Genomic DNA, 56,986 nt, shown 5'->3' with positions numbered 1-56,986 from the left:
GCTGCCATCCGTTGCCGCTGCTCGGCCTGCGGCAGGCTCACCAGCGCCTGGTAGGCGCGCTGCCCCCGCTCGGCTTCCGCGCGGTCCCACCAGGACTCCAGGGTTGGTGGCTGGTCGCTCAGCCAGGCTGCGGCGACCATCCGGGCGAGGGGCTCGTCCTCCTGCCCCGACTGTTCGCCGCACTCCTGCTGCCAGGCGGCCTGGAACAGGGACGGCAGGAAGTCGCCGTCGGACAGGTCGGCGCCTCCGCTGCGGTTGATCGTGGGGGTCTCGAAGATGAGCGTGTCGCCGGTGTGCCGGGGTGGAGCCGGGTCGGGTGTGAGTTGCGCCCAGTAGTCGATCTGTCGGGTCTCCACCGCCCGGACCGGGGCGTTGGGTAGCTTCGCCGCCAGCACCGCCAGAGCCTCCCGGGCTGGGCCGACGACGTCGGGCAGCAGCCCGGCGTGTGCGCGGGTCACGCAGACCTGCGGGCCGTCGTCGTCGCAGACCAGCTCGACGGCGACCGGGTCGGCGGCGACCGCGCCGCGGGTTCCGCCCACGGGCAGCAGCGGCACGGTGACCGCAGCGCCGAGCAGCGCGGGGAGCACGGCCAGCGCGATGGCCCGACGCCGGACCGCGCCCAGGAGCAGCAGTCCGGTGGCGGCGAGGGACACCAGCCACACCATCTGGAGCAGGCTGACCCGGTTGGTGACCGTCTGGAAGTCGTGCACGCCCCCACTGAAGATCGGGACGAGCAGCACCGCCGACGGTTCCGGCCGGGATGCGGCGAGAGCCGCTCCAACGCCAGCCATCATGAATATCTCCGGGACCAGACCCACCAGGACGAAGCCGAGCACGGCGACGATGGGTGCGGTGACCAGGCGGGGCACGGCCCGGCCGGCGGCCATGCCCAGCCAGGCCGCGGCGACCAACGCCGGGACGCCGACCGCGGTGACGACGATCGCGTTCGCCGGGAAGTATCCGGACGTCCGCAGCGCCCATCCGGCCGCGATGAGGAACACCAGGATGTACGCGGTCACCACCGTGACGGCGAGGGCGCCGGCGACCGGGCCGACGCGCTGCCACCGTGGCCGCACCGTGCTGGCGAACAACTCGTCGACCCGGTGACGCGCGTCCCGGCGACCCAGCCACGCTCCGCCGGCCAGCGCCAGTGGCAGCAGCACCATGAGCAGCAGCCGTACGGTGATCGCCAGTTGCATCCACCGCCCGGCGTAGAACTCGGTGGACGTGAGCGCCAGCGCCGTGCCGGTCACCAGTGACAGCAGGGCGACGCCGAGAGCCGCCGACCGGCGGAGCTCGATGCGGAGGATTCGTCCGGTCACGAGGACACCCGCCCACGGTAGGCGCGCAGCAACGACGAGTAGCCCCGTTCGGTGGCGCTGTCGCCGGCGTCGTCGGTGCCGCCCTGCGCGGCCAGCTCACCGGTGCTGCCCTGCCACACCAACCGACCCTCGCTGACCAGCACCACGTCGGTGCAGGCCACCGCGACGTCCTCGACCAGGTGGGTGGAGACGAGCACGCAGCTGTCCAGGCCGATCTCGCGCAGCAGCTCGCGGAAGTCGAGGCGTTGCTCCGGGTCCAGGCCGACTGTCGGTTCGTCGAGCAGCAGCACCTCCGGGTCGTTGACGATCGCCTGGGCGATGCCGGCGCGGCGCAGCATCCCGCCGGACAGCGTCTTCATCCGGGAGTCGGCGCGGTCCGCCAGACCGACCCGTTCGATGGCCCGCTGCACCGCGCCGGGGATGACCGCCTTCGGCATCTCCTTGAGCCAGGCCAGGTACTCGACGAACTCGCGGACCGTGAAGCGCGGGTAGAAGCCGAAGTGCTGCGGCAGGTAGCCCAGGCCACGTCGTACCCGGCGCAGATCCGCGCCGGCGGTGACGTCCTCGCCGAGCAGGGTGAGCCGACCAGCGGCCGGCTTCACCACCGTGGCCAGGGCCCGCATCAACGTCGTCTTGCCGGCGCCGTTGGGGCCGAGCAGCCCGTGCACACCGATGCCCAACGACAGGTCCAGGCCGTTGACCGCCAGGTGTCGGCCGGCCCGAACCTGCAACTTCTCGGCATGCACCGCCCACGGATAGGTCGACGGCGCGGTCTCCGCCACGCTGACCGTACGCATCATGATGTCTCCATTCGGTGCTGGCTGGATGTCGTCATCGGAAGGTGCTGGTGGGTAGTCGCGAGCGCCATCGGGCCTGGACGAAGACCACGGCCAGCAGCAGCACGGTGGTGAGCGCCCAACCGGTCAGGCTGCTGCCCGCGAGGACGGCCGGGAGCCGGCCGCCGACCAGGCTCGGCGCCACCACGCCCACGGACCAGGTGAGCGCCAACGTGAGGGCGGCCCGGTCGATGCCCACCACCGTGCCCAGCGCCAACGCTCCGGTGGTGAAGCCCAGAGCCGGCAGCAACCAGAGGCCGGGGGAGTGCCCGGTGCCCCAGCCCGCTACCGCCAGCACCGGCAGGACCGCGACCAGCACCCCCAACGTGCGGCGCATGAGGAGCGGCAGGCCGGTACGGGGCGTGGTGGCCGCCAGCTCCCAGGCCGGGTCGACTCGCCGGCTCCAGACGGCGGCCACCGGCAGCAGCGGCGCGACCGGCGCGACCAGCAGCACCAGCGACGGCAGGCTGGCGAAGGTCTTCTCGAACAGGAGCGCGGCGAGCATCAGCCCGGCGGCGGTGGCGAGCCAGGGCAGGATTCGTGCGGCGACCCCGGTACGCCGTAGCCGCCGACGACGCACCGGGCCCGGACCGGTGGCGATCCCGGCGGCGACCGCGCCGGCCACCCGGTCCAGCAGCTCGCGGGTGCCGGGGTCGACCGCATCCGTCAGCAGCGCCCGGCAGTCGGCGCAGGTCTCCAGGTGTGCCTCCACCGCCCAGATGGTCGCGTCGTCGACGCCGACACCACCCGAGGCGTAGTGGGAGATGAGAGCGGGCGTGGGATGAGTGGTCATGACAGCGCCTCCCGGAGTGCGATTCGGGCCCGTCTCGCGCGGGTTTTCACGGTCCCCTCCGGCATGCCGAGCAGCAGTGACGTCTCTCGGGCGGTCAACCCGTCGAGGACCATGGCGCGGAGCACCTGTCGCAGCTCCGGGGCCAGGGCCTGCAGGGCCTTTTCGAGGTTGGCGTCCATCCCGCCGGCCAGCGCCTCCTCCTCGGCGGCCGGGGCCACGGTCTCGAAGGTCTGCACCGCCGGGATCCGCTCACGTCGAGCCCGGTGGCGGAACGCGTCGATCAGCCGGTGGGCGGCGATCGTCCACAGCCAGCCCACGGCGCTGCCCGAGGTGGAGGACGACTGCGCCTGACTGGCGGCCGACCGCCACACCGCCAGGTACGTCTCCTGCAACACCTCGGCCACCACGTCCTCGTCGCCGCACCGCCGACGCAGACGTGCGGTCAACCAGGGGGCGGTACGCCGGTACAGCGCGTCGAACGCGCCCCGGTCGCCCCGAGCGACCCGGCGGAGCAGTTCGCCCTCGTCGAGCGCGTCCAGACTTCGTCTCACGAAAGGCAAGACGACGCGTACCCCTTCTTCGGTTCTCTCCGCGCCGTGACCGTCGTCACACCTGGCATTCGTCGATGGTGATCCGCCGTGGCGTGACTCCCCACACACTGGGAACGTCGTACGCCTCCCGCGCGTTCTCCCCCACCGCGACCCCCGCCCGTCACGTGCTCGCCTCCCACACCGTGCCCGCTGCTCCTGCGGGTGCGCGGACGCCCCGCGCCGCGTGTGACGAGATACCCGCTTCCACAGAGAGACCGAGATGATGAAGCAGTCCGTGGAAGAGACCGGACCCGGCACCCGTACGGCGGATCCGACGACGACCGAGAGCGTTCTGCCCGGCGATCTGATGACCAACCGTCAGCGGGCGCAACTCGTCCTCGTGCTGGGTGCGCTGATCGCGATCGGGCCGCTGACCATCGACATGTACCTGCCCGCGCTGCCCGCCATCACGGCCGGCCTCCAGACCACCGAGACCGCGGTGCAGTTGACGCTGACCGGCACGTTGGTCGGTCTCGCCCTGGGCCAGTTGCTGATCGGTCCGCTGTCCGACGTGGTCGGACGGCGTACTCCGCTGCTGGCCGGGCTGGCCGCGCACATCGTGGCCTCGGTGCTGTGCGTCTTCGCGCCCAACATCGCGGTGCTCGGCACGCTGCGCGTCCTGCAGGGCCTCGGTGTCGCGGCCGCCACCGTGGTCGCCACGGCCGTCGTCCGCGACCTGTTCAGCGGGGCCTCCTTCGCCCGGATCTTCTCGCGGTTGATGCTCGTCATGGGTCTGGCGCCGATCCTCGCGCCGACCCTGGGCAGCGGCCTGCTGCGCTGGACCGAGTGGCGGGGCGTCTTCGCGGCGCTGGCGGTGCTCGGCGCGCTGCTGATCGTCGTGGCCGCGCTCCGGCTCCCGGAGACCCTTCCGGTGGCACGTCGGCGGCACGGCGGGGTGGCTGCCACCCTGCGGGACTACCGGGGGCTGTTCAACGACCGGGCGTTCGTCGGCCTGGTGCTGGTCGCGGGGCTGGCGATGGCGGCCCTGTTCGCGTACGTCTCCGGGTCGTCCTTCGTCCTGCAGCGGGAGTACGGCCTCGACGAGCAGGAGTTCGGTGTGGCCTTCGGGGCCGGCGCGGTGGGCCTGATCGCGGCCACCCAGTTCAACGTCCGGCTGCTGCGCCGCTACACCCCGCAGCAGATCCTGGTCAGCGCCCTGATCGCCGGCACGGCGGCCGGGCTGCTGCTGGTCATGTTCGCGGCGACCGGCTTCGGTGGTCTGGGCACCCTGCTGGCCGCGCTGTGGCTCGTGCTGGCCGCCGCCGGGCTGGCCCTGCCGAACGCTCCGGCGCTGGCCATGAGCCGGCACAGCGAGGCCGCAGGCACCGCCGCGGCGCTGCTCGGCGCGGTGCAGTTCGGCATCGGCGCGTTGTCCGCGCCGCTGGCGGGCCTGTTCGGCACCGGGAGCGTACCGATGGCGATCGTCATCGCGGGTGGCATGGCCGCCTCGCTGGTGGTCATGCTCGTCGTCGTTCCCCGCGCCAGCCTCGGCACGGTCGACGCGGAGCTGGCGGTCGCGCTGCACTAGCTCGGCGAGACAGCGGGCGGGCCGGTCACCCGGCCCGCCCGACGATTCAGCGGATCTCGGTGGTGTCCTCGGGGCGCGGTTGACCGCGCGGCGGAGCGGACCACGGCGACTCCCCACCGACCCGGCGTGGCAGCGGCTCGGTCGGCGTCGGATCAGCCGGGTAACCCAGCGTGAGGGGCGCGGTGTCCCGCTCCGCCGGTGTGGCCGGCGGCCAGTCGGTCAGTGTGAAGTCGTCCTTGTGGGGGCCTCCGTCCGGCACGGGGGCCGGCGTCGCGGCCGGCTCGGTCGCCGGGCTGGGCCACTGCCGCCACCGCTGCATGCTGAAGGTCGCCATCAGCAGCAGCAGGCCGACCAGGAAGAGCGTGCCGTTCTCCACCGGCAGCCGCAGCGGCAGTGGATCGCCGAACACCTTCCACCCGTTCGGGATCGCGTCCCGCACCGCGAAGGGCGCCACGAACATCCCGATGTACGGGATGACCAGCAGCAACCCGGCCACCAGCGGGCCCAGCGGCGAGAAGCGCAGCGTGCCGAGCAGGCCCAGCAGGACACCGCCGACACCGAGGTACACGGCCGGCTCGATCAGGTTGGCGGTATTGAACGTGCCGATCTCCACCCAGCGGTCGACCGTCCGGCTCGACCCGTCCTGCCCCAGTGTGACCAGCACCCAGGTGATGGGCGCCACCACCAGCCCGGCGAGGAAGCTCCAGAGATGTCGCATCCGCGCACCGTACCGTTTTCGACATGACTGAGCACCTCTCCGCCGCTCCGATCGGCAAGCCGACGTCGTACTCGCGCGTCACGCTGAGCAAGATCATGACTGCCGTGGACGTGAACCTCTACGGCACCGTGCACGGCGGGGTCCTGATGAAGTTCGTCGATGACGTGGCGGGTGCCGCCGCGGCCCGGCACAGCGGCGGAACGGCGGTGACCGCGGCGATCGACGAGATCGTCTTCTCCGAGGCGGTCCGGGTCGGTGACCTGGTGCACGCGCACGCGCAGGTGAACTGGACCGGCCAGACCTCGATGGAGGTGGGCGTGCGGGTGGTCGCCGAACGGTGGGACTCGGCCGAGGACGCGGCGGTCCGGGTGGCCACCGCGTACCTGGTCTTCGTCGGCGTGGACGTCGGCGGCGCGCCGAGGACGGTCCGCCCGGTGCTGCCGGAGACGGCGGAGGACGAGCGCCGGTACAAGGAGGCGGAGATCCGCCGGGCGCACCGCCTCGCCCGCCGCCGCGCCATCCAGGCCCACCGCGCCGGCTGAGTGGAAGGAAGGGCCCCTTACTAACGCCAGGCGTTAGTAAGGGGCCCTTCCTTCGCCCACATGGGTCGGCGGGGTGGAGTGTGGGACGAGCACGCGTCGGATGGCGTACCCGGTGCGCAGAATGGCGCTTCGAGGTAGGGCAAGATGGCGCCACGGCCCATTCACAACGTCGTGCCGGGCCAGGGGAGGGTGGACGAGTGGGTGACATGCTGTGGGCGCCGCCGGCGGACGTACGCGAGCGGTCCCGGATCGGCGGCTACCTGCGCTGGCTGCGCGAGCACCGGGGGCTGGACTTCGCCGACTACGACGCGCTGTGGCGCTGGTCCACCACCGATCTGGACGGGTTCTGGCGCTCCGTCTGGGACCACTTCGAGGTGATCGCGCACACCCCGCCGACCGCCACCCTGGCCGACCGGGGGATGCCCGGGGCCCGCTGGTTCCCCGGGGCCACGCTCAACTACGCGGAGAACGTGCTGCGGATGCCGGGGCGTGTCGACGACGACCCGGTGGTGATCGCGCACGGGCAGACCCGACCGCCGATCACGCTGACCGCCGGGGAGCTGCGCGAGCAGGTGCGCCGGGTGTCGGCCGGGCTGCGCCGGCTCGGCGTCACCGCCGGTGACCGGGTGGCGGCGTACGCCCCGAACATCCCGGAGACGTACGTCCTGTTGCTGGCCACCGCCAGCCTGGGTGCCATCTTCTCGTCCTGCGCGCCCGAGTTCGGCACCCGCAGTGTCACCGACCGGTGGCAGCAGATCGAGCCGACGGTGCTGGTCGCCGTGGACGGCTACCGGTACGGCGACAAGCCGGTGGACCGCCGCGCCGAGGTCGCCGCCATCCGGGCCGCCCTGCCGTCGCTGCGGCACACCGTCAGCATCGGCTACCTCGACCCGCAGGCCGCGCCGCAGGACGCGCTCGGCTGGGCCGAGCTGGCCGCGCCGACCGACGAGCCGTTGACGTTCACGCCGGTGCCGTTCGACCACCCGCTGTACGTGCTCTACTCCTCGGGCACCACCGGGCTGCCCAAGCCGATCGTGCACGGCCACGGTGGCATCCTGCTGGAACACCTGAAGATGCTCGCCCTGCACCACGACCTGGGCCCGGCGGACCGGTTCTTCTGGTTCACCACCACCGGCTGGATGATGTGGAACTTCCTGGTCTCCGGCCCGGCGGTGGGCGCGACCATCGTGCTCTTCGACGGCAATCCCGGCCACCCGGACCTCGGTGGGCTGTGGCGGCTGGCGGCGGAGACCGGCACCACGTACTTCGGCACCTCGGCCCCCTTCCTGTTGGCCTGCCGCAAGGCCGGGCTGGTCCCCCGGGAGATCGCCGACCTGTCCGCGCTGCGCGGGGTGGGTTCCACAGGTGCGCCGTTGCCCGCCGAGGGCTTCCACTGGGTGTACGAGACGGTCGGCGACCACCTGCAGCTCCAGTCGCTCTCCGGTGGCACCGACGTGTGCACCGGTTTCGTCGGTGGGGTGCCGCTGCTGCCGGTGTACGCCGGTGAGATCGCCTGTCGTGCCCTGGGCGCCAAGGTGGAGGCTCGTTCCGCCGACGGCACCCCGGCCATCGGTGAACTGGGCGAGTTGGTGATCACCGAGCCGATGCCGAGCATGCCGGTGGGCTTCTGGAACGACCCGGAGGGCATCCGCTACTCCGAGGCGTACTTCGACGTCTATCCGGGCGTCTGGCGGCACGGCGACTGGATCACCATCAACGAGCGGGGCGGCTGCGTGATCACGGGGCGCTCCGACGCCACGCTGAACCGGGGCGGGGTGCGGCTGGGCACCGCCGAGTTCTACTCGGTGGTCGAAGGGCTGGACGAGGTGCTCGACTCGGTCGTCGTGCACCTGGAGGACGACGAGGGTGGCGCTGGCGAGCTGCTGCTCTTCGTGGTGCTGGCCCACGGTCTGGAGTTGGACGATCCGATGCGCGCGACGATCTGTCGTGAACTGCGCACCGCCCTCTCGCCCCGGCACGTGCCCGACGAGATCCACCAGGTGCGTTCGGTGCCCCGCACCCTGTCGGCGAAGAAGCTGGAGGTGCCGGTCAAGAAGATCCTCACCGGCACCCCGGTCGACCAGGCCGCAGCCAAGGGCGCGCTGGCCAACCCGGAGTCGCTGACCGCGTTCGCCGCCCTGGCCCAACGCCGCGCCACCGCCTGACGACCCCCCGCTCCGCCACCCGCCCCGCCCCGCCCCGCCCCGCCCCCCGCCACCCTCCACCCCGGTCGATCATGGAGTTGTGGTGCTCCCCAAAACGGGCATAGCTGCCGGAATTCCCCACCACAACTTCATGATCGACGCGCTGGGGTGGGGTGGGGTGGGGTGGGGTGGGGGATGGGTTACGGGAGGGGGTGGGTGACTTTCTCCGTGGTTATGCGGGTGGGAAGGTTGGCCGGGGCCAGGTTGGCGCACAGGACGACGGTGGCGGCCCGGGTCAGTGGGGCCAGGAGCCAGTCGACCGGGTCGGGATAGCGGGTGGCGTCGATCAGGACGCGCGCCCCACGCTCGATGCCCAGCTCGTCGGCGCGGGCCTCGGCCCGGGTCAGCAGGCGCTCGTCGGCGGGGCCCGGACCGGGCTGCGGCGTGAAGTGGTCGCCGTGTCGGCGTACCTCCACCACGTAGTCGGCGAAGCCGGGCGGCACCTGCCGTAGTGGAGCGGCGAGCGGGGCCAACCCGAGGGCGTACCGCTCGTCGGCGGACCAGGACTGCGCCTCGTCGAGCTGGTCGACGGCGGCGAAGAGCACGTCCACGTCTCCCGGCGTGTCGACGACGTTCAACTTGGCCGACCAGCAACCCAGCAGCACCGTCGCGGCCTGCCAGTGCGGCGGCAGCAGCACGCCGGCCGGGGTGCCCGGGGCGAGGCCGACCTCGTCGACGAGAAGATTGGCGGTCTTCGCCACCCAGTTCGCCAGGGTGGCGCCGGAAAGTTCGGTGCGGTCACCGCTGGCATCGTCGTACCAGGTGAGCAACGGTCTGGTCGGGTCGGTCGCGATCGCGTCGGCGAAGACCCGGGCAATATTGTCGGCCATCGGCGCGAACGATACGCCCCTGCCGGCCGTACTCGATGGCGATGACAAGTCGGCGTACCGTCGGGTCGCAGTCAGCGCCGCCCCCGCGCTCCGGCGTAGGCTTGGCCCCCGGAGTGTTTTTCCCCACAGACCCGCCAGTGCAAGGAGTCGCCCCGTGACCGCCGGTCGCCCGCCCCGCGTGCTCATCGACGCCACGAGTGTCCCCGCCGACCGTGGTGGTGTCGGTCGCTACGTCGATGGTCTGCTCGGTGCCCTCGGCAAGGTGTGCGGGTCGGGGGTGGAGCTGGCGGTGGTCAGCCTCCGCACCGACCTGGAGCGTTACACCCGGATGCTGCCTGGCGCGGAGATCATCCCCGCCCCGGCCGCCGTGGCCCACCGTCCGGCCCGGCTCGCCTGGGAGCAGACCGGCCTGCCGTTGCTCGCCCAGCAGGTCGGTGCGCAGGTGCTGCACTCGCCGTTCTACACCTGCCCGCTGCGGGCCGGCTGCCCGGTCACGGTGACCGTGCACGACGCGACGTTCTTCACCGAGCCGGAGCACTACGACAAGTCCCGCCGCACGTTCTTCCGCAGCGCCATCAAGACCTCGCTGCGCCGCGCCGACCGGGTGATCGTGCCCAGCAAGGCCACCCGGGACGAGCTGATCCGGTTGCTCGACGCCGACCCGACCCGGATCGACGTGGCCTACCACGGTGTCGACCAGGCTGCCTTCCACGCTCCCACCGAGGAGGAGAAGGCCCGCGTCCGGGCCCGGCTGGGGCTCGGCAACAGCAGCTACGTCGCGTTCCTCGGCGCCAAGGAGCCGCGCAAGAACGTACCCAACCTGATCCGTGGTTGGGCGCGGGCGGTGGCCGACCGGTCCGACCCGCCGGCGCTGGTGATCGCCGGTGGGCAGGGGCACGACGACGACATCGACCGGGCCGTGGCCGAGGTCCCGTCGCACCTGCGCCTGCTGCGCCCCGGCTACCTGCGCTACGCAGACCTGCCGGGCTTCCTCGGTGGCGCGCTGGTCGCCGCCTACCCGTCCTACGGCGAGGGGTTCGGTCTGCCGATCCTGGAGGCGATGGCGTGCGCCGCCCCGGTGCTGACCACTCCCCGGCTGTCCCTGCCCGAGGTGGGTGGCGACGCGGTCGCGTACACCTCGGAGGACCCGGAGCAGATCGGCACCGACCTGGCCGCCCTTCTGGACGACGAGCAACGACGGTTGTCACTGGCGAAGGCGGGCTTCGACCGGGCGAAGGAGTTCACCTGGGAGTCCAGCGCCGAGGTGCACATCGCCGCCTGGAGCCGGGCCCGTTCCTGACCCGCCGGCCCGGGTGGTGACCCGTGCCACTCCCGGCAGGCTCGTCGGGCATGATGTGCGGATGCTTTATGCGGTCATCCCGGCAGGTGGCAGCGGCACACGGTTGTGGCCGTTGTCCCGCGCCGGCCACCCCAAGTTCCTCCATCCGCTGACCGGCACCAGCGCCTCGCTGCTGCAGGCGACCGTGGAACGGCTCGCGCCGCTGACCACACCGGATCGGACCCTTGTGGTCACCGGTGCCGCGCACGTCGCGGCGGTGGCTCGGCAGCTGACCGGGCTGCCCGAGGAGAACATCCTGGTCGAGCCCTCCCCTCGGGATTCCTGCGCGGCGATCGCGTTGGCGGCGGCGGTGATCGCGGTGCGCGACCCGAACGCGGTGATGGGCAGCTTCGCGGCCGACCACCTGATCCGCGACCCGGACAGCTGGGTCCGCACCGTCCAGGAGGCGGTCCGCGGGGCCGAACAGGGCATGCTGATGACCGTCGGGATCACCCCGACCCGGCCGGAGACCGGCTACGGCTACCTGGAGACCGGCGAGGAGACCGAGGGTTCGCCGTGGCGGCAGGTGGCCGAGTTCAAGGAGAAGCCGGGCGCCGAGGTCGCCGAGGCGTACGTCCGTTCGGGCCGGCACCTGTGGAACGCGAGCATGTTCGTGTGGCGGGTGGACGTCTTCCTCGCCGAGCTGGCCCGTCAGCAGCCGGCGTTGCACGCGGGCGTCGTCGCGATCGCCGCCGCCTGGGGCACCCCTGAGCAGGACGAGGTCCTCGGCGCGATCTGGCCGACCCTGCCGAAGATCTCGGTGGACTACGCGGTGATGGAGGGCGCGGCAACCGCGGGTCGGGTCGCGACCGTGCCGGGCGACTTCGGCTGGAACGACGTCGGTGACTTCCACACCCTGGGCGACGTGCTCCCGACCGACGACGCGGGCAACGTGGTGCTCGGCACCGACGCGAAGCCGGGTGTGCTGCTGCGGGACAGCGCCAACCTGGTGGTGGTTCCGCAGTCGGGGCGGCTGGTGGCCGTCCTCGGGTTGCGCGACCTGATCGTGGTGGACACCCCGGACGCGGTGCTGGTCTGCCCGCGCGATCGGGCGCAGGACGTCAAGGCCCTGGTCGACGAGCTCAAGGAGCGAGGCGAAGAGGGCTACGTCTGAGGGCTGCGAGGGCCGGCGCGACCAGTTGCACGGTCCCGCCGGCCAGCGGCTCGGGCAGGTGGTCCGGCGCGAACCAGCCCAACTCCTCGGCCTCGTCGCTGACCTGCTCCACCGCCGCCGGCGGGGCGACCACGGCGAACCGGACGTCGTGGTGCAGGGAACCACCCTGGCACTGCACCGGGTGCACGTCCACGTCGATCGGCACCGGGTCGATGCGCAGACCGGCGATCCCGGACTCCTCGGTGGCCTCGCGGAGCGCGGCGGCCACCAGGGTCTGGTCGACCGGCTCGCAGTGCCCGCCGAGCTGCACCCACCGCCCGAACTTGGCGTGCAGGCAGAGCAGCACCCGGGAGCCGGTGGAGTCCAGCACCAACGCGCTGGCGGTGATGTGCCCCGGCCGGTGCTGTCGGCTCATCGCGACCGGGCCGGCGTCGAGCAGGCGGAGGGTCCGGTCCCGGGCGAGGGCCGCGGCCGGGCTGGTGGGCTGCCAGCCGTCGAGCAGCGCGGTGGCGTCGGCGTGCAGCGCCGTGTACGTCGTGGGGTCGGTGATCGCGGTGTCAGGCACCCCGACACTGTACGAGCGTGTGCTCCGTAACCTGGCTCGGTGGCCCTGCGACTCGTCGAATTCGGGTGGCCGGGCGAGTGCGAGCGTTGGGTGACCGGGCGGCACCTCTGCGGAGCAAGGGGCCGCAGACCCTCGTGGTGCCGCCCGGTCACCGGGGCCTCCCCGGTCCCGGTGCTCTGGCGCCGGGAGCGTCGAGGACGCGCCGGCACCGTGTTCGAGCACTGGAAGCATGCCCAACCGGCCCGGAGGACGTCGAGGTTTTTCAGCCCAGGCTTAAAGATGGAGATTAGTGCCGGCCAGGTAGAGTCGAACGGTCACCAGGCATCCCCCTGCCGGCGACACGGGAGCGCACCATGCTGAAGATCCACTTTTCTGGGGACGACATCCTCCGGACCAGGGTGGCACCGGCTGCGGACCCCATCTGGGAACTGGTCCTCAGCCTGCACGTGCTCCAGGGCCGCAACCGTGATCCCCTGACGGCGCACTGGCGGCGCACCGTGTCCCGAGGGCTGCGTCAGGACGTCGGCTCCGAGCAACTCCGGTTGCTGTTCGCGCTCAACCCACCGCGTGGCTACTTCCCCGACTTCCTCACCCCGTACGCCAGCGTCGACGGTTTCGAGGCCGGGCTGGACGCGCTCCGCCGGACCCCCACCGAGCTGCTGCACCGGGACCTGAGCGTGCTCGCCACCGAGAACCAGCTGCCCTCCTCGGCCGCCGCGCTGGCCCGAGGCGAGGTGGCGGTGCTGCACCACCTCGCCGAGTCGATGGAGCAGTACCGGTCGTTGGCGATCAGCCCGTACTGGAGCCGGATTCAGGCCGCCGTGGCGGCGGACCGGGCTCGCCGAGCCCGAGCCCTGCTCGACGGCGGTGTCGAGGGCCTGCTCACCAGCCTCCGGCCAGCCATGCGCTGGGAGGGTGGGGTGCTCGAGGTTCGTCACTACCCGCACAGCCGGGAGATGCACCTGGACGGTCGAGGGCTGCTGCTGGTGCCGTCGTTCTTCTGCGCGAGCACGCCTGTCGCGCTGCTCGACCCGGCGTTGCCACCGGTGCTGGTCTACCCGGTGGACCGGCTGGGCGGGCTGGCGCCGGCCGACCGCATCGGGGCGGCTCCCTCCGGTGCGGCCCGCGACACACTCGCCGCGCTGCTCGGCCGCACCCGGGCGGCGGTGTTGCAGGCCAGCGACGAGGGGTGCACCACCGGCGAGGTGGCCCGCCAGCTCAACATCTCGCCGGCGGCGGCGAGCCAGCACGCCACGGTGCTGCGCAACGCCGGCCTGCTGGTCAGCCACCGGGAGCGCAACAGCGTGCTGCACACGTTGACACCGCTCGGCCGGGCCATGCTGGACGCCTGACCCGGCCGGCTCTCACCGGGCGAGCGGGGCGCTCGCCGGGCTGGCCCCGGTGCTGTCTCACCGGGCGAGCGGGGCGACCGCCGGGCTGACCCGGCCGGCTCTCACAGTGCGAGCGCGGCGCTCGCCGGGCTGCCCGGCGGTGGCGGCAACAGGGTCGAATCGACACCCTCGGAGGCCAGGGCGACGCGCAGTCGGTGCAGGTCGGCACCGAAGCGGACCAGACCGATCGGCTCGACGGGCGTCGGGGCCGAGGCCAGCACCAGGGCTGCGCCCTCCGGCCATCCCGGCATCTCGGCGACCAGTCCGGCGCGTACCTCAGCCTCGTCGACCAGGGTGAAGACCGTGCCGGGGGCGACGACCTCGGCGATCTTGTCGATCGCCCGTCGCACCGCGCTCAGGTCCGCCGGCGTCGAGCCGAGCGCGTCGGTCAGGGTGGCGGCGTCGGCGAGCCCGGCGGCCCGGGCCTCGGCGGTGCCGAGCGAGAAGAGGTCCTGCGCGGCGTCGCGGACCAGAGCCCGCGCACCGGCGGTGTCCTCCGGGTCGGTGGTGGAGAGGTAGCCCCGCACCACAGCGACCGGGACCTGGTCGCACTTTCCCTTGATCAGCTCGCCGGCGCCCGCCAGCTCGTCCACCACGGCCATCTGGGTCAGCTGCAGCTCGTTGCCGTACGGGTCCACCTCGCCCCGGTGGTCACGGATGGCCGGCATCCCGGCCACACCGAGCGCCACGTCGGTGAGCCCGTTGCGCCACGGTCGCCCCATCGTGTCGCTGATGATCACCGCGACATCCAGGTCGTAGCGCTCCCGCAGCGCCTCGCGCAGCGCCCGTGCCGAGGCGTCCGGATCGACCGGCAGCAGCACCAGTTGGGTCTTGTCCACGTTCGACGCGTCGATGCCCGCCGAGGCCATGACGAAGCCGTGATGGGTCTGCACGATCCGGGTCGGCCCTCGACTGGCGACCACCCGGGCGGTCTCACCGGCCAGGACATCGTCCCGGGCCGCCAGCCGCTCCGGCCCGTCCGCCGGGACGTCGACCAGCCGCCCCTCCGCCTTGGAGACGATCTTGCTGGTCACCACCAGTACGTCACCGTTGCGCAGCCACGGCGCCGCCGTCGCGATCACCGCGGGCAGGTCGTCACCCTCGGCCACGTGGCCGATGCCGAGCACCGGCAGGATCTCCAGCCTCACGTCAACTCCACCGCGGCGCGGACCATCGCCGCCGTCGCCGCCTCGTCGGTCATCCGCAGCGGCACCGCGCGGACCGTCATCTCGGGCACCACCGTGCCGGCGTCCTCCTCGGCCACCAGCCACCCGTCCAGCAGGCCACCGGCCGTCCGGCCTCCGTACAGGCGGCCCACCCCGGCGGCGCTGCACTCGACGCCGAGCACGTCGAGGCAACGGTCCGCCATTCCGCGCACCGGAGCGCCGCCGATGATCGGCGAGACACCCACCACCGGTGCCGGGCCGTCCACGACCGCCTCACGGAGCCCCGGTACGGCCAGCACCGGTGCCACACTCACCACGGGGTTGCTCGGCGCGACGAGCACCAGGTCGGCCGAGCCGATCGCCTCCAGCACCCCGGGTGCCGGCTTGGCCGTCTCCGCACCGACGAACACGAAACGCTGGGTGGGGATGTCGGCCCGGTGCCGCACCCACCACTCCTGGAAGTGGATCGCCCGTTGCCCCTGCTCGTCCTCGACGACGGCATGGGTCTCCAGTCGGTCGTCGGTGGCCGGCAACAGGCGTACCCCCGGCTCCCAGCGGGTGGACAGCGCCTCGGTGACGGCGCTCAACGGGTAACCGCCGTTGAGCATGGTGGAACGCACCAGGTGCGTGGCGATGTCCTTGTCGCCGAGACCGAACCAGGTCGGCTGCGCCCCGTACGCGGCCAGCTCGTCCTTGACCGTCCAGCTCTCGCCGACCCGACCCCAGCCCCGCTCGGGGTCGGCACCGCCACCGAGCGTGTACATGACGCTGTCCAGGTCAGGGCAGATCTTCAACCCGTGCAGCCACAGGTCGTCGCCGACGTTGACCACGGCGGTCACCTCCGCGCCGACGTCCCGGGCGTACGCCCGGACGCCGAGCAGGAACCGGGCACCACCAATGCCGCCGGCCAGAACCACGATGCGCATGTCGACCATCCTCGCGCACGCGACGCCTCCGGTCCGCTGGTGACCCAGGAGACTAGGCTCACGTGCGCCCTGTCCGTTCATGCCCCGAGGGGGAGCTCGTGACCAGCCCCGCCGAGCCCGCGTCGACCGACGCATCGCAGGCCCGTCAGCTGACCAAGCCACTACGCGAGCTCGCTGCGCTCGCCCTGCTCGGCGCCAACGCCGTGTTCCTCTTCGTGGGCCTGCTCCGGCTGATCGCCCCGAACGACTACAGCTCCTTCACCGACCGGGCGGGCAGCGCCTTCTACTCGTTCATCGGGGTGGAGGCGGTGGCTCTCCCGCTGCTGGCCGTGCTGCTGGCCACGCACATCTCGCCGGTGCTGCCGAAGGCGAAGCTGATCACGCAGGTGGCCCTCGTCGAGTACGCGGTCAGCGCCCTGTTCGGCACGTTGACCATGCTGATCTGGACGGTCGGCCGCCTGGCTCAGGCCGAGATCCTCGACGCGCTCCTCGGCGTGCTCACCCGGTTCGCCTGGATGGTGGTCTTCGCGGTCGCCGCCTGGGTGGTCTACACCGTCTGGCGTGCCCACTACTACGTGCCGCGGCCCAAGCCCCAGCCCGGCGTCTACGGCCAGCCGCAGCCCGGTTGGCCGCAGCAGCAGGGTGGTTGGCCGGCACCGGGGCAGCCCGGTGGTCAGCCGCAGGGCGGATGGCCCGCTCCCGGCCAGCCGGGTGGTTACCCGCAGGCGGGTCAGCCGGGTGGTTACCCGCAGGCCGGCCAGTACGGTCAGCCGTCGCCGCCGTTCCAGGCACCGCAGTCCGCGCCGCCGCACCCGCAGTCCGCGCCGCCCTTCCCGCAGTCCGCGCCGCCCTTCCCGCAGTCCGGGCCGCCGCACCCGCAGTCCGCGCCGCCGCACCCGCAGTCCGCGCCGCCCTTCCCGCAGTCCGGGCCGCCGCACCCGCAGTCCGCGCCGCCCTTCCCGCAGTCCGCGCCCCCGGCGAACCCCGCCCCCCAGTCGTCGCCGCCGTCCCCGGCTGCGCCGCCGTTCGGGCAGCCGCCGTCGGCCGACCCCACGCAGGCCATTCCGCGTCAGTCCGCCGACCCGACCGAGGTCATCTCCCACCCCGCCGACCCGGACACCGACCGGACCCAACACATCAAGCCCAACGACCACCCGGACCAGCCCCGCTGAGTCCGCAACGGTAGATCTTGGACACTTTCCGTTCCGGGCTGACGGAAAGTGTCCAAGATTGCCAGCTGTGGGGGGTGTGAACGGCGTGGGTCGCGGCGCGCGGCGACCTGTCGCCCAGCCGGGAGCCGTTGCCGCGATCGTTCAGTGCCGTTTCCCACGCTGCGGGCTGGGACTGGTTGGGTGGCGTCGCACTGCGCATAGGGTGAGTGGATGGTTGATCGCACCCCCTCCGGCCCGAGCGACCACCCCGGCCTGAGCGACCACCCCGGCCCGAGCGATGCGAGCGTGCGGCGGGCCCTGGGCCGGGCCGCGACCGGGCGGGCGCTGGATGTCGACGAGGCGACCGCCCTGCTGTCCGCCCGTGGTGACGCGCTCGACGAGTTGCTCCGGGTAGCCGGGGGGATTCGCGACGCGGGGCTGCGGGAGGCCGGGCGGCCGGGCGTCGTCACGTACTCCAAGAAGGTCTTCATCCCGCTGACCCGGCTCTGCCGGGATCGCTGCCACTACTGCACGTTCGCGACCGTGCCGCACCGGTTGCCCGCGCCGTTCCTGGACCGGGACGAGGTGCTGGCCATCGCCCGGGAGGGTGCCGCGCAGGGTTGCAAGGAAGCCCTGTTCACCCTGGGTGACCGGCCGGAGGAGCGTTGGCCGGCGGCCCGGAGCTGGTTGGACGAGCGCGGCTACGACTCCACCCTGGACTACCTGCGCGCCTGCGCGGTCGCGGTGCTGGAGGAGACCGGGTTGCTGCCGCACCTCAACCCGGGGGTGCTGTCCTGGTCGGAGTTGCAGCGGCTCAAGCCGGTCGCGCCGAGTATGGGCATGATGTTGGAGACGACGGCGACGCGGCTCTGGTCCGAGCCGGGAGGTCCGCACTTCGGCTCACCGGACAAGGAGCCGGCGGTCCGGCTGCGGGTGCTGGAGGACGCGGGCCGGGTCGGGGTGCCGTTCACCACGGGCATCCTGATCGGCATCGGGGAGACCCCGGCGGAGCGGGTGGACGCGCTCTTCGCGATTCGCCGCGCCGATCGGGAGTACGGGCACCTCCAGGAGGTGATCGTGCAGAACTTCCGCGCCAAGCCGGACACGGCGATGCGCGGCATGCCCGACGCGGAGCTGCACGACCTGGCCGCCACGGTGGCGGTGGCCCGGCTGCTGCTCGGCCCGAAGGCCCGGATCCAGGCCCCGCCGAACCTCATCGCCGGCGAGTACGACCTGTTGCTGCGGGCCGGCATCGACGACTGGGGTGGCGTCTCGCCGCTCACCCCGGACCACGTCAACCCGGAACGCCCGTGGCCGCAGATCGAGGAGCTGGCCCGGCACTCCGAGCTGGCCGGGTTCACGCTGCGGGAGCGGTTGACCATCTACCCGGAGTACGTGCGCGCCGGCGACCCGTGGCTCGATCCTCGGCTGCTGCCGCACGTCAGTGCCCTCGCCGATCCGGCGACGGGCATGGCGGTCGAGTCGGCGATGCCGCAGGGACAACCGTGGCAGGAGCCGGAGGAGGTGTTCGGCGGGCGGGTCGACCTGCACGCCACCATCGACACCACCGGTCGGACCGACGACCGGCGGGGTGACTTCGACAGCGTCTACGGGGACTGGGCCGAGGTGGCCGGCAAGGTCACCCCGGAGGCGACCGCGCGGCGTGCGGGCGTACCCCCGACGGTGGCCGGGAGTGGCGCGGACCGTGACCTGGCGGCGGGGCTCAAGCTCGCCGCCGACGACCCGGCGGCGCTGCTCGACCCCCGGCACGCCGACGCCGCGCTGGCGCTGTTCGGCGCGGACGGGCCGGCGCTCGACGAGGTGTGCCGGCTCGCCGACGACGTCCGCCGGGACGCGGTCGGCGACGACGTCACCTACGTGGTCAACCGCAACATCAACTTCAGCAATGTCTGCTACGTGGGCTGCCGGTTCTGTGCCTTCGCGCAACGTGAACGGGACGCCGACGCGTACCGGCTCTCCGTCGACCAGGTCGCCGACCGGGCCGAGGAGGCATGGGCGGCCGGTGCCAGCGAGGTGTGCCTCCAGGGCGGCATCGACCCGAAGATGCCGGTCACCGGGTACGCCGACATCGTGCGCGCGATCAAGGCCCGGGTGCCCGAGATGCATGTGCACGCGTTCTCACCAATGGAGATCGTGACCGCTGCCGCGAAGGCCGGCGTGCCGGTCCGCGAGTGGCTGACCCAGCTGCGTGAGGCCGGGCTGGACACCATCCCGGGCACCGCCGCGGAGATCCTCGACGACGACGTGCGGTGGGTGCTGACCAAGGGCAAACTCCCGGCCGCCGCCTGGGTCGACGTGGTCAGCACGGCACACGAGCTGGGCATCCGGTCCAGTTCCACGATGATGTACGGCCACGTCGACCACCCAGGGCAGTGGCTGGCGCACTTCCGGGTGCTGGCCGGGGTGCAGGACCGTACCGGCGGGTTCACCGAGTTCGTGGCGCTGCCGTTCGTGCACACCAACGCCCCGATCTACCTGGCCGGGATCGCCCGACCCGGCCCCACCTGGCGGGAGAACCGGGTGGTGCACGCGATGTCCCGGTTGCTGTTGCACGGCCGGATCGACAACATCCAGTGTTCCTGGGTGAAGTTGGGCGACGAGGGCACGGTGGCGATGCTCCAGGGTGGCTGCAACGACCTGGGCGGCACGCTGATGGAGGAGACCATTTCCCGGATGGCGGGCTCCGGCAACGGTTCGGCGCGTACCGAGGAGCAGTTGCGGGCCATCGCGACGGCGGCCGGGCGTCCGGCGCGCAAGCGTACGACTGCGTACGGTCACATCCGATCCTGACGTCGAACCTTTCCCCGCCTCCGGCCGTACCACGCGGTGCCGGCGGCGGTCGCGGCGAGGACCGCCGCCGGTGTCCCCTCGGGGCCCGGCGTCGCTGGACGGCACCGGACCCGACCGTCTGAGCGGGCGCGTTCGCGCCGCCGCCGGAAAGGTTGCCCATGACCAGTGATCAGCGGAAGCGGCAGTGGCCGCGACTGACCCGCCGGCAGACGTTGACCGCCGCGGCCAGCGCCACCCTCGGGGCCGCCGCGCTCACCGTGCCGGGCCTGTCGGCCGCCCAGAACGCTCCCGGCGCGGCCGGGCGGGCCGACGAGCCGATCGTCGTGCACCTGCGGGACGTCGACTCCGGAACGATGGACGTCTTCGTCGGCGAGACCCGGATCGAGGTACGCGACCGCGGCCTGGCGGATCGACTGCGGCGCGCCGCCCGGCGCTGACCCGACATCCCGCCCTGCCACCCTGTTCCCGCCGAGTGAGGTTGGTCCGCCATGTCTTCCCACCGCGAGGCCCCGGAGATAGCCAAGGATCCGGTCGCCGACAGCTCCGACCTGTACGCGTTCGTCAGCCCGGACAAGCGCGACAGGGTCACGTTGATCGCCAACTACGTGCCGTTGCAGCTTCCCTCCGGGGGGCCGAACTTCTTCGAGTTCGGCGACGACGTGCGCTACGAGATCCATATCGACAACGACGGTGACGGCCGCCCGGATGTCACCTACCGGTTCGAGTTCACCACCGAGATCACCAATCCGAACAGCTTTCTTTACAACACCGGCCCGATCGATTCGCTTGACAGCAAGACCTGGAACCGGCGGCAGTTCTACAGCCTGACCCGGGTGGCCGACGGCCGGGAGCACCGGCTGGCACACAAACTGCCCTGCCCGCCGTGCAACGTCGGCCCGCTGTCCACCCCGAAGTACGCCGACCTGGTGCGGCAGGCCACCTACTCGCTCTCCACCGGGGAGCGGGTCTTCGCCGGGCAGCGCGCGGACGGTTTCTTCGTCGACCTCGGGGCGATCTTCGACCTGGGTACGCTGCGGCCGTTCCAGCAGCTGCACGTCGCCGGCAAGAAGATCTTCAAGGCCGAGGGGGAGCCGGTCAACGCCACCGACCGGATGAACGTGCACAGCATCGCCGTCCAGGTGCCGCTGGACCGGGTGCGTCGGCGCGCGAACCGGTACGGGGTCGGTGACCGGGCGTCGGTGATCGGGGTGTGGACGTCGGCGTCACGCCGGCAGGTGCGGGTGCTCGGCGACCGGGGTACGGCGGACACCGCCACCGGGCCGTTCACCCAGGTCTCCCGGTTGGGAAATCCGCTGTTCAACGAGGTCATCGTGCCGATGTCCAAGAAGGACCTGTGGAACTCGCTGCCGCCGTCGGAGGACAAGCGGTTCGCGCAGTTCGTCGAGCAGCCGGAGCTGGCCGCGTTGCTGCCGGCGCTGTATCCGGACGTCTTCCCGAACCTGGACAAGCTCACCAAGGCGAAGAAGGCCCGCGCCGACCTGGTGGCGATCCTGCTCACCGGCGTACCGGCCGGGCTGATCGACGGTTTCACCAACGCCACCGGCGACGTGCAGGCGGACATGCTGCGGTTGAACACGGCGATCCCGCCGACTCGCCGTCCGGACCGGTTCGGGGTGCTCGGGGGTGACCTGGCCGGGTTCCCGAACGGGCGCCGGGTCGGCGACGACGTGGTGAGCATCGCGTTGCGGGCGATCGCCGGGGTGACCGTCCCGCTGGTGGACAAGACGTTCCGCCCGGACGCGGCTGCCGCAGCGGTCACCCCGGGGTTGAGCGCCGCCGACGTGACCGCGCCGTTCCTTGGGAACTTCCCCTACCTGGGTACGCCGTACGACGGGTTCAACAACCCGCCGGCGGCGTCCTGATCGGCGCGGGGGAGCAGCGGATGCACGATCACGCGTACGGGCCGTCGGAGACCGGGAGTGTCATCCTCGATCTGGGCGGCGACACCGGTGCCCTGATCGTCTACACGAGCCGGGATCTGCACGGTCGGGAGATCGAGATCAGCCGTGCGGAGGATCGGCGGGTGCACTCGGCGGTGCGCGAGCGCCGGGTGCGGGACGGCTCGTTCCACAGTGCGGTCTACCCGGATCTGCCGGCCGGAATTTATACCGTCTGGTGGGACGAGACGACCTCCGCCGGGACGGTTTCTGTCCATGGTGGAAGGATAGCCGAGTTCGTGTGGCCCAGCAGCGGTTTTGGGGTCGCCGGCTGACCTCTCCGCATCGATTTTCGCGTCGCGCCCCGTCCACACTGTGGACGGGGCGTACGTGCTGTCCATCGATCGACGGGCGGTCTGTGGCGAGCCGCGTTAACCTGTCCCCCACCAAGATCAGCTTGATGGTGGAGGTGTCTGGTGCCGTCCGGGCGGCGACCCGTCAGGGGAGCGCCACGGCAGAAAAGTCGGGCAACTCGCCGGAGAGGGCGTTACTCGGCCGGGGTCTGAATCGATAGGGCAGGTTGCGAGGCTGGACGGCCTGGGTGGCTGTCCGGGGGTGTCGGGAGGGCGACTCCATTATCAAGTTTGGCTTGACGGCGCACGCATTACACGCGTGTAATTTGAATGGGGTTGTTCGCACGGAACGCAACAAAACGGGACCGGACGGACAAGCACGCCTTTCGCGTGGGGGGTTGCAGCGGCGATGACGCCGGTGCGCGACAAGGAGGCATTTGATGGACGGCCAGCTTGAGGTGGCCGACCTGCTCGGAAACGCGCCGGAGTGGCAGGAGCGAGCGCTGTGCTCGCAGACCGACCCCGAGGCGTTCTTTCCCGAGAAGGGCGGTTCGACCCGCGAGGCGAAGAGGATCTGTGGGCGTTGCGAGGTCAAGACCGAATGCCTTGAATACGCTCTCGGTCACGACGAGCGGTTCGGCATCTGGGGTGGGCTCTCCGAGCGGGAGCGGCGCAAGTTGAAGCGGCGGGCCGCCTGAGCGGTGCGAGGTCGGGGCGGTGGGGGCCGCCCGACATCACACCCGGACGGCAGCTCTACCGGAGCGGAGTCCGGCCCGCGGGGGGTCGCTCAGCGCGGCGCGCGGCCAGGCCGCTCAGCGCGGCGCACGGCCGGACTGCTCAGGCCAGCGTGGCGCGGCCGGACTGCTCAGGCCAACTCCTCGGGGTCGACCCCGAGGAGGTTCGCCACCTGCTCGATGATCACGTCATGGACGAGATCGGCAAGGTCCTCACGGTCCATCGCCCGGAACTCCAGGGGCCGCCGGTACAGCACGATCCTCGGCGGCACCTCCTGCCGACCCGGGCGGCCGGGCAGCAGCCGGGCCAGCGGGACCTCGCCGTCCTCCAGCACGTCGGAGTCGTAGACGTTGAGGTCCGGTGGGACATCCTCGACCGCGAACTCGACCCCGGCCAGCTCCTTGGCGAACCGACGTTCCAGCGTCTCCACCGTGTCCAGGACCAGGTCGTCGAAGACCTCGGCCTTGGTCCGCGCCAGCGGAACGGTGGCCGGCACCAGCCGCCCGCGCAGGCCGCGCCCGTGCCGGTCGCGGTGCGCACGCCGGCCGGAGCCGGGGCGGCGGTGTTCCGGGCTCGTCATGAGGCAAAGGGTAGCGCCCGCGCCCGGCTGGCCAGCGGTAGCTCCGCTCCCGTGGCGCGGCGCGCCCAGAACGGTCAACTGTGATCACCGTGACGGGCGTGTCGCAACGCGAAGCGATGCGCCGGACCCGGTAATGGAGATACCCTGCCGCCGTGAGGTCACCACGGCGCTGCTCCCGTAACGGCTGCCCCCGGCAAGCGGTCGCCACATTGACCTATGTCTACAACGAGTCGACAGCGGTGGTGGGGCCGCTGGCGGCGTTCGCCGAGCCGCACACGTACGACCTGTGTGAGCCGCACGCCCGTAGCCTGACCGCACCGCGGGGCTGGGACGTGGTCCGGCACGAGGGTGAGTTCGAGCCGCCGCCGCCGACCACCGACGACCTGGTCGCGCTCGCCGAGGCGGTCCGCGAAGCCGCCCGCCCGGCCCCCCGCCCTCCGGAGGAGCCGCACGACCGGTCGCACTCCGACCAGTCCCACTCCACCGGCCGCCGAGGCCACCTCCGCGTAATCCCCCCCAACCACTAACCCCCCCCGCCCCCCGGCCCCCCACCGGCCGGTCCGCCGGTCCCTCCTCGTGTTGATCAAGAGGTTTGCGTCAAGAACGCGCCGATCGATGACCGAAACCTCTTGATCAACAGGTGTGGCTGCGGTGTGGGCCGTGGGGTGCTGGGTTGATCCACACCCGATCGCCGATGTGGTGGTGTTGGGCGGGGCCGACAGCGCGATTTCGGCGACGTGGAGTGGATCAGTCGCGGGGGTGGCGCTGGCCTGCCCGGGGGGCGTAGGTGGGGCACCTTGGGGGCGTTGCGGGGGCGTTCGGGACGCGCGCCAACACGTCCGACCGCCACACGCCGGTAGGCCGCAGACATCGCCACGCACCGTGGTTAACATGCGCCGCAGCGTGCATCGAGTGAAGTCGCGGTGTGCCTGGCGGGCGGGAGGCTCCGGTGGCGAACGAGGCGTTGCGGGTGGCGATGGCCGAGGCGGGCGAGACTGTCGAATCGCTGGCGGAGAAGGTTCGCGTCGACCCCAAGACGGCCGCGCGGTGGCTTGCCGCAGGGCGGATCCCGCACTCGCGTACCCGGGTCGCGGTGGCCCAGGTCCTGCGCCGAGACGCGGCCGACCTCTGGCCGGAGCCGTTCCGCCGCCGGGACCTGCCGTGGTTCCGACCGTGGGCCGAGCTTGAGCAGGACGCCATCGGCATTCGGTGGTACGAGCCGCTGCTCGTGCCGGGCCTGCTCCAGACCGAGGGGTACGCCCGCGCGGTGCTGGGCACCGGTGGCCTGGTCCCATCGTCCGAGGTGGATCTGATCGTCGCGAGCCGTCTCGAACGGCAGGCGGTCCTCGGCCGAGATGCACCGCCGCAGCTCGTGACGGTGATCGACGAGGTGGTGCTGCGTCGACTGGTCGGCGACCGCGCTGTGATGTCCGAGCAGTTGACCCACCTGGCGGCGGTCGCCGAGTGGGAGCACGTGCAGGTCCGGGTCATCCCCGCAGACAGCCCGTGGCACACCGGTCTGGCGGGCCCCTTCGTGCTGGGTCGCCTGCCCGACGGGACGGAATTGGCGTATCTCGACAACCAGCTCCGCGGTCAGGTCGTGACCGATCCCGCCGACGTCGCTAGCCTGGGACGCAGGTGGGAGAGCGTCACCGGCGAGGCATTGCCCCAACGCCGGTCGACCGAGCTGATCAGGGAAGTGGCGACGACATGGACATGACCGACGCCCGCTGGCACACCGCGACCCGCAGCAGCAACAACGGCGGTGCATGTGTCGAGGTGGCCGACAACCTGCCCGGCCGGGTGCTGGTGCGCGACAGCAAGGACCGCGACGGTGGCACCCTGGCCTTCGCGCCGGCCGCCTGGTCGTCCTTCGTCGACGGTGTCCGTCGGTCCGGCCGCTGACCCCCGGCCGCTGACCCCCGGCCGCCCTGCCCGGCCGCCCTGCCCGGCCGCCCTGCCCGGCCGCCCTGCCCGGCCGCCCTGCCCGGCCGCCCTGCCCGGCCGCCCTGCCCGGCCGCTGGTGGCTGGCCGGCCGCTGGTCCCTGGCCGCCCTGACCGGCCACTCGTTCCTGGCCGCCCGCTGATCCACTCGCGTTCTTGCAAAGCGCGGTATCCCGGCGCGCGGACACCCCGAATTTCACGAACGCGAGTGGATCAGGCTTCACCTGGTGCGCGGACACCCCGACTTCCCGGAAGGCGAGTGGATCGAGCCGCCCGGCACGCGAGCGGACCGAGCTGAGCGTGAGGATCGCCTGCACGGGCGGTGATGCGCCGGCCCCGATGCTCTTCTGGCGCTGCCGGTTTGTCATCGTGTCAGGCGTCCACGGCACCGACCCTGAGGAAGACTGATGCGCGCGCCCCTCCGGCCCCTCTCCCGGCGTGGACTACTCACCGGCACCCTCAGCTCGGTCGCCCTGCTCGCCACGGGCGGCAGTCTCGCCGGCTGCGGCACCAGGGGTGCCCACCAGACCGAGGCCGGCTGCGTCAGCGAGGACCTGTCCGGCACCGAGAGGAAGCTCGCCTTCTCCAACTGGCCGCAGTACCTGGACGTGGACGAGAAGGACGAGTCCAAGCGGCCCAGCCTGGACGAGTTCGTCGCGAAGACCGGCATCGAGGTGGCCTACACCGAGGACATCAACGACAACAACGAGTTCTTCGGCAAGGTACGCAACCAGCTCGCCGCCTGCCAGAGCATCGACCGGGACATCATCGTGCTGAGCGACTGGATGGCGGCCCGGATGAGCCGGCTCGGCTGGGTTCAGAAGCTCGACCCGGCGCGGATCCCGAACGTACGGGCCAACCTGCTTCCGTCGCTGCTCGACCGCTCCTTCGACACCGAGAACCGGATCTCCATCCCGTGGCAGTCCGGCCTCGCGGGCTTGGCGTACAACGGCAACGTCACGAAGGAGCTGCGGACGGTCGACGAACTGCTCACCCGCCCCGACCTCAAGGGCAGGGTGACGGCGCTCAGCGAGATGCGCGACACCATGGGCCTGCTGCTCGCGTCGAACGGGCACGACCCGGCGAACTTCACGCCCGCCCAGTTCGACGACGCGCTGAACAAGCTTAGGAAGGCCGTCGACTCCGGGCAGATCCGCAGGTTCACCGGCAACGACTACGCGCCGGAACTGGCCAAGGGTGACATCGCCGCGTGCATCGGCTGGTCCGGCGACGTCATCCAGCTCGCCAGCGCGGACGAGAAGATCAGGTTCGTCGCGCCCGACTCCGGCGTGCTGCTCTACAGCGACGACATGCTGGTGCCCAACAAGGCCACCCACAAGGCGAACGCCGAGCAGCTCATCAACTACTACTACGAGCCGGCGGTCGCCGCGAGGCTCGCCGCGTACGTCAACTACATCTGCCCGGTCCGGGGCGCCCAGGCCGAGATGGAGAAGATCGACCCCGAGTTGGCGGCGAATCCGCTGATCTTCCCCGACGAGGCGCTGCTGTCGAGGTCCACCGTGTTCATGACCCTGGACGAGAAGCAGGAGAGGGAGTACGAGGGCAAGTTCCAGCAGGTCATCGGCGCGTGACGAGGATGGCGCGCGAGACACCGGCCGGCGATCTGCGCCTGGCCGACCTGACCAAGCAGTTCGGTACCCGTACCGCGGTCGACGCCCTCAGCCTGACGATTCCCCAGGGCTCCTTCTTCGCGCTGCTCGGTGCATCCGGCTGCGGCAAGACCACCACCCTGCGGATGATCGCCGGACTGGAGCAGCCGACCAGCGGCCAGGTGCTGCTCGGCGACCGGGACATCGGCCGGCTGCGGCCGCACCAGCGACCTGTCAACACCGTCTTCCAGAGCTACGCGCTCTTCCCGCACCTCGACGTCTTCGAGAACGTGGCCTTCGGGCTGCGTCGGCGCGGCATCCGCCAGGTGGACGACGAGGTCAACCGGATGCTGTCGCTGGTGCAGCTCGACGGTTACGGCAGCCGCCGCCCCGCCGAGCTCTCCGGCGGCGAGCAGCAACGGGTCGCGCTGATCCGTGCGCTGGTCAACCGACCGCAGGTGCTGCTGTTGGACGAGCCGCTGGGGGCTCTCGACCTGAAGCTGCGCCGGCAGATGCAGATCGAGCTGAAGCGCATCCAGACCGAGGTCGGCATCACCTTCGTGCACGTCACCCACGACCAGGAGGAGGCCATGGCCATGGCGGACACGGTCGCGGTGATGAACGCCGGTCGGGTCGAGCAGCTCGGCGCGCCCGCCGACATCTACGAGTTCCCCGCCACCGCGTTCGTCGCGAACTTCCTCGGCCAGTCCAACCTGCTCGCCGGCGAGGCCACCGGCGTCAGCGGCGGGGACGTCGCGGTGACGGCGCACGGCGCGCGCTTCTCGGTGCCCGTCGGCCGCTCCCGGGCCGAACACGGGCCGGTCCACCTGGGGGTACGCCCGGAGAAACTGCAACTGGTCGGCTCCGCCGCCCAGGTGCCCGTGGGTCATCAGCACGTCGCCGGGGTGGTCACCGACGCCTCCTACGTGGGGGTCAGCACGCAGTACCTGCTGCGTACCGGCTGGGGCACCGAGCTGTCGGTGTTCGCGGCCAACAGTGGAACGTCGACCCGGGTGGCGGTCGGCGGGGCGGCCGTGGCCCATTGGGATCCACGGCACGCGTTCCTGCTGCCCGCGTCGTCGTGACCCGGCTGACGCGGCGGCGACTCCTGCCGTACCTGCTGTTGCTGCCCGGCGTCGCCTGGCTGCTGGTCTTCTTCGGTGTGCCGCTCGTGCAGCTCGCGGCGGCCAGCCTCTACGACCCCAGCGGCTCTCTCACCACCGGGTACGCGATGACCTGGGCGTTCGGCAACTACCCGGACGTGGTGCAGGCGTACTGGCCGCAGTTCCTCCGCTCGTTCGGATACGCCGGGTTGGCGCTGGTGCTGGCGTTGCTGCTGGGCTACCCGCTGGCGTACACGATCGCATTGAAGGCCGGCCGGTGGCGGAACCTGCTGCTGGTGTGCGTGGTCGCACCGATGTTCACCAGTTTCCTGGTGCGCACGCTGGCCTGGAAGACGATCCTGTCGGACAACGGGGCGCTCGTCGGCCTGCTGCGTGACGCGCACCTGCTCGCACCGGACGGGAGGCTGCTGGCGACCCCGTTCGCGGTGGTGCTCGGCCTGACGTACACCTTCCTTCCGTTCCTGGTGCTGCCGCTGTACGCGAGCCTGGAGCGGCTGGATCCCCGGCTGTTGGAGACGGCCGGCGACCTGTACGCGAGCCCGGTGCAGGCGTTCCGTCGGGTGACCCTGCCGCTGTCCATGCCCGGTCTTGCCGCCGGCACGCTGTTGTTCTTCATTCCGGCCAGCGGCGACTACATCAACGCGGAGCTGCTCGGCACCCCGAACGAGTACATGATCGGCAACGTCGTCGACTCGGCCTTCCTGGTCCGGCTGGACTATCCGCAGGGCGCCGCGCTGTCGGTCCTCCTGATGGCGGCGATCCTCGCGGTGGTCCTCGGATATCTCCGCAGAGCCGGCAGGGAGGAGGTGCGGTGAGGATCGCGCGTTGGCTGGCCGACCGTTGGGTGCTGATCGTGGCGCTGCTGGTCCTCGGTTACCTGGCGCTGCCGAACCTGGTGGTGGCGGCGCTCTCGTTCAACCGCCCGTCGAACCGGCTGTCGTACGACTTCAACGAGTTCACACTGGACAACTGGCGTCGGCCGTGTGCCACCTCGGACATGTGCGACGCGGTGGTCCGCAGTGTGCAGATCGGGTTCCTCGCCACGGTCGTCGCCACCGTGCTCGGCACCCTGATGGCGTTCGCGCTGGTCCGGCACCGCTTCCGGGGCCGGACCGGGGTCAACGTGCTGGTCTTCCTGGCGTTGGCTACCCCGGAGCTGGTGATGGGCACGTCGCTGTTGGCCCTCTTCGTGTCTGCCGGCGTGCCACAGGGCTTCTGGACCGTGGTGATCTCGCACGTCGTGTTCTGCGTGTCGTTCGTGGTGGTCACCGTGAAGGCGCGGCTGGCCGGGATGGACCGGCGGCTGGAGGAGGCCGCCATGGACCTCTACGCCAGCGAGTGGCAGACCTTCCGGCGGATCACCCTGCCCCTGGTGCTGCCCGGCATCGTGGCCGCCGCGCTGTTGGCCTTCTCGCTGAGCTTCGACGACTTCATCGTCACGAACTTCAACGCCGGCACCACCGTCACCTTCCCGATGTACGTGTGGGGCGCTGCCCAGCGGGGCATCCCACCGCAGGTAAACGTCATCGGCACCGCGATGTTCGCGATCGCGCTGCTGCTGGTCGGGCTCACTTCGCTGCGCGGTCGGCGGGCTCGTCGGTCCGCGTCGGGGGTCGGTTCGACGCGGGCAGCTCGCTGAACCAGCCTGCTGACGGCATCTCGACACATCACCCGTCGTCCGTCGGCGGGTGACCGCACGAGGGCGCACTGCGTGCCGCTTTGCGGCTCTTGTTGACAAATGCAGCCGCACGATCGGCCCTGACCAGCCGGCCTGGAGGGTTGCCGCAGGTGTCGTCTCGTCGTCCGAGGAAGCGCCCACGGATCATCGGCGCGAAGCGAACGGCGCAGGTGACGAGCACGACGGAGGATATTGCACACGGTGTTTGCGACGACACTCATCGCCGTGACGATGCAACCACCACAGAATCCGGGCCCGCCGTACCCGCCGTCGTTCGGGCAGGCGCCCCGCCCGAGCTGGTTCCGTCGGGCCAGTCCCGCCCGGCGGACCGCCGTGATCCTCGGCTCGGTGACCCTGTCGATCCTGCTGCTCTGCTGCACCGGCACCGCCATCATCGGCGCGTTGGCCGGCGAGCCGGAGCCGACCAAGACCGGCACGGCCGCCGAGCAGGCGCAGCAGCCCATCGTGGCGGCGCCCGCCGAGTCGAGCGATGAGGCTTCCGCCCCGGTCGCCACGCCAACTGCCACGCCCGACGCCACCGGGTCCTCGGTGCCGGCCTCGCCGACCCCGTCGGATGCCGCGTCACCGCCGGTCGTCAAGGTGACGACCGAGACGGAGCAGGCCACCGTCCGGTACGGCGAGAAGACCGTCAAGGACGCGTCCCTGGCCGAGGGCAAGCGCGTCGTCCGGACCAAGGGCGTCAACGGGGTACGAACCCTGACGTACGAGGTGACCACCACGAACGGGGTCCGGACGTCCAGGAAGCTGGTCAAGTCCACCGTGACGAAGCAGCCGGTGACCCAGGTCGTCGCCGTCGGCACCAAGAAGCCACAGTCGTCGAAGTGCGACCCGAACTACAGCGGCTGTGTCCCGATCGCCAGCGACGTCGACTGCCTTCCCGGCAGCGGCAACGGCCCCGCCTACGTCAGCGGGCCCATCCGGGTGATCGGCGACGACATCTACGACCTGGACCGCGACGGCGACGGCACCGCCTGCGACTGAACCCGCCGAACCCGCCGGACCCGCCGGACCCGGTCGATCATGGAGTTGTGGTGGGCGAAAGCTGCGGATTAGAGGCTTTTATGTGGCACCACAACTCCATGATCGACCGTAGGGGCTTTGGGCTAGCACGGGTGGGGAGACTTTGGGGGTTGTGCACAGGGCGAATGGTTATCCACAGAGCGCTGGGTTTGGGTGGGAGACCAGCGAGCTGGTGCCGCAGATTCTGCGGCATGACGGAGTCCTTGTATCGATATTCAGAGCTGCTCGCGGCTGGCCTCAGCCGGCAACAGGTTCGGACGCTGACTGAGCTGTCTCGCCTGCTCCGGGTATCCCGGGGTGTCTACGCGCAATCGGCTGAGTTGGCAGCACGCCTGCCGGCGATCCTCCGACGGCTGCCTGCCACTGCCGTCTTCGGCTTCCACACCGGCGCGCAACTGCATGGCTTCGGCGATGCCCGCAGCCCCAACGTGCACGTGGTTGTGCCGGCCGGGGAGAACGTCCCGCACATTCGGGGCGTGATCGCGCACGAGGCGGTGCTGCCGGTACGCGATCCTGTGCTGCTGGCTGGAGTGCCCTGCGCGCCTGCCGCCAGGTGTGCGGTGGATCTCGCCCGATCGATGCGTCGGATGGACGTGATGCCGCTGCTGGACCTTTGTCTCCGCGTAGGCGCTTGCCAGCCTGAGGAGTTGCGGGCCGAGGTCGCCCGGCACAAACGTCTACGGGGGGTTTGTCAGGCTCGCGATCTCGTGCCACGCGCCGATTCCCGTGCGGAATGCCGACAGGAAAGCCAGCTCCGACTGGTGCTGATCGACGGTGGCCTTCCACCGCCGGAGCCGCAGATCTGGGTCCGAGACAGCAACGGGATGCCGCTCTACCGCATCGATCTTGGCTATCGGCAACGTCGTGTCGGTGTCGAGTACGACGGCTCGTCCCATCTAGACCGCGCCCGTCTCCGGCACGATCGTTCTCGATCGAACTGGCTCGCCGCCAACGGCTGGCAGATGCGCCACTTCACGGACCAGGACCTCTACCACCGCCCCGCCGACATCATCAAAACCCTGCTCCCTCTCCTCCGCCCCTGACCGACCACCCACCCCACAAACCCCACCCACCCACAAACCCCACCCACTCCGCCCATCCGCCCCGCCTCACGCGTCGATCATGGACTTGTGGTGTCTACCAAGGGGGCAATCCGGGCGTATCGTCCACCAAAACTCCATGATCGACACGTGAGGCGGGGCGAGGGTGTTTTTCGTGACGCAGCTCACTCTTGGTCACCGACCGTCGGCGGCGTTGGGGACTTGTGGCGCGGGCGGCACGGGACCGGGACGAACCTGACGGCCTCCGGGTCGCGGGTGACTTGTCCCTGGGGCAATGCCGTGGACGATGGCTGTCGGCGGGTGCTTACAGAACCCTTAACCCGGGCCTGCCACGGTATGCCGGGTAAGCGGAACTCGGGGGAGCGACAACGTGCGGGTGCTGGTGGCGGACGACGAGCGGTTGTTGGCGGACACGGTGGCCGAGGGGCTACGTCGCCTGTCGATGGCCGTGGATGTCTGCTACGACGGTGACGGTGCGTTGGAGCGGATCGGCGTGAACCGCTACGACGTCGCCGTGCTGGACCGGGACATGCCCGGTCACACCGGCGACGAGGTGTGCCGCAGCATCACCGACGCCCAGGTCGGTACGCGGGTACTTCTGCTCACCGCCGCAGCGGGCATCCGGGACCGGGTGGAGGGCCTCGGCCTCGGCGCGGACGACTACCTGACCAAGCCGTTCGCCTTCGCCGAACTGGTCGCCCGGGTGCAGGCGCTCGGTCGACGGTCCACGCCGGCGCTGCCACCGGTGCTCGCCCAGGAGGGCCTGGTGCTGGACGTGGGTCGGCACCTGGCCACCCGGGACGGCCGCCCGCTCGCGCTCAGCCCGAAGGAGTTCGCGGTGCTGCACGTGCTGCTGCGCGCGGACGGCCAGGTCGTCAGCGCCGAGGAGTTGCTGGAGCAGGCCTGGGACGAGTTCGCGGACCCGTTCACCAACGCCGTACGGGTCACCGTGATGACCCTGCGCAAGAAGCTCGGCGATCCGGCGGTCATCCACACCGTTCCGAAGGCCGGCTACCGCATCGGCGGGACGGCGTGACCTGGACGCCGCGACGTCGGGTGCTGCTCGTGGGCCTGCTGGCCCTGCTGGCCGGGCCGGTGCTGCCGACGATGGGCAAGTGGCTGACAGGGGTGACCTGGACCTGGGGGCAGCAGTTCTGCGACCTGCCGATACCCGGGCTGAGCACGACATGCGCGGACGTACGCCCGGGGGCCTTCGTGCTGCCCCTGGCGGCCGTCCTGCTCGTGACCCTGGCCGCGCTGCTGGGGGTCTGGCTCGGCGCGGTGTGGTGCCTGCGTCCCGTCCGTGACCTGGTGGGGCCGATCCAGCACCTCGGCCCGCAGAACCTCGGTCACCGGATCCGGCCCCGGGGCCGCGACGAACTGGCCCAGCTGTCCCGGGCGATCGACGAGATGATGGAACGCATCTCCGCCGGGTACGACGGGCAGCGGCGGTTCGCCGCCAACGCCTCGCACGAGCTGCGTACGCCCCTCGCCGTGCAGCGCACGCTCATCGAGGTCGGCATGGCCCGAGCGCTCAGCGGCGAGCAGTTGGAGCTGCTGACCAGTCAACTGCTGGAGACCAACGAGCGCAACGAGCGGCTGATCGAGGGCCTGCTCGCGCTCAGCGAGAGCGACCAGGGTCTGCGTTCGCGGATACCGCAGCGGCTCGACACGATCGTCGAGACGGTGCTCGCCGGCTACCAGGACCGTGCCCGGGAGGCCGGAGTCACCATCGACACCCACCTCGCGCCCCGGGTCGTCGTCGGCGAGCGGGTGTTGCTGGAGCGGCTGGTCACCAACCTGGTGGAGAACGGGATCAAGTACAACCGGCGCGGCGGCTCGCTGACCGTAGTGGTGAGCGGCGCACCCGCGCTGTCCGTGGTCAACACCGGTCAGCCCGTGCCGGCGGAAGCGGTGGCCGGCCTCTTCGAGCCGTTCCGTCGGTTGGCCCGGGACCGCACCTCGCAGGGTGGGGGCGCCGGCCTCGGCCTGGCGATCGCCCGCTCGATCACACAGGCGCACGACGGCATCATCGCGGCCCGGCCCGCCGAGCACGGCGGCCTGAGAGTCGACGTCCGACTACCCGACACGCTCTGACGCTTCCACACACCGCCGGGGTCCGCGTAACCGCTGGACCTCACCTGCGGCGTGCCCGAAAGGAGAAACGATGTCACGCACCGTTGACCAGATCCGGGTCGATGTCGAGGAGGCCGCCCGCTGGCTCGCCGGCCGGGTGGTCCGTACCCCCGTGCTGCGGTCTCCGGTGATCGACGATCTGGCCGGGGCGCGCATCCTGCTGAAGGCCGAGAACCTCCAGGCGGGCGGCTCGTACAAGATGCGGGGCGCGCTGCGGGCGGTCGGCCGGCTCGCCGCGGCCGGCCACACCGGTGTGATCGCGCAGAGCACCGGCAACCACGCCATCGCGGTGGCGTTGGCGGCCCGGGAGCACGGGCTCGCGGCGACCGTGGTGCTGCCGGTCGACGCGGCACCGACGAAGGTCGACCGGGCCCGCGCGGCAGGGGCGCACGTGGTGCTCGCCGGGACCGACGTCGAGGAGCGGGCGGCGACGGCCAACGGGCTCAGCGACGAGAGCGGTCACCCGGTCGTCGACGCGTACGACCACCCGGACGTCATCGCCGGGCAGGGCACGGCCAGCCTGGAGCTGATCGAGGAGGCTGAGCGCGCGGGCACACCACTGGACGCGCTCGTCGTACCCGTCGGTGGTGGTGGTGGGGTGGCCGGCGCGTGCCTGGCCGCCGCCGGCACCGGCATCGAGGTGTACGGCGTGGAGCCGGTGGGCTGTGACTCGCTCGCCCGCAGCCTGGCGGCCGGTGAGCGCGTCCCAGTCGCGCCGGCGCCCACGATCGCGGACGGGCTGCGGCCGTCCTGCGTGGGTGAGCTGCCGTTCGCCGTGGTGCGCGACGCGCTGCGCGGGGTCGTCCGGGTCGACGACGACGAGATCAGCGCGGCGTTCCGGCTGATCCTGACGGAGCTCAAGGTGCTCGCCGAGCCGTCCGGGGCGGCCGGCCTCGCCGGTGCGCTTCGGCTCTCCGGCGACGCGGGCACGGGCTTCGGTCGGCGGCGGACGGTCGGCGTGGTGCTGACCGGCGGGAACGTCGAGGCGTCGCTGGTGGCCCGGATGCTCGTCCCGCGGCCCACCGCCGTGGCGGCGGAAGGGGTGGCGGCGTGAGCGCGCCGATCCGGATCGGGATCCTGTTCGGTGGACCGTCTGCGGAGCACGAGGTGTCCTGCGCGTCCGCGCTCGGGGTGGTCCGGGCGCTCGCCGGTGGCGGTTACCGCACGGTCGCCATCGGCGTCACCCGCAGCGGTGGGTTCCGGCTGATGCCCGACGCGATGCTGGCCGAGTTGCGCGACCGGCCGGCCGGCGAGCGGGCCATCGACGATCAACTGGTGGTGACCGGCCCGGCCGTCGAGCTGCGGAGTGGCCCGTGCCCGGGAGTCGTGCAGGTGGCCGCCGGCAACGCACCCGGCGCGGTACACGCCGAGCTGGACGTGGTCTTCCCGGTGCTGCACGGTCCGTTCGGTGAGGACGGTGTGGTGCAGGGGCTGCTGGAGTCGCTGAACGTGCCGTACGTCGGCTGCGGCATCCTCGCCTCCGCGGTGGGCATGAACAAGGTGGCGATGAAGCGGGCGTTGCGGGCCGAGGGCATTCCGGTCACCCCGTACGTCGCCCTCGACTCACACACCTACCGGACGGCCGGCGACCCGGAGGACCTGGTCGTCGGGCTGCGTCGGCCACTCTTCGTCAAACCGGCCAGCATGGGTTCCTCGATCGGCATCTCCCGGGTCGGCGAGGGCGACGACCTGGCCGCCGCCGTGGAGGAGGCACTTCGCCACGACCAACTCGTGATGGTCGAGCAGGGGGTCGCCGGTCGCGAGTTGGAGTGCGCGGTGCTCGGCGGCTCACGCCCCGAGGCGTCGGCGGTCGGCGAGGTGCAGGTCGCCGGGGGCTGGTTCGACTACCAGCAGAAGTACTTCGGCGACGCCGATCCGATGATCGTTCCCGCCGTGCTGCCGGACGAGGTGACCGAGCTGATCCGGGAGCTGTCCCTGCGCGCGTTCGCCGCGATCGGCGGCTGGGGCCTGGCCCGTGTCGACTTCTTCTACGACGAGAAGACCGGTGCGGTGTACGTCAACGAACTCAACACCATGCCCGGCTTCACCGCGCACTCCATGTACCCGAAGGTGTGGGCGGCTGTCGGTGTCGGTTACCGGGAGGTGGTGGACCGACTCGTGGAGCTGGCCCGCGTCCGGCACGCCGGACGGTCCCCGATGACGGGGAGCGTCCGATGATCCTGCTCTCCGATCCCCGGGTGGCGGCCGTACCCAGCTCCGACGACGGCGACCCGCTGGTGGACCTGCGGGCGCTACCGGAGCTGCGCCTCGACGGCCGCGCGGCCGACCCCGCCGGGGCGTACGCCCGGTTGCGCGCCGGGGTCGTGGACCGCCTGCTGGCCGCGCAGCGTGCCCTGCCCTCCGGGCTGCGCCTGCTGGTGGTCGAGGGTTACCGGCCGTATCAGGCACAGTTGGCGATCTTCACCGGTTACCGCGACGAGCTGCGTCGCCGGCACGCGGACTGGTCTCCCGAGCGGCTGCACCGCGAGACCACCAAGTTCGTCTCACCTGTCGAGGTGGCCCCGCACAGCACGGGCGGGGCCGTCGACCTGACCCTGTGCACCGACGACGGCGTGGAGCTGGACCTGGGCACGGCCATCGACGCGACCCCGGAGGACAGCGCCGACGCCTGCTTCACCGACGCGCCCACCATCAGCGCGACCGCCCGCCGGCACCGGCAGATCATGGTGGACGCCCTCGGCGGCGCCGGGATGGTGAACTACCCGACCGAGTGGTGGCACTGGTCGTACGGGGACCGTTACTGGGCGCTGATCACCGGGGCGCCACGCACCCGGTACGGGCCGGTGGGCCTGACCGTCGCTCGATCGATTCCCGTGCCGGCTGAACGGTAGGGCGCTCCCGTCCGTACCAGGCGGTGACGAAACACCGAGGACGGGAGTGACGGCGATGAGGGTGCAGCGCAAGCACGTGCTGGCGGCGAGCGTGGCGGTGCTCGCCGCGGCGGGTGTGGCGGTGGGGACCAACCTGGGGTTCGCCGGCACCGCCCCGACACGGTCGTCCGTCTGCTCCGGCTCGGTCACCTTCTCCGCGGAGGGCGGTGCGCCGGCGGCGACCAGCGACCGCTTCCCGGTGGGCACCCGGTTGCGGGTGACCAACCTGGACAACAACCGGGCGGCCACGGTGACGGTGACCGGCCCGTCGGGTAGTTGCGTGCTGCTCAACGCCGCCGCCATGGAGTTGGTCCGGGAGCCCGGCAAGAACGTGATCCGCCGCAACGTGGTGGAACGCGTCGACGGTGCGGCACCGCCCGCTGCCGCGCCGGCTCCCGGCACGGTCCGCCCCGGTGTCGCGTCGCCCGGAGCGCCCGGCGCGGCGCCCCGTTCGGCGTGCTCGGGTGCGATCACCTTCTTCGAGGAGGCCGCCGGACCGGGGGCCACCAGCGGGCAGTTCCCGGTGGGCACCCGGCTGCGGGTGACCAACCTGGACAACAACCGGGCGACCACGGTGACGGTGACCGGGCCGTCGGGTAGTTGCGTGCTGCTCAACTCGGCCGCGATGGAGCAGATCCGCGAGCCGGGCAAGAACCTGGTCCGCCGCAACACGGTCGAAGTTCTCCGCTGATCTCCGAGGGCGGGGCCCGCGCACCGGGCCTCGCCCTAGTCGGCCTGCCAGGTGCCGTCGTCGCGAACCCGGGCCGGGGCGCGGCCGAGCAGCAGCGTGGTCAGTGCGGCGTCGATGGTGTCACCGAGGAACCACTCGCCGGCCTGATCGAGCGCGAAGACCCGACCCCGCTCGTCGACCGCCAGGATGCTGTCCTGCTGCTCGGTGCCGATCGGGAAGAGGCGTACGCCGAGCACCGCGCCGAAGTCTGCGAGTGTGTCGGCGGTGTGCGCGATGGTGTGCGGACGGATGTCGAAACGGGAGATCCACACCTGTTCGCCCCGGCCGCGCCGGGCGCCGACCAGGCTGGGAAACGCGGTCAACGCCTCCACGGCGGCGGGGAAGACCGTGTGCTGATGGGTCGCCCCCGACACCGCTGTCACGTCCCGCACGGCTGCGGCGGCCATGATCTGGTCACCGATGTGCGGTCGCCAGCCGACGGCGACCAGCGCGTTGGCGACCTCCGCCGGGAAGCGCCCAGGGTCGGGGTCCGTTGCCGCCGGCGCGCGCCAGGTCTCGGTGTACGCCCGAGCTGACTGCGGCAGGACGTTGGCGCGCACCAGGAAGCTGATGCACGAGTCGCAGGGCAGCTCGGCGGGGCCACCAGCCGGATCGCCCGCCTCCCGGACCCGGAATATCTCGAACCGGGCGCCCTCCAACAGCGCCGCCGCCTCGGCCCGACCCATCGGCGCGATGCCCTCGGCGGCCCGGCGGTGGTCGTACTCGTGCAGCACGTCGGAGACCACGATCAGCTCGGCGTGCGCCTCCCCGCCCCGGACCAGATCGCCCGGGGGTAACTGGTCCAGATAGTGGCGAACCAACGGGTGATGATTCAGCGGGACGTCTGCCTTCGCGCCCTCCGCGGTCCAGATCCGTCCGTCGATGGTCAGATGTGCGGAGGTGTTCGGGGTGGCCACCCGGTGGATCTCCCGGACCAGCAGACTCGACGGGTCGACGGTGCGGGGAGCGGTCGGCCCAGCCGGCTGGCTGCGTCGGTACAACTCCGCCACCACGTTGCTCGGCACCCGCGGCCAGGTGGTGACCTTGCCGGTCTGCTTGTCGATGACGGTCGTCGGCAGGTCCCCGGGGACCGTGCGCACCTCGGTCGACACGACGGACGTGATGACGTACCCGAGGTCGAACTCGTCGACCATCGCTGTGCACTCGTGACCCAGGCGCTGCGAGTCGCGGCGGGCCCACGTGGCGGCAAGCTGTTCGGCCTGCTGGCGGTCGATCACGCACTGAAACTACCGGACTACACGGATCGATGGCAGCCGGTATGGTGCTGCTCTACCGACGGTGACGGGAGGAGCGGCGGTGAGCGAACACGTGGACCGGCAGGCCAACCGCGAGCTACGAGCCCGATTCGATGACGTCTACGGGCAATACCAGCAGCTCAGGTCCGGTTTGGACAACCTGCAGACACGGCTCGCCGAGCTGCGGGTGACCCGACGGTCGGCCGACGGTCAGGTCACCGCGACAGTGGGCGCCCGCGGCGAGTTGGTCCAGGTAGAACTGGCGTCGACCGTCTACCGCGAGCGCGACGCCGGGGCACTCGGCCGAAAAATCACCGAAACGGTGCAGGCCGCCGCGACCGCCGCTGCCGACGCCACCCGAGACCTCGTCGCCGAGAGCATGCCGGCCGGCTCCGGCTCGGTGGAGTTCCTGCGTACCGGCGACTACGCGGCCCTGCTCGGTCGAGCCGACGCGGTGCTCGGCAGGCGTGAGGGGCAGACATGACCGACGGGCAGCTCTGGCTCGATCCGTCCCGGGCGCGTCGGGGTGGTGCCGACCTGGCGCTCGCCGGCGAGGCGGTGACGGCCCGTCGAGCGGCCGAGGGTGGTGCGATCGAGGCCGCCAGCGGTGTCAGACCGTGGGGCCGCGACGACATCGGCGCCGTGTTCGAGCGCAACTACCGCGAGATCGAGCAGACCGTGCTGCGGGCCTGGGCGGGCGTCGGGCACCGGCTCACCGAGTTGGGTGGCGACGTGGTTCGCGCGGTCGACGCGAGCGTGCAGACCGACGGGGCCAACGCCGCCCGGTTCGGTCGGGCCACCGACAGGCACTGACGGGCGGGGATCGGAATGACCGTGCTGCCCAGCCCGATTCCGCATCCACTGGACCTCGCACCCTGGGACGTTCCAGGGTGGATCTACGAGGCCCTCGACTGGGTGGTCGGCGTGCAGTGGCCGGAGGGCAACGAGCGGGCCGTCTGGGACGTCGCCGACAAGTGGTACGACGTCGCGGCCGTGCTCGCCGGTCCGCGGGCCGACGCCGCCGCAGCCGCCGTCGAGGTGCACAACGGGTACGGCGGGGTCGGGGCGGTCGACGCGGCGTTCGAGGCCGCCTGGCGGGGGATCGCCGAGGGCGCCGACGCACCGCTGCCCGTGCTGCTCGCGGTCACCGCCGACCTCGGCCGGCTGGTCGAGGAGTGCGGGTGCGACATCGAGGGCGCCAAGCTGGAAGTCTGGATCGAGCTGGGCATCCTGGTCATCGAGCTGCTCTCGGTGGCGGTCGTGGCGGTGCTGACCGCCGGGGCCGCCACCCCGGCCGCAGGCGCGGCGATCACCGCGACGCGGCTGCTGATCCAACAGATCTTCAAGCGGTTGATGGGCCAACTGGCCAGCAAGTCCCTCAAACACGGGCTCCGGGAGGCCGGCGAGCGCGCTGCCAAGGAGGTCGCCGGAGGTGGGGTGCGCGGGCTCGCCAAGCGGGCCGCCCGCGGAGGGCTGGAGGAGGCCGCGGAGGAGAGCGGCGTCACGCTGGCCACCCAGGCGTACCAGAACTCCACCGGGCGGGCGCACGGCCTGGACCTGACCGACCTCGGTGCGTCGGCGGTCGGCGGGCTCGCCGGTGGGGCGGTCGCACCGCTCGCCGGCCTCGGTCGGCACGCGACGGGGCGAGCGGCCCGAGTCGGGGAGCACCTGGGGCGGGAGATGACCGGCGAGGTGCTCGCCGACAGCGCTGCCAGCCTGGCCACCGGCCAGGGCCTGACCTCGATGGAGGACGTCGCACGCGCCGCCGCGTCCGGGGCCACCGGCTCGGTGACCGGCCAGACCGACCACGCCCTGCGCGCCCGGCTCGACGCACAGACCAACGCCCTCGCCGGAGCCTCACTGGTCGGCCCCGCACTGCCGTCCATGGCGGCGCTCGGTCCCTCCCAGTTTCCCGAGGCGGCCTCCGCTGCCGGCGCGTTCTCCGGGGCGGGTGCTTCTCCGGTCGTACCGGTGCAGGCCCTCCCACGCGCAGACCTGGCGTCCTCCACCGCTGCCGATGTGCACGTGTCGGCACCTCTGTCGGAGGGTGCGCGCACCGACGCGGACGGTCCGCTGCGTGCGACCGAGCCGAACGCACCTCTCCCGGCGGACGTGGGCGCAGCACAGCCGGTCACCGCCGATCAGACCCTGCGAGCGGTGGCCGACCCGGTGCTACCGCCGGTGGCGGCCGATCCGGCGCTGTCGTCGGTGGATGCCGGCCGGGCCTCGCCGCCGGTTGCGGCTGATCCGGCGTTGCCGCCGGTGGCGGCCGATCCGATGCTGTCGTCGGTGGATGCCGGCCGGGCGTTGCCGCCGGTGGCGGCCGATCCGATGCTGTCGTGGGTGGATGCCGGCCGGGCGTTGCCGCCGGTGGCGGCTGATCCGACGCTCTCGGCGGTGGCCGCTGATCAGCGGTTCCCGTCGATGGCCGCACCCGTGGCCGGGACCGTCGAGCCGGCCAGCGGGCCGGTCACCGGTGTCGCGCCGGGCCAGTCCGGGAGCCCCTCACACACCGCTGGCCCGGTCGCCTGGTCTCCGTCGGCTGGTGTGTCCGCACCGACAACCGCCTCCGGCCCGACACCGTCGGGCACCACCGCAGCTCCGCCGTTCGGTGCGACCCCGACGGTGGTGGGCCGGTCCGCCGTGCCGTCCCGCGCGCCGACCCGGGACGTGCGCGCACCGGTACCAACGCCCGAACATCCGGCCCGGGGCAGGGCGTCGATCCCCGTCGACCTGGTCTTCGGCCACCCGGTGGTGCCGGCAGACGAGACCGACGACTCCTACGCGGCGCAGTGGGCTGCCGAGGTCGAAGCCGCCGAGCGGCGGCGCTACCAGGGCCACTACGAATCGCAGCGGACCGGCTTCGAGAACAACCGTCGCCGGGCAGAAGCCACCCGACTGCGCGCCCGGGCCGCGGAGCACGATCGCAGGGCCATCGAGTACGCCACCTACGCCCGACAGTTGCACCAGGCAGGTCACCGGCAGTGGGCCGACGGCTGGCAGCGCGCCGCGAACGACGAGGCACGCGCGTACGCCCAGTGGCGGGACCTGGCAGACGCGGTGCTGGTTGGCACCGCGGCACCGCAGGTCGTGGACATCAGTGCCGCCACCTTCGAGCATGCCAACCGGGACGTGGGCGCGCTCGCGCTCGGCGCGGTGGAGACTGCCGGCCCGTCCCGGCTCACCGGCGACGACTGGCCCCCACCGATCGACGACTCCCGACCGTACGGAAAGCCGGGAGGGCTTCGTCCGCCGCTCGCCCTGCACCAGGTCGACGTCGAACGGCAGATGCCCCGCCAGTCGGACGGCATCATCACCCGCACCGCCGACCCCCGGCGGGGCGGCTGGTTCCGGCTCCTGAACGACGGAGGTCCCGCCGCCGACGCCACCCGGGGCATCAACTGCCTGGACTGCACGCTGTCGCTGTTCGAGACATGGGTGCACGGGCGCCCACGGGTGTCGGCGCCGCGTACCTTCGACGGCTACCTCGACGGTGACATCCGTCGACCGATCCGCGGCGAGGCAGGCGGCCCAGGCCGGGTGGAGGACGTCACCGGCGGTCGCTTCCAGCAACTCCTCGCCCCGTCCGGCCAGCGGACGTACGCCGAGCAGGCGCGGCAGGCCGCCGACCGCGGGTACCGCAACCTGCGTGACCAACTGCTCCTAGGGGGCCACGGCAGCTACGCGTTCCTGGTCACCGAGTGGGCGCACGGCGGTTCGCACGCCTGGGTGGCGCTCAACCAGAACGGCACCGTGCTCTACGTCGACCCGCAGACCGGTGTGGTCCGGGACCGGCCGCTGTACCCCGACGTGGTCGGCATCGACGCGCTGGTACTGGGCGGGGACGGCCGACCCATGCCGCTCGGCGGGCTGCCCCGGGGCCGGTTCAGCGAGCGGCCCGACCTGCCGGACCACCCCTCGCCGTACGACAACGGCGGCCACGGTGACCCGTACGTCAACCGGATGCACCTGCTCCTGGACGGCCCAGGCTCAGCGTTGACGTCACCAAATGACGACGCGGCCGAAGCAAGCGACCCTCATCCTTCAGGTGTTGAGTCGGCGCAGCTCACGGCGGCGGAGTTGGCAGGCTTGGCAAGCCTTCGTGATCGAGCAATCGCGATCGCCGATCAAACCGAGGAGACTCTGGCTCACGTTGGGCGGAACGTATCAGAGGCGATGGGCCTCCCAGAGCCGATCCAGTTGCGCGACCAGGAATTTCGTGTCAAAGGGCTGGACTCTTTGGCGCGGAAATTCCTCGACGAGGCGCGGGGTCTGGCCATCAGCGTTGAGGAATTCGCGGGGACCGTGAACGACGTCCTGCGGTTCTTGCTCGAGATGCCACCCGCCGACAACTATCGGGTTGGTGTTGAACTGGTCCTCGCGGGCCTCGAGGAGGCCGGCTTCTCCGTCCCCCGGTCGGACCTCAAAAACTTCTGGCGGGCAGGCAATAGATTCTATGGATTCAACTGCACCCTGCGATCTCCCGACGGATTCCTCATCGAGTTGCAACTGCACACGCATGACTCGCGCGAGGCGTGGATGCAGACTCATGCCGACTATGAGATTCTGCGTCGGGTCGGGAGCAGGCCGGAGGAGCATGTGCACGCGTTCATGCGGATGCTTGCTACGAACCGGGAGCGCCGGATGTCGGAGTGTGTGCCGCCCGGGTTGGAGGATCACTTTCCGACCAAGGATGCGAGCTTCGCCAAGTGGCTAAGCCGAAACGGAGATGCGTGGCAGAAGTATCAATCGTGGCTGGACCGTCAAGGGCTCAGCTTTCCGCAAGTAGCTCGAGAGTTCGGGCTGGACTCCAATGATTTTCCAGTAGCGAAAGATGTTGCCGTCAAGTTGGAGAAAGAAATTGTTGACGTACTACGTAATCTATCGGAATGACGAGAAGGAGGGAGGGCCGGCCGGACTCTTCGTGGCGGATGTAGGTACAGGAAAGGCGATCTTATGGGATCACCGTAGCGGTGGCTGGGCCTTCGATCCTGCTCTTGTGGCACGTTTCGTCAATGACCATCGGAACGTTGACCGATTCGAAACAGTGGACAGATTCACGGCCGAGAAAGTGGCCGAGGCCATCACCGGCGGTGGTCCCCTGCTTGACGAGGACAGCATCCGCGCTATGTTCGCATCCGATTCCAGCGGCAGTGGTCGGTAGCCTTCCGGCGTCAGTGATCAGGCGCGTCAGGTGTCCGAATAAGATCGACGCATGGCGAGGTTCGGCTCGGAGAGCACCTGGTCCACTGTCTGGGCGTGGCCGGTCGGCATCGCGATCGGTCTGGCGGTCGGCATCCCCGTGTTCGGCGCGAAGGGCGGTGTGGCCTTCGGCGTCGCCCTCGGTGTTGCTTTCGCGGTCGGCCTCGGGGTGATCAGGGGCCGAAAGCCTCCCGTCGAGGGTTCGCCGGCAGGGCGCCCCACCCCGGGTGACCTGCGTGACCACTCAGCCCGGGGCGTGACGGAGGGCAGTGCCACCGGCGACGGCGCTGACAGCTCGCACCGACGGTGATCGACTCCGATTTCATGAAAGCGCGGCATCCAGGGCTGTGGGATAGCCCGGTTTCCGTGAAGTCGAGTGGATCATGGCCAGCGAGGGCCGCGTGGCCGACGGAGGCCGCACTTCCGGCGAGGGCCGCTTGGCCGACGGAGGCCGCACTTTCGGCGGGCGCCGCGTGGCCGACAGGGACCGCGCTTCCGGTGGGGCCGGGCAGTGCGGCGGAGGCGATGGCCGTACAGGAGGAGTTGCGGCCGCTGGTCGACCTGGTCGGGCCGGGGCCGAGCGCGCCCGCGACGGTGGCCGGCCTGGACGTCGCGTACTCCCAGGCCGGTGACCTTCTTGCGGCGGCCGTGACGGTGCTGGACGCCCGGACGTTGGAGGTGGCTGACTCCGCGGTCAGCGTGGGACGGCCCGCGTTCGACTACGTGCCGGGGTTGTTCGCCTTCCGTGAGTTGCCCGCGCTGCTCGCCGCACTGGACCGCCTGAGCGTTGTGCCGGACCTGTTGGTCTGCGACGGGCACGGGCTCGCCCATCCGCGTCGGTTCGGGCTCGCCTGTCACCTCGGGGTGGTCACCGGGTTGCCGGCGATCGGGGTGGGAAAGACTCCGCTGGTCGGGACGTGGGATCCGCCGGCCGACCAGCGGGGTGCCTGGTCGCCGCTCTGTGACGGCGGTGACGTCGTCGGTCGGGTGCTGCGGACCCAGGACGGCGTGAAGCCGGTCTTCGTCAGCGTCGGGCATCGGATGAGCCTGGAGAACGCGACCGCGCAGGTGCTCGCGCTGACCCCCCGCTACCGGCTGCCGGAGACCACTCGCACCGCCGACCGACTCAGCCGCGACGCCCTCGCCCAAGCGCAGCACCCCGACTGACCAAGCCGGACGGCCCGCAGGGAGCAGACCGCCGGCCCGCGCTCGACGGCCCGCGCTCGACGGCCCGAACTGCCCGGCCGACCGGTGCCCGAGCACGCGCCCCACCTGGGGCGAGGCGGTGCAATGCCGATCCTTCCCGCAGGTCGACGGGCTGGGTCGTAAACCGTAACGCCGCACACATCCGGGCCGCTCTATGACCGACGGGGTGGATGGGCCGGTAGTAGCCTGACCCGCGGACCCCACCCGGGGAGAACGGCGAGGTGATCATGACGGTGCGTCGACGCACGGCACGGCTCGCGGCGGTCTGCGGCCTGGTGGGCGGCTTGGTGATGCTCGGTGCGTCACCGGCGTTGGCCGACGCCGACTCGGTCCGGGTGGGCGCGGCGAGCAGCTTCGCCGCCGGTGGTTCCCCGCAGGGGGTGAACGTCGCGGTGCGCAAGCGCACCGACGGGTGCGTCGTGCTGCGTACCGCGTTGGGTCTGCGACTTGAAGGTCTTCAGCCGGAACAGGTGACGGTCGAGGTCAGCGCGGATGGGCGCTGGCTTCCGGTGGGCGTGTCGGGCAGCAGTGGCACGGTGCAGACCGCGCAGACGTCGCCTGCGAAGCCGAAGCTGTGCAAGGGCAAGGGGATGACGGTGCGGTACCGGGTGGCGTTTGCCGCGGGTGCCCCCGGTGGTCGGCTCGTCGTCACCGGCGTGGGTCTCAGCGCCGAGGGGCAGACGTTGGGCCAGCACAGCGATGCGGCGCGGGTGACCGGTGGGCGGGTGACCCCGTCGCCGACGCCGTCGAAGAAGGCGTCGCCCACCCCGAGCCCGACCGAGGTCGCGACCGTCGACGAGGCCGTGAACCCGGCAGCCCTGGGCGGAGTGTCCAGCGCGCCGGACACCAAGGCGGCTGCCGCGGAGTCGTCGGGCGGAGGGTCGCCGGTGATGTTCTTCGGCATCGTGATGGTGGCGGTCGGCCTGCTGCTGATCGTGCTGCTGTTGCGTCGGTCGCGGCAGGATCGCAAGCCGTCCGACGAGTCATCGGGTGCGCTGCCGGGCAACCCCGGCGGCACCACCTACCGCGCCGGTGGTGGGTCACCGGCCGCGCCCGGTCGCCCTGGTCAGGTGTACGGCCAGCAGCCGCCGGCCGCCGACCGGGGTGCCGTGCCGTCGCCGCGCCCTGCCACCGGTGGGGTCTACGGTGCGCGGCCGGGCGGTGCCGTCCCGGAGGCGACACAGCCGATGCCGGGGACACCCCAGACCAGGGCGCTGCCCGGGGAGCCGCCCACCGACGAGGGTGGCCACACCGTCTTCATTCCTCGGCTCCCCGGCTGAGCGAGGCTCGACCCGGCGGCTCCGTTAGGCTCAGGCTCGGTGTCTAACTTGCGGCCAAGGAGTGGAACACGTGTCTGATCTGTCCCAGATCGTGAAGGCGTACGACGTTCGAGGGACGGTACCGGACCAGTGGGACGAAAGGGCCGCCGAGGCGCTCGGGGCCGCGTTCACCCAGCTGCTCAACTCCACTGACGAGCCGGGCGACGCGGTTGTCGTCGGGTACGACATGCGGGCCACCTCGCCCGGGCTGGCCGCCGCGTTCGCCGCCGGCGTACGGGCTGAGGGGCGCTCGGTGATCGAGATCGGGCTCGCCTCCACCGACCTGCTCTACTTCGCCTCCGGCTCGCTCGACCTGCCCGGTGCGATGTTCACGGCCAGCCACAACCCCGCGCAGTACAACGGCATCAAGATGTGCCGTTCCGGTGCCCGTCCGATCGGCCAGGAGAGCGGTCTGGCGGAGATCCGGGAGCGGGCCCAGGCCCTTCTGGACTCGGGCGAAGCCCGTCCGGCCGGTGAGCCGACCCGGCCGGCCGAGCGGCGCGACCTGCTCCCCGACTACGCCGGCTACCTGCGCAAGCTGGTGGACCTCTCGGGCATCCGGCCGTTGAAGGTGGTCGTCGACGCCGGTAACGGGATGGGTGGCTTCACCGTCCCGACGGTGCTGGGTGACGCCGCCCTGTCGCCGCTGCCGCTGGAGATCGTGCCGCTCTACTTCGAGCTGGACGGCAGCTTCCCCAACCACGAGGCCAACCCACTGGATCCGGCGAACCTGGTCGACCTCCAGCGTGCGGTGGTCGAGCACGGCGCCGACATCGGGCTGGCCTTCGACGGCGACGCCGACCGGTGCTTCGTGGTGGACGAACGGGGCGAGCCGGTCTCACCGTCGGCGATCACCGCCCTCGTCGCCGCGCGTGAGCTGGCCAAGCACCCGGGCTCCACGGTGATCCACGGTCTGATCACCTCCAGCGCGGTCGCGGAGATCATCCGTGAGCACGGTGGGCAGCCGGTGGTCGCCCGGGTCGGGCACTCCTTCATCAAGGCGGAGATGGCCCGGACCAACGCCGTCTTCGGTGGCGAGCACTCGGCGCACTACTACTTCCGAGACTTCTGGTTCGCCGACACGGGCATGCTCGCCGCGATGCACACCCTGGCGGCGTTGGGCGAGCAGTCCCTGCCGCTGTCCGTGTTGGCCGGCGAGTACGAGCGCTACATCGCCTCTGGCGAGATCAACTCGACGGTGGCCGACCAGGCGGCGGCGGTGGCCGAGGTGCGGGCCGCGTACCCCGACGCGGTGGCCGACGAGATGGACGGGCTCACCCTGCGTTTCCCCGATGGCGCGTGGTTCAACCTGCGCGCGTCCAACACGGAGCCGTTGTTGCGGCTCAACGTCGAGGCGCCTTCCCGTGATCGGATGGTCTCGCTCCGGGACGACGTGCTCGACCGCGTTCGCCGATAAGATCGCCTGCGCCGGTCGGCACCGCCGCCGGTGAAGCCGCACACGTGGAAGGAGCCGTGCCATGGCCCTGGATCCGCAGTTGCTCGAGATTCTCGCCTGTCCGGACACGCACCACGCCCCGCTCACCTACGATGCCGACGCGCAGACCTTGACCTGCACGGAGTGCGGCCGGATCTTCGAGGTCCGCGACGACGTGCCGGTGCTGCTGCTCGACGAGGCGCGCGGCGGCCCTGGGCAGCCCTCATGATCGACGGTACGGCCGGGGTCAGCGGACGTCGCGACGCCGACGAGGCCCTGCTCGACAACCCGGACGCGCTGGCCGAGCACGACCCGGGCGGCATGCTCCGGCACACGGCGTCGGCCGGCGCGCAGGTCCGCGAGAGCGCCGCACTGGCTGCCGAGGCGAACCTGTCGGTCCTCGCCGACGACGGGCGGCCCCGAGCCGTGGTCATCGCCGGCATCGGCACGGCGGGGCGTACCGGGGACGTGCTGGCCACTGTCGCCGGGCCGCGCTGCCCGGTCCCGATCATCGGGCACCGCAGCGCCGGCGTGCCCGGCTGGGTGGGCGCGGCCGACGTGGTGATCGCGGTGAGTGCGTCCGGTCGTAGCCCGGAGGCGCTCGGCGCGGCGGAGGCCGCGCACCGGCGCGGTGCCCGACTGGTCGCCGTGGGCGCTCCCGACTCGCAGTTGCAGTCGATCGCCGAGCAGGCCCGGGCGCCGTTCATTCCGGTGCCCCGGCGTGCCCCGGCGCGAGCCAGCCTCTGGGCGCTCACCGTGCCGGTGCTGCTCGCCGCCCGTTCCCTCGGGCTCGTGAAGGTCAACGAGGCGGACCTGGCGGAGACCGCGGCCCGGCTCGACGCGGACGCCGACCGCTGCCGGTCCGCCGCGGAGTCGTTCGTCAACCCGGCCAAGTCCCTGGCCCTGGGCCTGGCCGGCTCGATCCCGATCGTCTGGGGCTCGTCCCCGCTGGCGACCGTGGCCGCCCGCCGGTTCGGCGACACCCTGTCCGCCAACGCCCGCTACCCGGTGGTCACCGGAGCGCTCGGCGAGGCCGGTCGGGGCCGGGTCGGGCTGCTCGACGGCGTCTTCGGTGGCCTGGCCGAGGGGGAGCGCGACATCTTCGCCGACCCGGCCGAGGACGACGGCGAGGGCACCCGGCTGCGGTTGGTCCTGCTGCGTGACGGCGGGCTCAACGCCGAGGACGACACCGACGAGCCCTTCGCCGTCGAGGAGCGCCGCGCGGACGCGGTGCAGACCCTCGCCGAGCGTCGCGGTGTGCGGTGCGACGTGGTGACCGCCGAGGGGGGCTCCGCGCTGGAGCGGCTGGCCTCGCTGATCGCGGTCCCGGATTTCGCCTCGATCTACCTTGCCCTGGCCCACGGGCTGGACCCGATGGCCGTGCCGGCCATCACCGAGATGAAGGAGCTGTCGAACCAGTGAACGGACGTAGGGGGCGGCGCGTCATGCGCGGACCGGTCGGCTTCGCGCGGCGAAGCGGAGCGGTGGCGTGAGCGCCAACGGTGGGACGAAGGCGATCGTCGCCGCCCTCCTGGCCAACGTCGGCATCGCCGTCACCAAGTTCATCGCGTTCCTGCTCTCCGGTTCGTCGTCGATGTTGGCCGAGGCGGTCCACTCGGTCGCCGACTCCGGCAACCAGGGCCTGTTGCTGCTCGGTGGCAAGCGGGCGAAGCGCGCGGCCACCCCGGAACACCCGTTCGGGTACGGCCGGGAGCGCTACATCTACGCGTTCATCGTGTCCATCGTGCTCTTCAGCATCGGTGGCCTGTTCGCCCTCTACGAGGCGTACCACAAGTGGCACGATCCGCACGGAATCACCGAATGGCAGTGGTTGCCGGTGGCAGTGCTGGTGGCGGCGATCATCATGGAGTCGTTCTCCTTCCGGACCGCCATCAAGGAGTCCAACCACGTCCGGGGCAACCAGTCCTGGGTGCGCTTCATCCGCCGGGCCAAGGCGCCGGAGCTGCCGGTCGTGCTGCTGGAGGACTTCGGCGCGCTGGTCGGTCTGGTGTTCGCGCTCTTCGGCGTCACGATGACGCTGATCACCGGAAACGGTGAGTGGGACGCCGCCGGCACCGCGATGATCGGCATCCTGCTGGTGGTCATCGCGGTCGTGCTGGCCATCGAGACGAAGAGCCTGTTGCTCGGTGAGGGTGCCGAGGAGTCCGAGCTGGCCGCCATCGAGCGAGCGGTCACCGACGGCCCCGAGGTGGAGCGGATCATCCACATGAAGACGCTCTACCTGGGGCCGGAAGAGCTGATGGTGGCTGCCAAGATCGCTGTGCCGGAGTGGAAGAGCGCTCACGACCTGGCGCGCGGCATCAACGCCGTGGAGGCGCGGATCCGCGCGGCGGTGCCGATCGCCCGGGTGATCTACCTGGAACCGGACGTCTACAGCGTCGCCGCGGCCAACGCCGGCACCGGTGCTGCCGCCGACACCGCCGTGCCGCAGGCAGAGAGTGCCTCCGGCGATGCGGCCGGGGGCTGACGGGTGGAGCCACTGTACGGACCGATCCGCGACTACGCCTGGGGGTCCCGCTCTGCCATCGCGCTCCTCCAGGGGCGGCCGGTGCCCAGCGAGGGGCCGGAGGCAGAGCTGTGGTTGGGCGCCCACCCGGGCGCCCCGGCCAGTGTGGCCCGTGCCGGACTGCGGGTGAGCCTCTGTGACCTGGTGCGGGACGAGCCGGGGCAGTGGCTCGGCCAGCGGGTGTCCGAGCGGTTCGGCAACCGGTTGCCGTTCCTGCTCAAGGTCCTCGCCGCCGACGCTCCGCTGAGCCTCCAGGCGCACCCGGACGCCGAGCAGGCGCGGGTCGGCTACGCGGCGGAGGAGGGGCGTCCCGAGGGGGAACGCAACTACTCCGACCCGCACCACAAGCCGGAGTTGCTGGTCGCGCTCACCCCGTTCGAGGCGCTGTGCGGTTTCCGGGATCCGGCAGAGTCGGCCGAGGCGCTCGCCGCGTTCGGCGTACCCGAGTTGGCGCCGGTGGTCGCCGCGTTGCGGACCGGGCCGGCGGGGCTGCGGACGGCGGTGCGGGCGCTGCTCGGCTGGCCGGTCGCCGAGCGTGACGCGTTGTTGGGTTCCGTGCTGGCGTCGTCGGCGGACGGCCCGGACGCGGAACTGGTCCACCGGTTGGCCAAGGCGTACCCGGCCGACCCGGGCGCGCTGGTGGCGCTGTTGTTGCACCACGTGCGGCTGGTGCCGGGGGAAGCGATCTGGATGCCGGCCGGCAACCTGCACGCCTACCTGAGCGGCTGCGGTGTGGAGATCATGGCGGCCAGCGACAACGTGTTGCGCGGTGGCCTGACCCCGAAGCGGGTGGACGTCGACGAGTTGCTGCGGGTGCTGCGTTTCGAGGTGCTCGACGATCCGGTGCGTGCCGCACAGCCGGTGGGCTCGGGTGTGGAGTGGTGGCCCGTGCCGGTGGACGACTTCGCGCTGCACCACGTGCGCGTCGACGCGGCGGCGCCCTCGGTCGCGCTGCCACTGCCCGGTCCCCGGGTGGTGCTCTGCGGTGGCGGTTCGGTCACCGTGGACGATGGCGCCGGAGCGGTGACGCTCGTGTCCGGGCAGGCGGCGATCGGCACGGCGGCCGGTGAGCCGTTGCGGATCAGCGGTGTCGGGGATGCGTATGTGGCGACGTCGGGGTTGAGCTGACGCCTACCGGCGCCACGACACAAGTCCGACTTTCCCGGAATAGCTTGACGTGCCGCTGCCTTAGTGTGACTCTATGAGTACGCAGCGTTATCGCGACGACGGTCCGAGAACGTGCGGGGAACCAAACCGGGGGGATGCGCGGGGCGGGCGGGACGTGGGCGGGAAACCGTCCACCACCGACCGCCCCGTGCGCTGTCCGCGGCCGGTCCTCCGGATGCCCGTCACCAACGCGCGTAAGGTGGAGGGTCGGCGCAGACATCGTTCGACAGGAGCTTTCATGACCAGCACCCTCCCGGCCGCCGCCAGCGGTACGCCGTCCGAGGCCCGGCCGAGCACGCTCGCCGAAGGCGACTTCAAGGTGGCGGATCTGTCGCTCGCCGAGTTCGGGCGTAAGGAAATCCAACTCGCCGAGCACGAGATGCCCGGCCTGATGGCGATTCGCCGGGAGTTCGCCGAGGCGCAGCCCCTCGCCGGCGCGCGGATCACCGGCTCGCTGCACATGACCATCCAGACCGCGGTCCTGATCGAGACGCTGGTCGCGCTCGGCGCGCAGGTGCGCTGGGCGTCCTGCAACATCTTCTCCACCCAGGACCACGCCGCCGCGGCTATCGTCGTCGGCCCGAACGGCACGCCCGAGGCCCCGGCCGGCGTCCCGGTGTACGCGTGGAAGGGCGAGACCCTCCCGGAGTACTGGTGGTGCACCGAGCAGGTGCTCGCCTGGCCGGACGGGCAGGGCCCGAACATGATCCTCGACGACGGTGGTGACGCCACCCTGCTGGTGCACAAGGGCACCGAGTTCGAGAAGGCCGGGGCGGTCCCGCCGGTCGAGTCGGCCGACTCCGAGGAGTACGCGGTCATCCTCGAACTGCTGCACCGCTCGCTCGCCGAGGACGGCCAGCGCTGGACCCGGATCTCCGCCGGCATCAAAGGCGTGACCGAGGAGACCACCACCGGCGTGCACCGGCTCTACGAGATGCACCGCGCGGGCACCCTGCTCTTCCCGGCCATCAACGTCAACGACTCGGTGACCAAGAGCAAGTTCGACAACAAGTACGGCTGCCGGCACTCGCTCATCGACGGCATCAACCGGGCCACCGACGTGCTGATCGGCGGCAAGATGGCCGTCGTCATGGGCTACGGCGACGTGGGCAAGGGCTGCGCCGAGTCGCTGCGCGGCCAGGGTGCCCGGGTCGTGGTGACCGAGGTGGACCCGATCTGCGCGTTGCAGGCCGCGATGGACGGCTACCAGGTCGCCACCCTGGACGACGTGGTCGAGCAGGCGGACATCTTCATCACCGCCACCGGCTGCTTCGACGTCATCACCAACGAGCACATGGCCCGGATGAAGCACCAGGCCATCGTCGGCAACATCGGCCACTTCGACAACGAGATCGACATGGCCGGGCTGGCCAAGCGTTCCGACGTGGAGCGGATCAACATCAAGCCGCAGGTCGACCTGTGGCGCTTCGCCGACGGCCACGCGATCATCGTGCTCTCCGAGGGCCGCCTGCTGAACCTGGGCAACGCCACCGGTCACCCGAGCTTCGTGATGTCGAACTCGTTCGCCAACCAGACGATCGCCCAGATCGAGCTGTTCACCAAGACCGAGGACTACCCGATCGGCGTCTACGTGCTGCCCAAGCACCTGGACGAGAAGGTGGCCCGGCTGCACCTGGGCGCGCTCGGCGCCAAGCTGAGCACGCTGACCAAGGAGCAGGCCGCGTACCTCGGCGTCTCCACGGAGGGGCCGTTCAAGCCGGATCACTACCGCTACTGATCGACGGTTCCGGACCGGGTCGGCTGTTCGCAGCCGGCCCGGTTCGTCGTCTCCGCCGCCCGCTCAGCCGGAGCGGGTGTCGCGTCGGGTGGGGCGGAACCACGTCCAGACGCACCAGGCCAGCCAGCCGACCGACACGATGGTGGCCAGCGCCCGTAGGCGCAGCGCGCTGAGCAGCAGCACCACAGCCAGCACCGTCAGCCACGGCAGGAATCCCTTCACGGCGGGATCCTCCCACAGCCGACCGGGGTGATGGGGCGGGCGCTCTTCGGCTGACCGTCGTCCGGATGGCGACAGCCGAAACGGCCGGGGCTGCGGTGGCGCCGGGCGGCGCCGAAGGGGGATCATGGTGGCAGGCAGGCAGACGCCGGTCCCACCGAACTGAATGAGGATGCAATATTAATCCCATGAGAGCCCGCGTACTGGTGGTCGACGACGACCCCGCGCTCGCCGAGATGCTCGGCATCGTGCTGCGCAGTGAGGGTTTCCTGCCCTCGTTCGTAGCGGACGGCGAGCGGGCGTTGGCCGCATTTCGTGATAGTCGTCCCGATATCGTGCTGCTTGACCTAATGCTGCCCGGTATGAGTGGTATCGACGTTGCTCGGTCGATCCGGGCGGAGTCCGGCGTGCCGATTGTCATGCTCACCGCCAAGAGCGACACCGTGGACGTCGTGCTCGGCCTGGAATCCGGTGCCGACGACTACGTGGTCAAGCCGTTCAAGCCCAAGGAGCTGGTCGCCCGGATGCGGGCCCGACTGCGCCGGGGCGAGGACGTGGCCCCGGAGATGTTGACCATCGGGCCGCCCGACAACCAGATCTCCATCGACGTGCCCGCGCACACCGTCAGTCGTAACGACGAGGAGGTGAAGCTGACTCCGCTGGAGTTCGACCTACTGGTCGCGCTCGCCCGCAAGCCCCGCCAGGTCTTCACCCGGGAGGTGCTGCTGGAGCAGGTCTGGGGTTACCGGCACGCAGCCGACACCCGCCTGGTCAACGTTCACGTCCAACGGTTGCGGGCCAAGATCGAACCGGACCCGGAGCGGCCGGAAATCATCCTCACCGTGCGGGGCGTGGGCTACAAGGCGGGGACCGGATAGCCTGGTCGCACTGTGTCGACCTCGCCGCCCACACCCTCCCCGAGCACGGCTGCCCGCCGGCCCAGCGCCGGCGGGGAGGTCTGGCGTGCGGTGAGCGGCCGGGTCGCCCGGGTGGTGGCCCGGGTGCACCAGACCTGGCGCCGCTCACTACAGGTCCGGGTCGTGACCATCACGTTGGTCGCGTCCAGTCTGCTGGTCGGCGGTTTCGCGTTCCTGATCGCTGACAAGATCACCACGATCCTGCTCGACAACGCCCGCAGCGACGTCCGGCAACGGGTGACCAGCGGCGCCAGCTACGCCACCAAGCAGGTCTCGCTCTACGGCCAGCCGCAGGAGGCGCAGCTCCAGGAGACGATCGACGACACGGTCAACTACCTCGCCGGCGGCGACCCCCAGCAGACCAGCGGGGTGGTGGTGGCGATCACGGCCAACGGCTATCCCGACCAGATCCAGACGCGCACCGCGCCCGCCGCGAACGTCCGACCGCTGATCAGCCCCGAGCTGCGGGCCGCGATCGCCGACGGCAAGGTCGCCAGTCAGATCCGCACCGGTCGGCTCACCGGTGAGCCGACCAAATATCTGGTCTACGGCTCGCCGGTGCCCACCCGCTTCGGTCAGATCGAGATCTACTACCTGGTGCCGTTGACCCGGCAGGACGTCACCGCCGCCGACGCCCGAGCCACCGTGGTGGCCACCGGGGTCGCGCTGGTGATCCTGCTCGGGCTGCTCGCCGCGCTGGTCACCCGCCTGGTGGTCAACCCGGTCCGGGTCGCCGCGCGGACCGCCCAGCGGCTCTCCGCCGGCCTGCTCGACCAACGGATGGTGGTCAACGGCGAGGACGACCTCGCCCTGCTCGCCGCCTCGTTCAACCAGATGGCCACCAACCTGCAACGGCAGATCCTGCGCCTGGAGGAGATGTCCCGTTTGCAGCGCCGGTTCACCTCCGACGTCTCGCACGAGCTGCGTACGCCGCTGACCACGGTCCGAATGGCCGCTGACCTGATCTTCGCCGAGCGCGACGAGTTCGACCCGGCGGTGGCCCGCAGCGCCGAGCTGCTCCAGGCCGAGTTGGACCGGTTCGAGGAGCTGCTCACCGACCTGTTGGAGATCAGTCGTTTCGACGCGGGCTTCGCCATGTTGGATTCCGAGCCGACCGACCTGGTGCCGGTGGTGCACCGGGTGGTCGACCGGCTGGCTGGTCTGGCCGAGCGGGTGGGCGTCCCGATCGAGCTCGACCTGCCGAACGCGCCGGTGATCGCCGAGGTCGACCCGCGTCGGGTCGAGCGGGTCCTGCGCAACCTGGTCGGCAACGCCGTCGAGCACGGCGAGGCCCGTCCGGTGCTGATCACCCTCGGCGTCGACGAGACCGCCGTGGCGATCACCGTCCGCGACCGTGGGGTGGGGCTGAAGGTGGGCGAGGAGAAGTTGGTGTTCAACCGGTTCTGGCGGGCGGACCCGTCCCGGGCCCGGCAGACCGGTGGCACCGGTCTGGGGCTGTCGATCAGCCTGGAGGACGCCCGGCTGCACGGCGGCTGGCTGGAGGCATGGGGTGCTCCCGGGCAGGGCGCGCAGTTCCGGCTCACGCTGCCGGCCCGCGCCGGTGACCGGCTGACCACCTCGCCGCTGCGACTGGTGCCGGCCGACGCCGCGCTGCCCTTCGGGGGCCCTCGCGACGGTGGCCCGCTGGCCATCGGCCCCGGCACCGGTGGTGCGTTGGCGATCGGCCCCGGCGCCGGCGGCACCGTGGCGACCGTCCCCGGCGGAGCGTCGGCGACCGGCCTGGGCAACGGTGGAGCGTCGGCGACCGGGCCGGGCAACGGTGGAGCGACGGCGACCGGCCCGGCCTCGACCGGGGACGAGCAGCGGGCGGAGGTGCGCTCATGAGACGACCCTCTCTGCTGGGGGCACTGGGTGTGGTGGTGCTGCTGGGTGCCGGCTGTGGCATCCCGGCCGGCTCCGACGTGCGGGTGGACGGCAAGGGCGGCGCCGTGACCGGGGCCGGCGTGGTCGACCTGCGCAGCGGTGAGCCGCCGACGCGGCCGTCCAGCGGCAGCGACAACGAGATGTTCGTGCGCAACTTCCTGTCCGCCGCCGCAGGTGAGCCGGACCGCGCCTACGAACGGGTCAAGGCGTACGTCGCCCCGGAGTCCAAGTCTCGCCTGCAGGACAAGAAGGGCAGCGAGGTCGCGCTGAACGTGGTCCGGCTGCGCGAGGCGGTCTACACCCTGAACAGCGACAACACCACCACCGTGAAGATCAGTGTGCAGCAGATCGGTGTGCTGCGAGCCAACGGCGTCCTGGCCCCGCCCGTCGCGACCGAGACGCAGTACGAGTTCCGGCTGCGCAGCGCGGCGTTCGACGGTGGTGCCAACGACGAGCGTGCCGGCCTCTACGTCGTCGACCCGCCGAACGTGCTGCTGCTCAGCGACGCC

54 protein-coding genes (2 of these 54 cut by a window edge) are annotated in these 56,986 nt (G+C 71.4%); 42 read left to right on the top strand and 12 right to left on the bottom strand.

Going from position 1 to position 56,986, the window contains the following annotated elements:
• The 4 genes in view from ABGB10_RS07610 to ABGB10_RS07595 are tightly spaced (at most 34 nt apart) and all read right to left on the bottom strand, a layout consistent with a single transcriptional unit that may run on beyond the window.
• Positions 1-1,322 carry the 5' portion of a hypothetical protein gene (locus ABGB10_RS07610; protein ID WP_347660128.1) on the bottom strand. The gene continues 70 nt to the left of window position 1, outside the view, so the window shows 1,322 of its 1,392 coding nt (coding positions 1-1,322); the start codon lies at positions 1,320-1,322; the stop codon falls past the left edge of the window.
• On the bottom strand, positions 1,319-2,119 hold the full coding sequence (locus ABGB10_RS07605) for an ABC transporter ATP-binding protein (RefSeq protein ID WP_347660159.1): 801 nt from the start codon (positions 2,117-2,119) through the stop codon (positions 1,319-1,321). The genes ABGB10_RS07610 and ABGB10_RS07605 overlap by 4 nt, the downstream gene beginning before the upstream one ends.
• Before the next feature lie 34 nt (positions 2,120-2,153).
• Positions 2,154-2,951, bottom strand: a complete 798-nt coding sequence (locus ABGB10_RS07600; protein WP_347660127.1) for a zf-HC2 domain-containing protein — start codon at positions 2,949-2,951, stop codon at positions 2,154-2,156.
• Positions 2,948-3,502, bottom strand: coding sequence for an RNA polymerase sigma factor (locus ABGB10_RS07595; protein ID WP_347660126.1), 555 nt, complete (start codon positions 3,500-3,502; stop codon positions 2,948-2,950). The genes ABGB10_RS07600 and ABGB10_RS07595 overlap by 4 nt, the downstream gene beginning before the upstream one ends.
• Before the next feature lie 346 nt (positions 3,503-3,848).
• Here ABGB10_RS07595 and ABGB10_RS07590 point away from each other — a divergent pair, with 346 nt between their 5' ends.
• A complete protein-coding gene (locus ABGB10_RS07590; RefSeq protein ID WP_347660158.1) occupies positions 3,849-5,069 on the top strand; it encodes a multidrug effflux MFS transporter in 1,221 nt (406 codons plus the stop codon).
• A 46-nt stretch (positions 5,070-5,115) separates the two neighbouring features.
• On the opposite strand, the gene ABGB10_RS07585 is transcribed toward ABGB10_RS07590, so the two are convergent.
• Positions 5,116-5,787: a hypothetical protein gene (locus ABGB10_RS07585; RefSeq protein ID WP_347660125.1), complete on the bottom strand. Its 672-nt coding sequence runs from the start codon at positions 5,785-5,787 to the stop codon at positions 5,116-5,118.
• Positions 5,788-5,810: 23 nt separating this feature from the next.
• Here ABGB10_RS07585 and ABGB10_RS07580 point away from each other — a divergent pair, with 23 nt between their 5' ends.
• On the top strand, positions 5,811-6,329 hold the full coding sequence (locus ABGB10_RS07580) for a hotdog domain-containing protein (RefSeq protein ID WP_347660124.1): 519 nt from the start codon (positions 5,811-5,813) through the stop codon (positions 6,327-6,329).
• A 197-nt stretch (positions 6,330-6,526) separates the two neighbouring features.
• Entirely contained in the window at positions 6,527-8,494 is a 1,968-nt protein-coding gene (locus tag ABGB10_RS07575; RefSeq protein WP_347660123.1) for an acetoacetate--CoA ligase, read from the top strand.
• A 179-nt stretch (positions 8,495-8,673) separates the two neighbouring features.
• Here ABGB10_RS07575 and ABGB10_RS07570 read toward each other — a convergent pair whose 3' ends face one another.
• The gene (locus ABGB10_RS07570) at positions 8,674-9,363 is read right to left on the bottom strand and encodes a TIGR03089 family protein (protein WP_347660122.1); all 690 of its coding nucleotides are present in this window, start codon (positions 9,361-9,363) and stop codon (positions 8,674-8,676) included.
• Positions 9,364-9,517: 154 nt separating this feature from the next.
• On the opposite strand from ABGB10_RS07570, the gene ABGB10_RS07565 reads away from it, so the two are divergent.
• Entirely contained in the window at positions 9,518-10,663 is a 1,146-nt protein-coding gene (locus tag ABGB10_RS07565) for a glycosyltransferase family 1 protein (RefSeq protein WP_347660121.1), read from the top strand.
• Positions 10,664-10,724: 61 nt separating this feature from the next.
• Positions 10,725-11,816, top strand: a complete 1,092-nt coding sequence (locus tag ABGB10_RS07560; protein WP_347660120.1) for a sugar phosphate nucleotidyltransferase — start codon at positions 10,725-10,727, stop codon at positions 11,814-11,816.
• Here the strand turns inward: ABGB10_RS07560 and ABGB10_RS07555 are convergent.
• Positions 11,785-12,381, bottom strand: a complete 597-nt coding sequence (locus ABGB10_RS07555; RefSeq protein ID WP_347660119.1) for an NUDIX domain-containing protein — start codon at positions 12,379-12,381, stop codon at positions 11,785-11,787. The two genes, ABGB10_RS07560 and ABGB10_RS07555, sit on opposite strands and share 32 nt — an antisense overlap.
• 353 nt (positions 12,382-12,734) lie before the next feature.
• Here ABGB10_RS07555 and ABGB10_RS07550 point away from each other — a divergent pair, with 353 nt between their 5' ends.
• Entirely contained in the window at positions 12,735-13,733 is a 999-nt protein-coding gene (locus ABGB10_RS07550) for a winged helix-turn-helix domain-containing protein (protein ID WP_347660118.1), read from the top strand.
• A gap of 101 nt (positions 13,734-13,834) precedes the next feature.
• Here the strand turns inward: ABGB10_RS07550 and ABGB10_RS07545 are convergent, their stop codons facing one another.
• Together ABGB10_RS07545 and cofD are read right to left on the bottom strand one after the other, a co-directional pair.
• Positions 13,835-14,920 (bottom strand): coenzyme F420-0:L-glutamate ligase, encoded by a 1,086-nt coding sequence (locus tag ABGB10_RS07545; protein ID WP_347660117.1) that lies wholly within the window; start codon positions 14,918-14,920, stop codon positions 13,835-13,837.
• Positions 14,917-15,864, bottom strand: a complete 948-nt coding sequence (cofD, locus tag ABGB10_RS07540; RefSeq protein WP_347660116.1) for a 2-phospho-L-lactate transferase — start codon at positions 15,862-15,864, stop codon at positions 14,917-14,919. The genes ABGB10_RS07545 and cofD overlap by 4 nt, the downstream gene beginning before the upstream one ends.
• 98 nt (positions 15,865-15,962) lie before the next feature.
• Between cofD and ABGB10_RS07535 the strand changes: the two genes are divergently transcribed.
• The 6 genes from ABGB10_RS07535 to ABGB10_RS07510 all read left to right on the top strand — a co-directional run bounded on the left by ABGB10_RS07535 (position 15,963) and on the right by ABGB10_RS07510 (position 22,775).
• Positions 15,963-17,036, top strand: coding sequence for a hypothetical protein (locus ABGB10_RS07535; protein WP_347660115.1), 1,074 nt, complete (start codon positions 15,963-15,965; stop codon positions 17,034-17,036).
• 210 nt (positions 17,037-17,246) lie between these two features.
• Positions 17,247-19,826 carry a bifunctional FO biosynthesis protein CofGH gene (locus tag ABGB10_RS07530; protein WP_347660114.1) on the top strand — a complete coding sequence of 860 codons (2,580 nt, stop codon included), beginning with the start codon at positions 17,247-17,249 and terminating at the stop codon, positions 19,824-19,826.
• A gap of 158 nt (positions 19,827-19,984) precedes the next feature.
• On the top strand, positions 19,985-20,263 hold the full coding sequence (locus tag ABGB10_RS07525; RefSeq protein WP_347660113.1) for a hypothetical protein: 279 nt from the start codon (positions 19,985-19,987) through the stop codon (positions 20,261-20,263).
• Positions 20,264-20,314: 51 nt separating this feature from the next.
• The gene (locus tag ABGB10_RS07520; RefSeq protein WP_347660112.1) at positions 20,315-21,709 is read left to right on the top strand and encodes a DUF4331 domain-containing protein; all 1,395 of its coding nucleotides are present in this window, start codon (positions 20,315-20,317) and stop codon (positions 21,707-21,709) included.
• Between the two features lie 20 nt (positions 21,710-21,729).
• Positions 21,730-22,059 (top strand): phospholipase, encoded by a 330-nt coding sequence (locus ABGB10_RS07515; RefSeq protein WP_347660111.1) that lies wholly within the window; start codon positions 21,730-21,732, stop codon positions 22,057-22,059.
• Between the two features lie 458 nt (positions 22,060-22,517).
• The gene (locus ABGB10_RS07510) at positions 22,518-22,775 is read left to right on the top strand and encodes a WhiB family transcriptional regulator (RefSeq protein WP_088986255.1); all 258 of its coding nucleotides are present in this window, start codon (positions 22,518-22,520) and stop codon (positions 22,773-22,775) included.
• Between the two features lie 167 nt (positions 22,776-22,942).
• On the opposite strand, the gene ABGB10_RS07505 is transcribed toward ABGB10_RS07510, so the two are convergent.
• A complete protein-coding gene (locus ABGB10_RS07505) occupies positions 22,943-23,392 on the bottom strand; it encodes a metallopeptidase family protein (protein ID WP_145786394.1) in 450 nt (149 codons plus the stop codon).
• A 152-nt stretch (positions 23,393-23,544) separates the two neighbouring features.
• Between ABGB10_RS07505 and ABGB10_RS07500 the strand changes: the two genes are divergently transcribed.
• From ABGB10_RS07500 to ABGB10_RS07430, 15 genes are all read left to right on the top strand, one after another.
• Positions 23,545-23,919 (top strand): DUF3499 domain-containing protein, encoded by a 375-nt coding sequence (locus tag ABGB10_RS07500; RefSeq protein ID WP_088986253.1) that lies wholly within the window; start codon positions 23,545-23,547, stop codon positions 23,917-23,919.
• A gap of 449 nt (positions 23,920-24,368) precedes the next feature.
• A complete protein-coding gene (locus ABGB10_RS07495) occupies positions 24,369-25,112 on the top strand; it encodes a Scr1 family TA system antitoxin-like transcriptional regulator (protein WP_347660157.1) in 744 nt (247 codons plus the stop codon).
• Positions 25,103-25,297 carry a DUF397 domain-containing protein gene (locus ABGB10_RS07490; RefSeq protein WP_347660110.1) on the top strand — a complete coding sequence of 65 codons (195 nt, stop codon included), beginning with the start codon at positions 25,103-25,105 and terminating at the stop codon, positions 25,295-25,297. Before ABGB10_RS07495 ends, ABGB10_RS07490 begins: the two co-directional genes overlap by 10 nt.
• A 446-nt stretch (positions 25,298-25,743) precedes the next feature.
• Positions 25,744-26,928 (top strand): spermidine/putrescine ABC transporter substrate-binding protein, encoded by a 1,185-nt coding sequence (locus tag ABGB10_RS07485; RefSeq protein ID WP_347660109.1) that lies wholly within the window; start codon positions 25,744-25,746, stop codon positions 26,926-26,928.
• 5 nt (positions 26,929-26,933) lie between these two features.
• Positions 26,934-28,031: an ABC transporter ATP-binding protein gene (locus ABGB10_RS07480; protein WP_347660156.1), complete on the top strand. Its 1,098-nt coding sequence runs from the start codon at positions 26,934-26,936 to the stop codon at positions 28,029-28,031.
• Positions 28,028-28,885 (top strand): ABC transporter permease, encoded by an 858-nt coding sequence (locus ABGB10_RS07475; protein ID WP_347660108.1) that lies wholly within the window; start codon positions 28,028-28,030, stop codon positions 28,883-28,885. Before ABGB10_RS07480 ends, ABGB10_RS07475 begins: the two co-directional genes overlap by 4 nt.
• Complete coding sequence (locus ABGB10_RS07470) at positions 28,882-29,709, top strand: ABC transporter permease (RefSeq protein ID WP_347660107.1); 828 nt, start codon at positions 28,882-28,884, stop codon at positions 29,707-29,709. The genes ABGB10_RS07475 and ABGB10_RS07470 overlap by 4 nt, the downstream gene beginning before the upstream one ends.
• A gap of 270 nt (positions 29,710-29,979) precedes the next feature.
• Entirely contained in the window at positions 29,980-30,750 is a 771-nt protein-coding gene (locus ABGB10_RS07465) for a G5 domain-containing protein (protein ID WP_347660155.1), read from the top strand.
• 230 nt (positions 30,751-30,980) lie between these two features.
• A complete protein-coding gene (locus ABGB10_RS07460) occupies positions 30,981-31,832 on the top strand; it encodes a DUF559 domain-containing protein (protein WP_347660106.1) in 852 nt (283 codons plus the stop codon).
• A 388-nt stretch (positions 31,833-32,220) separates the two neighbouring features.
• Complete coding sequence (locus ABGB10_RS07455) at positions 32,221-32,886, top strand: response regulator transcription factor (RefSeq protein WP_347660105.1); 666 nt, start codon at positions 32,221-32,223, stop codon at positions 32,884-32,886.
• Complete coding sequence (locus ABGB10_RS07450) at positions 32,883-33,947, top strand: HAMP domain-containing sensor histidine kinase (RefSeq protein WP_347660104.1); 1,065 nt, start codon at positions 32,883-32,885, stop codon at positions 33,945-33,947. Before ABGB10_RS07455 ends, ABGB10_RS07450 begins: the two co-directional genes overlap by 4 nt.
• Before the next feature lie 70 nt (positions 33,948-34,017).
• Positions 34,018-35,040 (top strand): pyridoxal-phosphate dependent enzyme, encoded by a 1,023-nt coding sequence (locus ABGB10_RS07445; RefSeq protein WP_347660103.1) that lies wholly within the window; start codon positions 34,018-34,020, stop codon positions 35,038-35,040.
• Entirely contained in the window at positions 35,037-36,164 is a 1,128-nt protein-coding gene (locus tag ABGB10_RS07440) for a D-alanine--D-alanine ligase family protein (RefSeq protein WP_347660102.1), read from the top strand. The genes ABGB10_RS07445 and ABGB10_RS07440 overlap by 4 nt, the downstream gene beginning before the upstream one ends.
• The gene (locus ABGB10_RS07435) at positions 36,161-36,838 is read left to right on the top strand and encodes a M15 family metallopeptidase (RefSeq protein WP_347660101.1); all 678 of its coding nucleotides are present in this window, start codon (positions 36,161-36,163) and stop codon (positions 36,836-36,838) included. The genes ABGB10_RS07440 and ABGB10_RS07435 overlap by 4 nt, the downstream gene beginning before the upstream one ends.
• A 55-nt stretch (positions 36,839-36,893) precedes the next feature.
• Positions 36,894-37,568, top strand: a complete 675-nt coding sequence (locus ABGB10_RS07430; protein WP_347660100.1) for a hypothetical protein — start codon at positions 36,894-36,896, stop codon at positions 37,566-37,568.
• 35 nt (positions 37,569-37,603) lie between these two features.
• Here the strand turns inward: ABGB10_RS07430 and ABGB10_RS07425 are convergent, their stop codons facing one another.
• On the bottom strand, positions 37,604-38,845 hold the full coding sequence (locus tag ABGB10_RS07425) for an SUKH-3 domain-containing protein (protein WP_347660099.1): 1,242 nt from the start codon (positions 38,843-38,845) through the stop codon (positions 37,604-37,606).
• 79 nt (positions 38,846-38,924) lie between these two features.
• Between ABGB10_RS07425 and ABGB10_RS07420 the strand changes: the two genes are divergently transcribed.
• The 12 genes from ABGB10_RS07420 to ahcY all read left to right on the top strand — a co-directional run bounded on the left by ABGB10_RS07420 (position 38,925) and on the right by ahcY (position 53,457).
• Positions 38,925-39,347, top strand: coding sequence for a YbaB/EbfC family nucleoid-associated protein (locus tag ABGB10_RS07420; protein ID WP_347660098.1), 423 nt, complete (start codon positions 38,925-38,927; stop codon positions 39,345-39,347).
• Positions 39,344-39,676 carry a hypothetical protein gene (locus tag ABGB10_RS07415; RefSeq protein WP_347660097.1) on the top strand — a complete coding sequence of 111 codons (333 nt, stop codon included), beginning with the start codon at positions 39,344-39,346 and terminating at the stop codon, positions 39,674-39,676. The genes ABGB10_RS07420 and ABGB10_RS07415 overlap by 4 nt, the downstream gene beginning before the upstream one ends.
• A gap of 15 nt (positions 39,677-39,691) precedes the next feature.
• On the top strand, positions 39,692-43,756 hold the full coding sequence (locus ABGB10_RS07410) for a toxin glutamine deamidase domain-containing protein (protein ID WP_347660096.1): 4,065 nt from the start codon (positions 39,692-39,694) through the stop codon (positions 43,754-43,756).
• 322 nt (positions 43,757-44,078) lie between these two features.
• On the top strand, positions 44,079-44,375 hold the full coding sequence (locus ABGB10_RS07405; protein ID WP_347660095.1) for a hypothetical protein: 297 nt from the start codon (positions 44,079-44,081) through the stop codon (positions 44,373-44,375).
• A gap of 215 nt (positions 44,376-44,590) precedes the next feature.
• Positions 44,591-45,232, top strand: coding sequence for a deoxyribonuclease V (gene nfi, locus ABGB10_RS07400; protein ID WP_347660094.1), 642 nt, complete (start codon positions 44,591-44,593; stop codon positions 45,230-45,232).
• Positions 45,233-45,498: 266 nt separating this feature from the next.
• Complete coding sequence (locus ABGB10_RS07395; RefSeq protein ID WP_347660093.1) at positions 45,499-46,551, top strand: hypothetical protein; 1,053 nt, start codon at positions 45,499-45,501, stop codon at positions 46,549-46,551.
• A 70-nt stretch (positions 46,552-46,621) separates the two neighbouring features.
• The gene (locus ABGB10_RS07390) at positions 46,622-48,007 is read left to right on the top strand and encodes a phosphomannomutase/phosphoglucomutase (RefSeq protein WP_347660092.1); all 1,386 of its coding nucleotides are present in this window, start codon (positions 46,622-46,624) and stop codon (positions 48,005-48,007) included.
• 61 nt (positions 48,008-48,068) lie between these two features.
• Positions 48,069-48,254 (top strand): Trm112 family protein, encoded by a 186-nt coding sequence (locus ABGB10_RS07385; RefSeq protein WP_210793188.1) that lies wholly within the window; start codon positions 48,069-48,071, stop codon positions 48,252-48,254.
• Positions 48,251-49,447, top strand: coding sequence for an SIS domain-containing protein (locus ABGB10_RS07380; protein ID WP_347660091.1), 1,197 nt, complete (start codon positions 48,251-48,253; stop codon positions 49,445-49,447). The genes ABGB10_RS07385 and ABGB10_RS07380 overlap by 4 nt, the downstream gene beginning before the upstream one ends.
• A gap of 67 nt (positions 49,448-49,514) precedes the next feature.
• On the top strand, positions 49,515-50,513 hold the full coding sequence (locus tag ABGB10_RS07375) for a cation diffusion facilitator family transporter (protein WP_347660090.1): 999 nt from the start codon (positions 49,515-49,517) through the stop codon (positions 50,511-50,513).
• A gap of 3 nt (positions 50,514-50,516) precedes the next feature.
• A complete protein-coding gene (manA, locus tag ABGB10_RS07370; RefSeq protein ID WP_347660089.1) occupies positions 50,517-51,680 on the top strand; it encodes a mannose-6-phosphate isomerase, class I in 1,164 nt (387 codons plus the stop codon).
• A gap of 277 nt (positions 51,681-51,957) precedes the next feature.
• Positions 51,958-53,457 (top strand): adenosylhomocysteinase, encoded by a 1,500-nt coding sequence (gene ahcY / locus ABGB10_RS07365; protein ID WP_347660088.1) that lies wholly within the window; start codon positions 51,958-51,960, stop codon positions 53,455-53,457.
• Between the two features lie 63 nt (positions 53,458-53,520).
• Here the strand turns inward: ahcY and ABGB10_RS07360 are convergent, their stop codons facing one another.
• Positions 53,521-53,679, bottom strand: coding sequence for a hypothetical protein (locus tag ABGB10_RS07360; protein ID WP_347660087.1), 159 nt, complete (start codon positions 53,677-53,679; stop codon positions 53,521-53,523).
• Between the two features lie 185 nt (positions 53,680-53,864).
• Here ABGB10_RS07360 and mtrA point away from each other — a divergent pair, with 185 nt between their 5' ends.
• The 3 genes in view from mtrA to ABGB10_RS07345 are tightly spaced (at most 12 nt apart) and all read left to right on the top strand, a layout consistent with a single transcriptional unit that may run on beyond the window.
• Positions 53,865-54,554, top strand: a complete 690-nt coding sequence (gene mtrA / locus ABGB10_RS07355; protein ID WP_278150699.1) for an MtrAB system response regulator MtrA — start codon at positions 53,865-53,867, stop codon at positions 54,552-54,554.
• 12 nt (positions 54,555-54,566) lie between these two features.
• Positions 54,567-56,438, top strand: a complete 1,872-nt coding sequence (gene mtrB, locus ABGB10_RS07350) for an MtrAB system histidine kinase MtrB (protein ID WP_347660086.1) — start codon at positions 54,567-54,569, stop codon at positions 56,436-56,438.
• Positions 56,435-56,986 carry the 5' end (the start) of an LpqB family beta-propeller domain-containing protein gene (locus tag ABGB10_RS07345; protein WP_347660085.1) on the top strand. Its footprint extends 1,266 nt past the window's final position, so 552 of the gene's 1,818 nt are visible here — the first part of the coding sequence; the start codon lies at positions 56,435-56,437; the stop codon falls past the right edge of the window. Before mtrB ends, ABGB10_RS07345 begins: the two co-directional genes overlap by 4 nt.

This window comes from Micromonospora sp. B9E7, assembly GCF_039871815.1.
In the GTDB taxonomy this organism is placed as follows: Bacteria; Actinomycetota; Actinomycetes; order Mycobacteriales; family Micromonosporaceae; genus Micromonospora.
This window is presented reverse-complemented; position numbering and strand designations above follow the sequence as displayed.

Bases quoted from the DNA above. Each gene is read 5' to 3' on its own strand.
- ABGB10_RS07605 (WP_347660159.1), bottom strand. From the start codon at position 2,119: ATGCGTACGGTCAGCGTGGCGGAGACCGCGCCGTCGACCTATCCGTGG.
- ABGB10_RS07600 (WP_347660127.1), bottom strand. From the start codon at position 2,951: ATGACCACTCATCCCACGCCCGCTCTCATCTCCCACTACGCCTCGGGT.
- ABGB10_RS07590 (WP_347660158.1), top strand. From the start codon at position 3,849: ATGACCAACCGTCAGCGGGCGCAACTCGTCCTCGTGCTGGGTGCGCTG.
- ABGB10_RS07585 (WP_347660125.1), bottom strand. From the start codon at position 5,787: ATGCGACATCTCTGGAGCTTCCTCGCCGGGCTGGTGGTGGCGCCCATC.
- ABGB10_RS07580 (WP_347660124.1), top strand. From the start codon at position 5,811: ATGACTGAGCACCTCTCCGCCGCTCCGATCGGCAAGCCGACGTCGTAC.
- ABGB10_RS07570 (WP_347660122.1), bottom strand. From the start codon at position 9,363: ATGGCCGACAATATTGCCCGGGTCTTCGCCGACGCGATCGCGACCGAC.
- ABGB10_RS07560 (WP_347660120.1), top strand. From the start codon at position 10,725: ATGCTTTATGCGGTCATCCCGGCAGGTGGCAGCGGCACACGGTTGTGG.
- ABGB10_RS07550 (WP_347660118.1), top strand. From the start codon at position 12,735: ATGCTGAAGATCCACTTTTCTGGGGACGACATCCTCCGGACCAGGGTG.
- cofD (WP_347660116.1), bottom strand. From the start codon at position 15,864: ATGCGCATCGTGGTTCTGGCCGGCGGCATTGGTGGTGCCCGGTTCCTG.
- ABGB10_RS07530 (WP_347660114.1), top strand. From the start codon at position 17,247: ATGGTTGATCGCACCCCCTCCGGCCCGAGCGACCACCCCGGCCTGAGC.
- ABGB10_RS07525 (WP_347660113.1), top strand. From the start codon at position 19,985: ATGACCAGTGATCAGCGGAAGCGGCAGTGGCCGCGACTGACCCGCCGG.
- ABGB10_RS07520 (WP_347660112.1), top strand. From the start codon at position 20,315: ATGTCTTCCCACCGCGAGGCCCCGGAGATAGCCAAGGATCCGGTCGCC.
- ABGB10_RS07515 (WP_347660111.1), top strand. From the start codon at position 21,730: ATGCACGATCACGCGTACGGGCCGTCGGAGACCGGGAGTGTCATCCTC.
- ABGB10_RS07510 (WP_088986255.1), top strand. From the start codon at position 22,518: ATGGACGGCCAGCTTGAGGTGGCCGACCTGCTCGGAAACGCGCCGGAG.
- ABGB10_RS07505 (WP_145786394.1), bottom strand. From the start codon at position 23,392: ATGACGAGCCCGGAACACCGCCGCCCCGGCTCCGGCCGGCGTGCGCAC.
- ABGB10_RS07495 (WP_347660157.1), top strand. From the start codon at position 24,369: ATGGCCGAGGCGGGCGAGACTGTCGAATCGCTGGCGGAGAAGGTTCGC.
- ABGB10_RS07490 (WP_347660110.1), top strand. From the start codon at position 25,103: ATGGACATGACCGACGCCCGCTGGCACACCGCGACCCGCAGCAGCAAC.
- ABGB10_RS07485 (WP_347660109.1), top strand. From the start codon at position 25,744: ATGCGCGCGCCCCTCCGGCCCCTCTCCCGGCGTGGACTACTCACCGGC.
- ABGB10_RS07480 (WP_347660156.1), top strand. From the start codon at position 26,934: ATGGCGCGCGAGACACCGGCCGGCGATCTGCGCCTGGCCGACCTGACC.
- ABGB10_RS07465 (WP_347660155.1), top strand. From the start codon at position 29,980: ATGCAACCACCACAGAATCCGGGCCCGCCGTACCCGCCGTCGTTCGGG.
- ABGB10_RS07460 (WP_347660106.1), top strand. From the start codon at position 30,981: ATGACGGAGTCCTTGTATCGATATTCAGAGCTGCTCGCGGCTGGCCTC.
- ABGB10_RS07445 (WP_347660103.1), top strand. From the start codon at position 34,018: ATGTCACGCACCGTTGACCAGATCCGGGTCGATGTCGAGGAGGCCGCC.
- ABGB10_RS07435 (WP_347660101.1), top strand. From the start codon at position 36,161: ATGATCCTGCTCTCCGATCCCCGGGTGGCGGCCGTACCCAGCTCCGAC.
- ABGB10_RS07430 (WP_347660100.1), top strand. From the start codon at position 36,894: ATGAGGGTGCAGCGCAAGCACGTGCTGGCGGCGAGCGTGGCGGTGCTC.
- ABGB10_RS07415 (WP_347660097.1), top strand. From the start codon at position 39,344: ATGACCGACGGGCAGCTCTGGCTCGATCCGTCCCGGGCGCGTCGGGGT.
- ABGB10_RS07410 (WP_347660096.1), top strand. From the start codon at position 39,692: ATGACCGTGCTGCCCAGCCCGATTCCGCATCCACTGGACCTCGCACCC.
- ABGB10_RS07405 (WP_347660095.1), top strand. From the start codon at position 44,079: ATGGCGAGGTTCGGCTCGGAGAGCACCTGGTCCACTGTCTGGGCGTGG.
- nfi (WP_347660094.1), top strand. From the start codon at position 44,591: ATGGCCGTACAGGAGGAGTTGCGGCCGCTGGTCGACCTGGTCGGGCCG.
- ABGB10_RS07395 (WP_347660093.1), top strand. From the start codon at position 45,499: ATGACGGTGCGTCGACGCACGGCACGGCTCGCGGCGGTCTGCGGCCTG.
- ABGB10_RS07385 (WP_210793188.1), top strand. From the start codon at position 48,069: ATGGCCCTGGATCCGCAGTTGCTCGAGATTCTCGCCTGTCCGGACACG.
- ABGB10_RS07380 (WP_347660091.1), top strand. From the start codon at position 48,251: ATGATCGACGGTACGGCCGGGGTCAGCGGACGTCGCGACGCCGACGAG.
- ahcY (WP_347660088.1), top strand. From the start codon at position 51,958: ATGACCAGCACCCTCCCGGCCGCCGCCAGCGGTACGCCGTCCGAGGCC.
- mtrA (WP_278150699.1), top strand. From the start codon at position 53,865: ATGAGAGCCCGCGTACTGGTGGTCGACGACGACCCCGCGCTCGCCGAG.